Raw genomic sequence first — 41,281 nt, forward strand, 5'->3', positions numbered from 1 at the left:
CTCGGCATCGGCGCCGGCATCGGCTTGCGCCAGGAGGACGCCGACCTGAAGGCGAAGATCGACCGCGCGATCGTCGACATGGTCAAGGACGGCACCTACAAGCGGCTCGCATCGAAGTACTTCGACTTCGACATCTACGGCGGCTGAAAAACGGCGTCGCGCGCGTACGGATGACTGCTTCCGTCGCGCGCGTCCGACCGCCCCTCCCCTTCAACCGGACGGCAACGGCATCGATCGGTTCGCCGTTGCATCGAATGCTTGTCGTGTTGCGTCGTATGCAGCCCGCGGCACGACGCTGCGGCGATCGTTCGGATTACCGATCAATCGTTCGCGGCAACGTCGGGCAACGCGAGCGGACGTCGTGCTGCTCTGCTCGAGTCAATAGGCGAAGATCGGGCGTCGCGGTACCGGCGCCCGTGTACACATGCCCATGCGGATCGGATTCGCGTGCAAGAAAGTGCCGACCCGGCGCGGATGACCGGCAACCAGCCGGATCCGCCTCGCACCGGGCGCGGAGAGATGGCCTGTCGAGGCATGCCTGCCGGCCGCAAGCGCGACGGTCGAGCGGCGATGTCCCGAATCACGGCGATCGCGGCCTGCGGACCGCGGCGTGTGACGATCGATCATTTTTCTACCCCGTTTGCTGTCTGATGTTTGTTCCGGCAACCGGACGATGCCGATGCCCCGGCGATCAGGCGACGACGCTCCGTGCTCGCCGTGACGCGGCCGCTGCACCGCGCTCGGCCGCCGCATCCCCGCGGACTGCGTCCTGGCCGGTACTGACGGCTTTCGCTGCCTGACCGGACGGACCTCGCGTCGTCGACTCTCGCCCGCCCTTCTTCGCAAGGACCGGGCCAGCGCTGCGCGAGCCCGGCCGGACAAGGGGGTGACCGGGCCGGCTCGCGGCCGGAACGGGTGCGGGATGCCGGAAGTTACGAAACTGAAACATCGGGGCCGCGACACGCCGCCGGCCGTGTCACGGCGGGGCCTTGCGGAATAAGGCTGAACAATGGAGCACGGAATTCTTACCGGCGACGGATCGGCCGATCGGCCCGGTTCGCGGCGGAAATTCGCCCGCCGGCCGACGCGAAATGTTTCATGCGCTTTACATGCCGCCGGCGGCAACGCGCACCGCACGTCGTGGCTGGATGCTGAACGCGGCGGCCGATCGCAACGCGACACTGCGACATCGCTTCACGCGACCTCCGCGACCTCACGCTACCCGAGCGACCGCCCACGACGATCCGCCGAGCGCGCCAGGCCGATCCGCTTCGGCGTGTCGGGCCTGGACTCGCGCCGCTCAACCGACCCGCCGATGCCCCGCGTCGTCCGACGGCGCGCCGTCGTTACCGCCGTCGTTGCCGCCGTGGTGATCGCGATCGTTCAGCCCGTGCTCGATCATCATCCGGTAGAGCGTCACGCGTGAAATGCCGAGTTCGGCGGCGGCCTTGTTGATCCGGTGGTCGTTGCGCAACAGCGCATTCTCGATCGCGGTGCGTTCGGCCAGCGCCCGCGCCTGTTCGAGCGTCACGGGTTCGGTTTCGCCGGGCGTGTCGAGCCCGAGATCGTGCGGCGTCAGCAGCCGGCTCTCGGCCATCACGATCGCGCGCCGCACGCGGTTGATCAGCTCCCGCACATTGCCGGGCCACTCGTAGCGCCGCATCGCGTCGAGCGCGGCCGACGTGAAGCCGCTGATCTTGCGACCGCTGTCGGCCTTGAATTTCTGCAGCACGTAGTGCGCGAGGATGTCGATGTCCTTGCCGCGTGCGCGCAGCGGCGGCTCGTGGATGCGCAGCACGCACAGCCGATGATAGAGATCCGCGCGGAAGCGCCCGGCCTCGACCGCGCCGTCGAGATCGACGTGCGTGGCCGAGATGATCCGCACGTCGACCGCGATCGATTCCTGCCCGCCGAGCCGCTCGATCTTCCCTTCCTGCAGAAAGCGCAGCAGGCTCGCCTGGCTTTCGACCGGCATGTCGCCGATTTCGTCGAGAAACAGCGTGCCGCCGTTCGCGGATTCGATCCGGCCCGCGCGCCGCTGGTTCGCGCCGGTGAACGCGCCGCGTTCATAGCCGAACAGCTCCGACTGCAGCAGGTGATGCGGAATCGCGCCGCAATTGATCGCGACGAACGGCCCCTTGCCGCGAACGGAGCGCTCGTGAATCGCGAGCGCCGTCAGCTCCTTGCCGGTGCCCGACTCGCCCGAGATGAACACGCTCGCGTCGGTCTTCGCGACCTTGCGGATCGTGCTGAACAGCTGCTGCATCGCCTCGCAGTTGCCGATCATCCCGTGTTCGCCAATCGACGCCGCATAGGCGGCCCCGTCGACGCGATCGAGCGCGGCCATCCCGCGCGCATGGCCGAGCACGTGCGAAATCCATTCGTACGGCAGCGGCAGCGTCACGTAATCGAAACAGTAGCTGCGGATCAGTTCGCGCACGGCAGGGCTAATCGTGACGCCGGCCTGCGCGATGGAAATCCAGCCGATCGCCGGCTGGCTCAGACACATCTTCAGTGCGGGATAGTCGCGCGACGTGAACCCGGTGAAATCGACCAGCCCGGCGGCCACGCTCACGCCGGACGCGATGTTCTGCGCGGCGCCGGCCGTCTTCGCGACCGCGATCTCCCAGCCGAGCCCGCGCAGTTGCGCCAGCAACGGCTCGTCGGGCGTGCGCATGATCACGAACAGCTTGCGTCCCGCCTCGGGAGCGGTGACGGACACGTCCGCCATCTCGGGCGCCGCCTGCCCGTTTGCGTCGGGTGACCTTGCAACCATCGTTGTTCCCCGCTTGGCGTTGGTATCGCGCGCCGGCTTGCCGCCGCGTACGACGGACATGATCGAACCGACATATTGGGCGTATTTCCGTCCGAATAAAATCCCCCCGTGCATGAATCGCGCCGGAGGTCGACGTCGTCATGAACGGTATATCGATGCGGCGGGCTTGCGGCTAAATGGGTGTTATCCCGGGGGCGGACGCCGCGCGCGACCGGAAAGAACCGGCGCCGCGCGCGCAAAGCCACGCCGGTGTTGGCGCGAGGCGATCGTGCGGGAGGCGGCGCACGCCCGAACGGCGCGCCGGTGCATGTGCGCGCAACCGGTCTGCCGGGCATGCGGACGCCCGTGCAACCGGTTTCGGTTGATTTTCGTCAATCGTCGGAACAAGCCGGCCGATGCACGAACGCAACATGCGCGGCGCCCCGCCGTGCGGCGGGGTGGCCGGGTCAGCGGCGGGTCAGCAGTGGGTCAGCGGTGGGTCAGCGGTGGGTCAGCGTCCGGACGCGAGCGGCGCCGGCGTGTGCGCACGGCCGCGGCCGGCCGGCGTGCCGCCATGTTCGCCGTAGGTGGCGGCCAGTGCGTCGACCCGCGCGAGATGGTGGTGATTGTCGTGATCCCACGGGTGGAAGCCCGGCCGGAAAAAGCTCAGCCATTCGCCGGCGATGCGAGGGAACAGCCCGCGGCGCGGCCCGTACAGGAACGCGATCATTCGCAGCATGCCGCGCGCGTGATGCCCGGCGCCGCGATCGCGCCACAGCAGCGTCGCATGCATGACGAACACGGTCGGCCAGAACGTCAGCGTCGTCAGCAGATACACGCCGACACGGATCAGGTAGCGACGCAGCCCCGGCTTCATCGCGGCATTCCACACGTCGAACGACACGGCCTTGTGCTCGGTTTCCTCCAGCGCGTGCCAGATCCACATCTGCCGGTAGCCTTCGACCGAACCGCCGAGGCGCGTCGGGTCGCGCAGCAGCCAGTCGGCGAGCATCGCCGTGTAATGTTCGGCCGCCACCGTGTGCGCGAGCTGCACCGAATGCGGCAGCTTGCGCTTCATGTAGCCGAGCACCGCCCACACGCGCCGGTCGAGCTTGCGCGCGGGCAATCGGTTCGCCTGCATCAGTTCGTTGTATTCGACGTGCTCGCGCGTATGCATCGCCTCCTGGCCGATGAAGCCCAGCACCTGCTGCTTCAGCACGGGATCGTCGATCCGGTCGCGGTAGTTGCGCACCGAATCCATGAAGAAGCGCTCGCCGGCCGGAAACAGCAGCGACAGCGCGTTGAAGAAATGGGTTACGTGCGACCCGAGGCCATGCCAGTCCTTCGCGCGTTCGACCGGCAGGTCGAAGCGCAGGTCGCGGCGCACCGGCATGATCCCGGCTGCGGTGACGGAAGCGGCTGACTTCATGTTCATCGTTCTCCTGTTGCGGAGCGGCCCGGCGCGTCGTCGGACGCGGCCGGCGCAAGCCCGGGCGACGCGTCGCGCGCCGCCAAAATCCTGACATCGACAGATGTAAAGATAGGCTTCGCGCGCCGACGCACGCAAGCCGTGCGGTAGATGCGCGCTTCCAAACAGGGCATGGTCGGGAAGATGAAAAAAACGGCGCTCGAACGGCGCCCGGCCACGTTGCGATTCGAACGCGCGGCCGCGTGGATGGGCAGGATGTCGGGTGCGGCGCCGCGCCCCGCTATCGGCCCGCAAGCCCCGTGCGCCGGGCATTTCGCCGCATCCGGCAACGGTCGCTCGGCATGCGGCAACGCGTGCCGATCGCATCGATTCATACGCGTGGCGCACTGCCATGGTGCAACCGCGGCCCCGCCGCTCGCGAAAAATTCAAACACGCGTTCCAATCGCGTGTCGGCCGATCCCGCGCGCGGCGCCCGCCGCGCTTGCCGGCACGCGTACGACGGCATGAATTCCACGCGCGCCGGCCCGCTGCGCGCTCGCCTACAATAGCGGTTTCACGCAACTCTCTTTCAGGAGAAATCATGTCCGTCATCACGACCGAATCGGGCCTCAAGTACGAAGACCTGACCGAAGGCACCGGCGCGGAAGCGCAAGCCGGCAAGACCGTCAGCGTCCACTACACGGGCTGGCTGACCGACGGTCAGAAATTCGATTCGAGCAAGGATCGCAACGACCCGTTCGCGTTCGTGCTCGGCGGCGGCATGGTCATCAAGGGCTGGGACGAAGGCGTGCAGGGCATGAAGGTCGGCGGCGTGCGTCGCCTGACGATCCCGCCGCAACTCGGCTACGGCGTGCGCGGCGCAGGCGGCGTGATTCCGCCGAACGCGACGCTCGTGTTCGAAGTCGAACTGCTCGACGTCTGACCCCGCATCCGGCCGTTTCCTTCCGATGGAACGCATCGCCTCCCCCGCCATCGCGCTGCGCCGCTACGCCCCGTGCGAAGCGTCGGACGTGCACGACTTCCACCAGGTCGTGCTCGGCGTCGACGGCGCGATGGTGATGGCGGTGGACGGAATCGGCCGGCGCATCGACCGGCACGCGGCCTGGCTGATTCCGGCCGGCGCGCGCCACGACTACGCGGGCCTCGGCGACAATCGCCAGCTCGTGATCGACCTGCCCGCCGCGTCGCTCGCGGTACCGCAGCGGCTGTTCGACCATGCCCGCGCCGTGTCGATCAACCCGGCGCTCACGTCGCTCGTCGCGCAGGTCGCGGCGGCCGCCGCGCAACACGATGCGCCGGCCGGCGACGCACGGCAGGCCGCCGCGCACCGCTTTCAGTGGCAGGCCGCCGCGCGCCTGTGCGACGCGCTGCTCGACGATGCGGGCATCGCCGCGCCCGCGTCGGGCCTCGATTTCGCGCGCATCGACCGCTGGCTGCGCGCGCGGCTCGCCGAGCCGCTGCGCATCGCCGATCTCGCCGCGCACTGCGGCTACGGGATGCGCCGGTTTCATCAGCTGTTCGTCGAAGCATTCGGCGAAACGCCGCATCGCTACCTGCAGCGGCTGCGGCTCGACGCCGCGATCGTGCTGCTCGCCGAGCGCCGGCATTCGCTCGTCGACATCGCGGGCAGCGTCGGCTTCGCGGACCAGAGCACGTTCACGCATGCGTTCACGAAGCGCTTCGGCGTAGCGCCGGGACGCTGGCGCGGTGAACGGCATTGAGCACCTTGGCCTCGCCGAATCCGCATCGGCGCACGTAGCCAGCAGTACGCGTCGGCATCCGCATCGACGCTTCACGTCCCGCTGAAACATCGCATGTCCGTCGCCGCCTACGATGGACGCATGGATACGACCACACCGTCCCCCGCTTTCCCGCCCGCGCTCGCGCGCGTCGTCGCCACCGTCAGCATCGGTTTCGTCGTCACGCAGCTCGACGTGACGATCGTCAATATCGCACTCGCGCATCTCGCCGCCGACCTGCGCCTGCCGGTCGCCGGCCTGCAATGGGTCGTCGATGCGTACACGCTCGCGTTCGCGGTGCTGATGCTGTCCGGCGGCGCGCTCGGCGACCGCTTCGGCGCGCGGCGCCTGTACGTCGCGGGCCTCCTGCTGTTCGCGCTCGCGTCGCTGGCGTGCGGCGCCGCCGTCGCGCCCGCGATGCTGATCTCGGCCCGCGCCTTGCAAGGCGTCGGCGCCGCGGCCATGCTGCCCAATTCGCTCGCACTGCTCAACGACGCGTGCCGGCATGATCCGCGCCTGCGCGCCCGCGCGGTCGGCGGGTGGACGGCGGCCGGGTCGATCTCGATCGCGGCGGGGCCGGTCGTCGGCGGCCTGCTGATCGCGGCATGGGGCTGGCGCGGCATCTTCCTCGTGAACCTGCCGCTGTGCGCGGCGGGGCTTGCGGCTGCATTCGCGTGGGTGCCTGTACGCCGCGAACGGGCCGCACCGACGCGCTCGCTCGATCTGCGCGGCCAGTTCATCGCAATCGCGATGCTGACCGCGCTGACCGGCGCCGTGATCGAATGGCGGCCGCTCGGCTTCACGCATCCGGTCGTGGCCGGCGGCTTTGCGCTGGCGGCGCTGGCCGCGCTCGCGTTCGTCGCGGTCGAATCGCGCACGGCCACGCCGATGCTGCCGCTCGCGCTGTTCCGCCACCGCACGTTCAGCGCGGCCGTGCTGTTCGGGATCTGCGTGAACCTCACGTACTACGGCACCGTGTTCGTGCTCGCGCTGTACCTGCAACGCACACGCGGCGAGTCGGCGCTGCAGGCGGGGCTCGCGTTCCTGCCGCTCACGGGCGGGTTCCTGCTGTCGAATCTCGCGAGCGGGCGGGTCGTCGCCCGCCACGGCCCGCGCATGCCGATGCTGGCCGGCGCGCTCGTCGCGGCGCTCGGCTACGGGTCGCTGCATTTCGTCGACGCGGCGACGCCGCTCGGCGTGCTGCTGGTGCCGTTCCTGCTGATTCCGTCGGGCATGGGGTTCGCGGTGCCCGCGATGACGACGGCCGTGCTCGCATCGGTCTCGCCCGACCGGGCCGGCATCGCGTCGGCGGTGCTGAATACCGCGCGGCAGGCCGGCGGCGCGATGGGCGTCGCGGCGTTCGGAGCGCTCGCCGGCGGCGGCGGTGCATCGCAGGTCGTCAGCGGGCTGCGGATCGAAACCGCCGTGTCGGTCGCGCTGCTGGTCGCGGCCGCGCTGCTCGCGACCCGCGTGCGGGCCGATACGCGTCGCGGCACGGCGCCGGCCACTCGGGCGACGCCATCGGCCGATCTTGCGTGTGCGGTCATGCGTCGCCGGGGTGAGGCTGGATCACGCAACGCCAACGAACGAAGGTCGTCGTGAATCGACTCGCGTAGCCGGCCGGGCCGGGCCGCGCTCGTGCGTCCATGCCGAATGCCATCCGACGGCACAACCCTCGCGCATGACGCTCAGCGACGCGTCGCGCCCGCTTCGTCGCCGATCTTCTTCACGACAGTCTCGGCCGCCTTCAAGGGGCGGCCGTCGTCGTGCCGCAGCGCGAGCTTGCGAATCGCGCGCCCGGTGCCGCGGTCGACCAGCACGGAATGCGGCTCGCCGCGCGCGAACAGGTTGGCCTCGCCCCACTGCCGCAGCATCACGATGACCGGAAACAGCCCCTCGCCCTTTCGGGTCAGCACGTACTCCTGATACGCGGTGCCGTCGGAGGCCGGCACGACGTCGAACACGCCCGCGTCCACCAGCATCTTCAGCCGGTCGGACAGGATATTGCTCGCGACGCCGAGGCTCGCGCGGAAATCTCCGAAACGGCGCACGCCGTCGAACGCATCGCGCACGATCAGCAGCGCCCACCGATCGCCGACGATATCGGTCGCGCGCGCCACCGGGCACGGCGAATTCGCAAGACTTTTCTGCCTGGCCATCTTCCTCTCCGCAATCGTGCCGGCCGCCTTCGCGGGCATGCCGACCATTCGTGCACGGGCCCCTGGCCCACCGCATAACAGGTTGCATTTTAAAACCAGTTTCCCTACACTTCAAACCAGTTTTAAATTGCAACTACATTGCGCGAGGAAACCATGGAGTCGTCCTGCCATTCCGACACCGTTGCATCGAACGCGCCAACCGGTGCGATCCACCCGGCCGACAGCGGCCGCCTGTCGTCGGCGCGCGTCGCGCTGCTGGCCGTCTGCTGCGCGGCAAGTGTCGCGAACGTCTACTACGCGCAGCCGCTGCTCGATTCGATCGCGCGGGATTTCGGCGTGTCGCAGGCCGCCGTCGGCGGCGTCATCACCGCGACGCAGCTCGGCTGCGCGCTCGCGCTGCTGTTCGTCGTGCCGCTCGGCGACCTGCTGAACCGCAAGCGCCTGATCGCCGCGCAGCTTCTGTTGCTGAGCGCGGCCTGCATCGGCGTGGCCGCGGCGTCGACACGCGTCGCGCTGCTGGCCGGGATGGTCGCGGTCGGGCTGCTCGGCACCGCGATGACGCAAGGGCTGATCGCATGCTCGGCCGCCCTCGCCGGCGCGGGCGAACGCGGGCGCGTCGTGGGCGCCGCGCAGGGCGGCGTCGTGGTCGGGCTGCTGGCCGCGCGCTCGCTGGCGGGCGTGGTCACCGACATCGCGGGGTGGCGGGCGGTCTATCTCGTGTCGGGCGTGCTCGCGATCGCGATGCTGGTCGTGCTGTCGCGGCTGCTGCCCGACGGGCACGAACCGCGCGAACGCATCGGCTACGCGGCGCTGCTGCGCTCGATGGTGTCGCTGCTGCGCGATGAACGCGTGCTGCGCGTGCGCGGCGCGATCGCGCTGCTGATGTTCGCCGCGTTCAGCATCTTCTGGAGCGCGCTCGTGCTGCCGCTGAGCGCGCCGCCGCACGCGATGTCGCACACGCAGATCGGCGCATTCGGCCTCGTCGGCGCACTGGGTGCGGCGGCCGCCGCCCGCGCGGGCCGGCTCGCGGATCGCGGGCGCGGCGAAGCGACGACCGGCGCCGCCCTCGCGCTGCTCGCCTGCTCGTGGCTGCCGCTCGCGTTCGGCAATACGTCGATTGCGTTGCTGATCGTCGGCATCGTGCTGCTCGACGTCGGCGGACAGGCCGTGCACGTCATCAATCAGAGCATGATTCTCGGCGCGCGGCCCGACGCGCATGCACGCCTCGTCGGCTGCTACATGCTGTTCTATTCGGCCGGCAGCGGGCTCGGTGCGATCGCGGCGACGATGACGTATGCGCGCGCCGGATGGACGGGCGTCTGCGTGCTCGGCGCGGGGGTGAGCGTGGCCGCGCTCGGCGCGTGGGCCGCGACGCTGCGGCGTGCGTGATGCGCGCCGGCCATGCGGATCGAACGGGAAAAGCCGGCGCGCCCTCGGTGGGCGGCCGGCACGCGAACCGGCCACGCACGCGCGCCGGCCGGGGTGTCGGTGCGGCGCGCGCGGTGCGCGCCGCGGGCGTTCAGCCTGCCGCCTGGATCGCCTCTTCGTAGACGCCGGCCACGCGTCGCGCGATCACCGCGTTGTCGAAATGCTCGCGCGCATAGCGCTTGCACGCAGCTTCGTCGGGCAGCGCGATCGCGCCCGACAGCGCGCCGCCCAGCCCTTCGGCGATCGCATCCGCGCCCGTCGACGGCAGCACGAGATCGTTCGACAGCCCGGCGACCGCCTCCGGCAACCCGCCGACCGGCGTGACCAGCACCGGCGTGCCGGACGCCAGCGATTCGACGGTGATCAGGCCGAAGCCCTCCAGCGCGACCGTCGGCACGACGCTGACCGTCGCCGCGCGGTACAGCGCCGCGAGATGATGGTCGGGTACGAAGCCGAGCAGCTTCACGTTGTCCTGCAGTCCTGCCGCGTCGATGCGCTGCTGCAGCTCCTCGCCGATCTTGCCCTTGCCGGCGATCAGCAGCAGTACGTCCGGATGACGGCGCTTGACGAGGCCGATCGCGTCGATCAGGTCCTCCAGCCCCATGCGCCGCACGAGCCGGCGCACGGCCAGCACGATCGGCCGGTCCTGCGGCAGTTGCAGCTTGTGCCGCGCCTCGGAGGGCGTGAGCGGCGTGTCGAACTGCGCGGTATCGACGCAGCCGGGAATCACGCGCACGCGCGACGGATCGATCCCGTAGCGGTGCGTCAGGATCTGGCCGAACGCCTGAGACAGCACGATCAGCCGCGACGAGCGCGTATAGACGGCCTGTTCGAGATAGCGCTTCGCGCGCTGCCCGAGCGACGCGGCGCCCTCGACCTGGCTTTCGTCGGCCCACGGCCCCTGGAAGTGCGACACCTGCGGAATCCCGCGCGTCACGTCGAGGCCCGGGAACGTGTACAGCGCGAAGTGCGACGAAATCACGTCCGGCCGGTCGCTGCGGACCTCCTCGCGCAGCGCGCGCCGCGCGGCGAGCATCCGGCGCGCGAGCGGCTGCGACGCGGGCCCGAAGCCCTGGATCGCCCCGCCCGTGTCGTCGGCGACCTTCGGCGAGCCGGCGACGAGCCCGCGCACCTCGACGCCCGCGCCGGGCAGCGCGCCGACGAGCGAGTAGTACATCCGGTCGAGGCCGCCCGCGCGTTCGGGGAACCAGTGCATGCCGATCTGCAACGATTTGATCGGCCGGGAAGATTGGGACATCACGGTTGCTCCTGCGTGACCGCATGCTCGACCCGCTCGAAGGCGGACGGCTGCGGGGGTTGGCCGATGCGCCGGTAAAGCGCGACGTACTGGGCACCCATGTGCGCCCAGCCGAAACGGGTCATCAGTTCGCGGGCCGCGTCGCCCATCGCGCGACAGGTGTCGCGCGATGCCGCGAGCGAGCCGATCGCCTGCGCGAGCGCGGCCGGATCGTCCGGATCCTCCAGCACGATCCCGCATTCGCGCGTGATGATTTCCGCGCCGCCCGCCGTGCGCGCGGTGACGACCGGCAGACCGGCCGCCATCGCCTCCAGCAGCGACAGGCTCATCGCTTCGTAGCGCGACGGAAAGACATACGCGTCGACCGAGCGCATCAGCGTCGGCATGTTCTTCACGAGACCGAGGAAATGCACGCGCGCATCGATGCCGAGCGCGCGCGCTTCGTCGGGATACGGGCTGCCGGGCAAGTAGCCGGCTACCGCCAGATGAACGTTCGCGGGCAGCTTCGTCAGCGCCTTCAGCACGGTGCCGAGATTCTTGCGCGGCGTGCGCAGGTCGCCGACGAACAGCAGCAGGAACGCGTCGTCCGGCAGCTTGAACGCCGCGCGGTCGGCCTGGGCGCCGGCGAACGCGCTGCCGTCGACGCCGTTGTAGATCACGCTGATCTTGCGGCTGTCGATGCCGAGCCCGGCGATCTCGTCGGCCACCTTCTGCGACACGGCGGTGATCGCGCGCGAGCGCCGGTAGGCCCAGCGCTCGAGCACGGTATTCACGCGCGTATAGACGTACTGGTAAGCCGACCACAGCCCCTTGGTGGGCCCGAACGGATAGTACGGACTCTTGAACCAGCCGCCGTGCACGAAGTGCGCGGTATTCACGTCGGCCTTGATCCACGAAATGAAGCCGTTCACGTGCAGCACGTCGTATTCGCCGCGGTGCGCGCGCAGCCATGCCGCGCTTTTCAGCGCGAACACCTGCTGCTTGACGAGATTCGACGGCCAGAAGCCGCCGACCTTCACCGGCACCCAGCGCACGCGCGGGTCGGCCAGCAGCTCGGGCGCGACGTGCGACGCGACCAGCGTGACTTCGTAGTTCTCGGCCAGCGCCGCGCGCGCGATTTCGTAATTGACGCGGCCCTGCCCGTCGTTATGTCGCACGACGTGCGTGACGATCGCGATTCTCAATGGTCGCCTCCCCGTGAACGCGCGGCGGCCAGCAGGCGTTGCGCCTTCTGCCAGTGCGCCGCGGCAAGTATCGAAAAAATGGCTGTGAACATCAGCAGGCCGCCGGTGCCGATCAGCGAGTTCGTGAACACGAGCATCGCGAAGGTCGACAGGCACAGGCTCAGGCACGCGCCGACGAACTTGTCCTTGCGCAGCTTGAACGCCGCGCGCAGCGTGCGGCCGAACAGCATCACGACGCCGGCGAGATACAGCAGCGTGCCGGGCCAGCCGAGCACGAACGGCACGTTCATCACGCCGCTGTCGAAGCTGCCGTACTTGCCGAGCTCACCGCTGTCGCTCGACAGCTTCGTGGACGCGCCGGTCGCGCCCATCCCTTCGCCGGCGACGTCGGTGAACGCCGTCTGCGCGAAGGTCGCGTAGAACTTGTTGCGGTCGTCGTAGCTGCGGTCGTCCTTCAGGTTCGTGATCGACTGCAGACGCTGGCCGAGCCGGTCGGCCACCGGCCCGACGGTCAGGAGCGGCACGCACAGCCCGACCAGCACGACGCCGCTGATCAGGATCCGCATCCGCACGCGGTTGCTCGATTGCACGAGCTGGATCGCGAGCGCGATCACCCAGCCGCCCCAGGTCGAGCGCACGAGACACAGCGCGAACGACACGAAACCGGCCGCCCCGGCGAACCAGCGGATCTTTTGCGGCGCGACCAGCACGAACACCAGCGCGCCCATCATCGCGAAAGCGAACGGTCCGGACGAATTCATCGTGCTGAACACGCGCACGCCGTACGGCACCGGCTCGCCCTGCGAGCCCATCTGCGAGCCGACCATCCACAGCACGTCCCACTGCGGCATCACGAAATACTGCACGACGCCGTATACGCCCATCACGAGCATGCCCCACATGAAGGTGGACAGCAGCACGTCGCGGTACTCCGGATAGTTGCGCGCGTTCACCATGATGTGAAAGCCGATCAGGATCGGGTACAGCCAGTTCGCGAGGTCGTAGGTCGCGGCCATCACGCCGCTCGACACGATTCCGACGAGATACGCATACACGAGCCCGAACAGGATCAGCAGCACCGGAATCCCGCGCCGTTGCGCGAGCACGCGGTAATGCCTGAGCAGCCCGAAGCCGGCGATCATCGTCACCGCGAGCGGCGCGACCTGGATCAAGCTCGTCGGCGTGAACGCGCCCTTCGACCAGTCGGCCAGACGCCGCACTTCGGGGCTCAGGAACCACACCCACCACATGAAGCCGACATAACGCGCCGGGCTCTTGAAATACAGCCAGATGCCGACCCCGATGGCCAGCACCGGGAATGCGAGCGTCAGCACCTTGCCCTGGTGGATGGCGATCAGCGCGGCGGTAAACGTCCACAGCCCGGCCTGCCCGGCCCAGTGCTTCGGCTCGGCGAACCAGCTGCGGGCGCGCGACGGCGCGCGTTCGGCGGCAATCGTACTCATCGATCCGCGCTCACTGCGACGAAGGACGCGAATCGGCGAGCGGCATCGCCACGCCGGCCGCCGCGGGTGTGCGGCGCCGGCGCAGCATGTCGCGCGTGATGCGCACGTGCTGCTCGGCGAACGCCTGCGTCGTCAGGTCGCGTTCGCGCAGGCACGCGGCGGCCGCCCGCGCGCACTCGAGCGCCGCCACCGGGTCGGCGACGAAGCGATCGGCGGCCTCGCGCATCGCCTGCGCGTCGAACGCCGGCACATAGGCGGCCGTATCGTGCGGAAAGTAATCGCTCAGGCCGCCCACGTCGGACACGATCATCGGTTTGCCGACGGCCGCCGCCTCGAGCATCACCGTGATGCCCGACGCGTGGAAATTCGGTCGCAGCGGCACGACGATCACGTCGGCCCACGCGTACAGCTCGTGCTGCTTCGCGAGCCCCGACGCCGGGCCGATCTTCACGTTCGGCGCGTGCAATTCGCGCGGCACGCGGCGGCGCGTCGCGAGCCGCACGTCGTAGCGCGCGTCGCCGCCGAACGCGGCGAGGAACGTGCGCCAGTCGCGGTCGCGGTCGTTGCCGATCGCCGCGATCCGCAGCGGCCGGTTCGGGTTCCATTGCTGCGGCTCGACGGGCGGGAAGTCCTGCGTGTTCAGCCCGTAATAGACGAACTCGGCTTCGCGCCCGAGGTAGCGGCGGCACAGCTCGGCGTTGTCGCGAGCCAGCGTGGTCAGCGCGTCGGCGCGCGCGAGCAGCTTGCGGTACAGCCAGCGGCGCGGGCCGCCGAAGCCGTCCCATTTGTCGAACAGCCACACGCTCTGCGCGAGCAACAGCTGGCGCTTGCCCTGCTCGCCGGCGAGCTTCAGGATCAGCGCGACGGCCAGATGCTCCTGCTCGGTGTGTGTCCAGATCACGTCGGTAGCGAGCAGCGCCGCGCGGTTGCGCCACGCATGCACGACGTCGAAGCCGAGCGCGGCCTTCAGCGCACGGCGCGCGAGGCTCACGACGCGGTTCTCGCCGCCGTCCTGCGAATAGGTCAGCCGGAATTCGTCGGATTCGGCGTGGTGATAGCCGTACAGGCAGCCGATGTCGTCGCCTTTCCGGTAGGTACGCGGATCGGCGCCGTAGAACAGATGGACATGGACTTTGGTTGCAGCTTTCGATGCAGTCATGCGAGCCCTCCGGGCGTGGCCGCGCGCAATGCGCGCAGGCCGTTCAAGACGTCACCGGCGGCATCGCCGCACGGTGGGGGGCGAGGTTCGTGCGGCGCGCGTCGCGCGCGCCGCGGCGCACCGCGCGCCAGTGCGCGAGCACGCGGGCGCGCCGCGCGCTCGGCAGCGACAGCAGCACGTGCGCGAGGCCCGGATAGACGCGCGTGCCGATCAGCGCCCACCACCACCACGCGATCTCGCGCCGTACCGGCGGCAGATGCTCGCGCAGCGTCAGTTGCAGGTTGTACGCGCCGTTGCTGATCGCGTTCAGCGATGCCGCATCGCGCCGGTCGTCGTCGAAGCGCTCGGCCGGGAAATGATCGACGGCGATCGCCGGGTCGTACAGCAGCGTCCAGCCCGCGCGCTGCACTTCCATGCTGAACGCCATGTCGTTGTGCACCTGCGCGCCGGCGCCGCGCAGCCGCGTGTCGAAGCGCAGCCGTTCGATCGCCGCGCGGCGGTAGCTCATGTTCGCGCCTTTCAGCATGTCGACTTCACGCGCGCCGCCGACGCCGAGGTGATGATTGCCGACGATCTTGCCCGACAGCGTGAGCTGGCCGACCTGCTCTCGCGATTCGTCGAGCAGGCGACCCTTCTCGTGCACCCAGTCGCGGCCGCCGACCGCGCCCACGCGCGGGTCGGACAGGAACGCGGCTTCGATGCGCGCGAGCCAGTCGGGGTGCGGCGCCGCATCGTCGTCGGTGATCGCGACGATGTCGCCGTTCGCCGAGTCGAGCCCCTTGTTCAGCGCGGCGACCTGCCCGGCCACGTCGACCGGCACGATGCGCAGCGGCAGCGCGCCGCCGACCGCCGGATCGGCGAGCCGTTCGTGCGTGGCGTCGTCCTCCGGGCGCGCGACGACGATCACCTCGTCGGGCAGCCGCTGCTGCCGCTGCAGCGCCAGCAGGCAGCGCGCGAGGTCGGCGGGACGCCGGTAGGTCGGAACGAGCACGGAAATTTTCATCGAGGGTTCTCCATTCGGCCGGGCCGATGCGGCTCGCGCCGGCCCGGTTTCGTGCAATGCGATCAAGCGCTCAGGTATTCGTGCACGGCCGCATAGCCGCGGCCATAGCCGCGCGCCTTCGGCGGCATGCCATTGAAGATCCCGCCGTCCAGATCCACGCCCGCGGTGCGCAGGCGCTTGATCGCGTCCGCGATCTCGCCTTCGGTATGCATGCCCGAGCGCAGCACGAGGAACGTCGAGCCGGCCATGCGGCCGATGATGGTCGCGTCGGTCACCGCCAGCACCGGCGGCGAATCGATCAGCACGACGTCGTAGCGCTTGCCGAGCCCTTCGAGGTATTGCGGCAGGCGCGTCGACATCAGCAACTCCGACGGGTTCGGCGGGCGCGTGCCGGCCGCGATGAACGACAGACCCTGCACCGGCGTCTCGCGGATCGCTTCCTCGAGCGGCGATTGATCGCTCAGCAGCTCGGACAGGCCCGGCTGCACGGTCAGGCCGAAGTAGCGGTCGAGCATCCCGCGACGCATGTCGGCGTCGATCAGCAGCACGCGCTTGCCCGAATGCGCGAGCAGCACCGCGAGGTTGACCGTCAGGAAGCTCTTGCCGATGCCCGGCGTCGGGCCGGTCAGCACGATCACGCGATTCTTCGCGTCCATCATCGCGAACTGCATCGCGGTGCGCAGGCTGCGCAGGCTTTCGACGCTCAGGTCCTTCGGACGCAGGCTCGCGAGGATCGGCCGCGCGCGGCCGCCGCCCTTCTCCGCCGCCGCGTCGAGCTTCACCTGTTCGGCGCTTTGCGGCACCAGCCCGTACAGCGGCAGGTTGAACGTGCGCTCGATGCGGTCCGGATCCTCGATGCCCTGGAACAGGTTGCGACGCAGGAACACGACGCCCGTGCCGAGGATCAGGCCGAGGAACACGGCGGCCGACAGGATCAGCACCTTCTTCGGCTTGACCGGCGCGCCCGGACGCAGCGCCGAATCGATGAGGTGGATGTTGCCGCCCGTGCCGGCCTTCTGCACCGACAGCTCCTGCACGCGGTTCAGCAGCAGCACGTAGATGTCCTCGGCGACCTTCGCGTCGCGCTGGAGCTGGACCGCCTTCACTTCGGTCGCCGGCAGGCTGCGGAAGCGGTTGCTGAACTTGTCCTTCTCCGCCTGCAGTTCCCCGAGCTGCTGCTTCGCGGCGATCACCATCGGGTGCGAATCGGTGAAGCGCTGCGCGAGCGACGCGAGCTGCAGGCGCTGCGCGGCGATCTGCTGTTCGTACTGCACGCTGCCTTCGAGATAGACCTTCGCCTCGTCGCTCGCGTTGATCGAGCCCGACGTGCGCTGGTACTGCGTCAGCGCGGCTTCCGCGCGTTCGAGGTCGGCCTTCAGGCGCGGCTCCTCGCCCTTCAGGAAGTCGAGCATCTTGGTCGCTTCCGCCTGCTTCGCGACCACGTGCTGGTTCAGGTACGACTGCGCGAGCGCGTTCGCGATCGCGGCGGTCTGGTCCGGATCCTTGCCTTCGAGCGAAATCTGCACGACGCCCGTCTGCTTGCCCTGCTCGGTCACCTGGATGCCGGCCTGGAAGCCGCTGATCGCGTCGAGATCGTTGTAGCGAACCACCGTGAATTGCGTGCCGGGGCGCGCGACGAGCTTCTGCACGAGCAGCGTCACGCCGCCGCCCTGCGCCGATTCGCCGACGCGGCCGGCCAGCAGCCGCGTGCCGTTCTCGTCGACCAGCGAATAGGTGCCGTTCGGGCCGGCCGTCAGCGTCAGCTTCTTGCCTTCGAGCGCCGGCGTGACGCTGATCGAGTCGACGTCGGCGAGTTCGCCGCCCCACGCATACGACTTCAGGCCGAGCCACGGCCGCGACGGCTCGCCGGGCGTCGCGAGGCGCGCGGCGAGGCTGCCGATCACCGGCAGCGTCTTCGGCGCGACCGAGAAGTTCAGCTTGAACTGCTCGATGACCGGCGCGACGACGCCGCGGCTCTTGATGATCTCGATTTCCGCATCGGTCGGCGCCTGCTGCGGGCCGCTGTTGATCGACGCGCCCGTCTGCGTCTGCGTGAGCGCCTGCGACGTGTTGTCGTTGCCCTCGACCCGCACGTGCACGTCCGCCTGGTAGACCGGCTTCGCGATGAAGCAATAGAGGCCGGCGAGCGCGACGACCGTCACCGCGATGCCGAGCAGCAGCCAGATGTCGTCCATGATGACCTGGAGCAACTGGCCGAGAACGACGTCCTCTTCCTCGGTTTTCGCGGTCAGATCCGCGTAGGAGTGTTTCGCTTGCGTGTTCACCATTCGTTCCCGCTTGAGTGGTGCCGGGGGGCGGACGCCGCCCCGGCGGGCTATCAGCGCGTGATTTGCCGCATGTAGAAGATCGTCTGGATCGTCGGCAGCACCTGCTGCAGCACACGGTTGAACTGCACCGAGCCGGCCGTGCTGACGTAGACGACGTCGAGCGGTTGAAGCGGGAAGCGGCTCGACAGCATCAGCGCATCGGGCTGCGTCATGTCGAGACGGAACACTTCGGGCTTCGTCGGGTTGTCGCGCATCCCGCGCATCACGTAGATCTTGCGCGGGTTCGCGTCGGTGTCGAGAATCCCGCCGCCCGCGGTCAGCGCATCGGCGATGGTCAGCCGGCCCTTGAGCATCGGCACCGTGACCGGCGTCTTGACCTCGCCCATGATGAACACGCGGCTGTCGCTGCGGTCCGGCACGTTGACGATGTCGCCCGGCTGCAGCATCACGTTCTGCTTCACCTCGCCGCGATCGAGCACGCCGTTCGCATCGAGCGTGTACAGCTTGCCGTCGCGCGTGAGCCGCACGCGCTGCAGGTCGGCCTCGGCGGTCGAGCCGCCCGAACGCGAGATCGCGTCGACGAGCGTGAGCGGCACGTCGCTCACCGCGAGCGGCCCCGGCTGCTTCACCTCGCCCGTCACCTGCACCTTCTGGCTGCGGAACGACAGCACGCGCACGTCGAGTTGCGGATTCTTCACGTAGCGCGACAGGCTCGACGCCATCTGGTCGCGGATCTGCGCGACCGTCTTGCCCGCCACGCGAATGCGGCCGACGAACGGGAAGAAGATCGTGCCGTCGGAGGACACGGTCTGGCCGTACGGATCGGCCTGCCCCGGCAGCGCGGTCGTATACGGCTGCTGCAGCGCGCCCGCGACCGATTGCGTCGTGTTGCCGCCGCTCGAGAACGACTGGCCCTGCGGCGTCGTCAGCTCCGGGTGGTCCCACACGGTGACGCCGAGAATGTCCTGCGGGCCGACGCGATACGTGTACTGCGACGGATCGGTATAGCGCCCGGGCGGCAGCGGATGGTCGACCTGCGCTTTCTGCAGCTGATCCATCACCACTTTGGCGTCGATGTAATGAACCGGATAGGTTTCGGCCGCTTCCTGCCGGCCTTCGTCCTTCAGGTTCGACGAGTCGAGGTAGTTGCCGGGCGCGGTCGCGCAGGCCGACAGGAATGTCGTCAGCGCGACGGCGAGCGCCAGCGGGCGCATGGGACGTTTCAGCATAGTTTTTGCAGCCATCCTTGAACCAGACGTTCGATCAATGAGTAGCTCTCGCGATAGTCGGCCTCGGGGCCGCCATGCGGATCCGTGATCTCGGCGTCCTCCCACTTGCCCAGCAGGTGGACCTTGCCGCGCGCGAACGGATCGACCGTTTCGACGGCCTTGATCTGATCGCGCTCGCTGACGAGAATCAGGTCGGCGTCGCGCACGATCCGGCGCGACAGCCGCCGCGAGCGATGGGTCGTCGCATCGACGCCCCGCTCGGCGAGCAGTTGCCGCATCACCGGATCGATGCCGTCGCCGTCGTTCGCGTACACGCCGGCGGAATGAAACGTCGGGCGCGGGCCGCCGCGCGACGCGGCGTGCGACTTGAACAGCATTTCCGCCGCCGGGCTGCGGCAGACGTTCGCGTGGCAGACGATCAGGATGTTCCGGAACATGGCGTCTCGTAACGAGTAACGAAAAACGGGTTACGCGCTGGCGCGCGCGGCGCCCGGCACGCGGGCGGCGACGGCCTGGCGCGAGCCCGGCCGGCCGATCGGGTGATACTCGATGCCCTGCTCGCTCATCGTCTCCGGCTCGTACAGGTTGCGGCCGTCGAAGATCACGGGCGTCTTCCACAAGCGGCCGAGCGCGACGAAGTCGGGGCTCTTGAACGCCTTCCATTCGGTGACGATCACGAGCGCGTCGGCGTCTCGCGCGGCCTGCGCCTCGTCGTCGACGAAGGTGAGACGCTCGAGCCAGCTCGGGTGATCGGCGAGATCGAGCGCGATCACGCGGCGCGCTTCCTGCTGCGCGACCGGGTCGTAGGCCGCGACGCGCGCGCCGCGCGACAGCAGCTCGGCGATCAGCTCGCGGCTCGGCGCCTCGCGCATGTCGTCGGTGTTCGGCTTGAACGCGAGGCCCCACAGCGCGAACGTGCGGCCGCTCAGGTCCTCGCCGAAGCGCGCGACGATCTTGTCGGCGAGCACGCGCTTTTGCGTCGCGTTGACCGACGACACCGCCTTCAGGATCTGCAGCGACTGGCCGTGCTCGTCGGCCGTGCGGATCAGCGCCTCGACGTCCTTCGGGAAGCACGAGCCGCCGTAGCCGCAGCCGGCGTACAGGAAGTGGTAGCCGATGCGCGGATCGGAGCCGATCCCGCGGCGCACGGCCTCGATGTCCGCGCCGAAGCGGTCGGCGAGGTTCGCCAGTTCGTTCATGAACGAGATGCGCGTCGCGAGCATCGCGTTCGCCGCGTATTTCGTGAACTCGGCCGAACGCACGTCCATGTACAGCGTGCGCTCGTGATTGCGGTTGAACGGCGCGTAGAGCTTCTTCATCAGCTCGCGGGCGCGTTCGCCCGGCACGTCGTCGTCGCAGCCGATCACGATGCGGTCCGGCCGCGTGAAATCGTCGACGGCCGCGCCTTCCTTCAGGAACTCCGGATTCGACACGACCGAGAACATCTGCTCGCCGCCGCGCTTCGCGAGCTCCTCGGCGACCGCCGCGCGCACGCGCTCGGCCGTGCCGACCGGCACCGTCGACTTGTCGACGATCACCTTGAAGCCGGTCATGTAGCGGCCGATGTTGCGCGCCGCCGCGAGCACGTATTGCAGGTCGGCCGAGCCGTCCTCGTCGGGCGGCGTGCCGACCGCGATGAACTGCACGTCGCCGTGCGCGACCGCGGCCTCGATGTCGGTCGAGAAGCGCAGGCGGCCGGCCGAGCGGTTGCGCGCGATGACTTCCTTCAGGCCCGGCTCGTGGATCGGCACGCCGCCGTTGTTCAGGATGTCGATCTTCGCCTGGTCGACGTCGAGACAGAACACGTCGTGCCCGATGTCGGCGAGACAGGCGCCGGTGACAAGCCCTACGTAACCGCTGCCGATGATAGTCAGATTCATGATGTGTCGGACCCCTTGACCAATGATTCGAAATTCGGAAAAACCGGAATGCCTGCGTGACGCGGCGCGTCGGTGTCAGTACGCGTTGCTGCCGGTGAAGCCTTTCCACAGCGTCAGCACGACGATCTTGATGTCGAGCCAGAACGACCAGTTCTGCATGTAGTACAGGTCGAGCTTCACGCGGCCCATCATCTTCTCGATCTGGTCGGTCTCGCCGCGAAAGCCGTTGATCTGCGCCCACCCGGTGATGCCGGGCTTGATCCGGTAGCGGAACATGTAGCCCTTGACCAGATCCTTGTAGATGTCGTCGTGCGCGAGCGCATGCGGGCGCGGGCCCACCACCGACATCTCGCCCTTCAGCACGTTGATGAACTGCGGCAGCTCGTCGAGGCTCGTGCGCCGCAGGAACCGGCCGACCGGCGTCACGCGCGAGTCGTTCTTCGTTGCCTGCGTGACCTGCCCGGCCACTTCCTCGTGCACCTTCATCGAGCGAAACTTGTAGATCTCGAACTCGTGCCCATCGATGCCCTTGCGCTTCTGCCGAAAGAACACCGGCCCGCGCGACGTCAGCTTGATCAGGCCGGCGATCAGCAGCATCACGGGCGCGAGCGCCGTGAGCGCCGCCAGCGCGAACAGCCGGTCGAACACGAACTTCGGCAGGATCCGCACGTCGGTGATCGGCGACGCCGCGAGGTTGATCGCCGGCACGCCGAGCACCTCGACCACTTCCTGGTTGAAGAACGACAGCGTGCGCACGTCCGGAATGAAGCGGATGTTCACGAAGTCGTGGCGGAACACCGTCACGATCTGGTGAATCCGGCGCTCCTCCGTAATCGGCAGCGTGAGCCACAGCTCGCTGATCGCGCGGCTGCGCACCAGCCACACCAGCGATTCGAACTGCCGCTCGATACGCACGTCGTCGAGCGCGACTTCGCCCGGCGCCTCGCTTTCGTCGTACACGCACACCGGGTTGAAGCCGGCTTCCGGCCGCGCCCGCATCTGCGCGATCAGCCGCCGCGCCGCCGGCGTGCCGCCGACGATCGCGACCGCCTTCAGGTTGTAGCCGCCGCGGCGCAATTGCCGCAGCACCACGTGCACGCAGGCTTTCGAGCCGGCGAGCAGCGCCGTCGTCGTGAGCGCCCAGTAACCCAGCCACAGCCGCGACAGGTCGCCCGACTGGTGAAAGCTGAAACTCATCAGGATGCCCGCGAGCTCGACCGCGAGCCACGCGAACGCAACGCGGACCACCAGCCCGACGAGACGCTTGCCGCGCCACGACTGGTAGATGCCGACGGCCGGAAAGAACACGACGACCAGCAGGCAGTCGAACAGCACCGTCGTGCGCTGCAGGTCGCCGAGCCCGATGCTGCCGTCGTGCAATACGGCCGCGATCAGCGCGCCCGTCACGACCATCGCGATATCGATGACTCTCGCCAGCACGCTCAACATGTCTGTTTCCTCTTCTTTGAACAGGCGTTTGCCGAACAGCGCCTTGTGCAGCCCGTGCCGCACATTCGATTCAAACGTTGCATGACGCTATTGAAGCGACAAGAAAATTCCTCCTCAAGCGCACAAGTATTTCGAAAAATAATCGGAAATTCTTGCCGCGATCTTTTTTAATTAAATCGGCAGGTTTTCCCGAATCGGTCATGAAAGGGGATTTTTTCGGAATCGTTACGCTTGCCGGGCGCCCTTTGCGGGCGGCCATGTCCGGCCAGCGCCCGGAATTATTTTTTATTTTTTTATTTGCGGCCGGTGCTATCGCGGAAAATTCTCCCGGATCAATGCCTGGCGGATATTCGGCATTGGGTCCGGTTTTATTGTCGATTTACTTCATGCTACAACGACAGGCACTGACTTCAACCGTGGAGAGTGTCATCATGAATGCTCCGGCAGTGGCCGCCGAAACGCGCCATTCTTCTTCCGCCGCACCCGCCGCCGGCACGCCCGGCGCCGGTATGCGTCTCGCCGTACAGCCCGTGATTCTCGCCGGCGGTTCCGGCACGCGCCTGTGGCCGATGTCGCGCGAGCGCTTTCCGAAACAGCTGATCGGCCTGCTCGGCGATCACTCGCTGCTGCAGTCCACCGCGCTGCGTCTCGGCGGCCTGACGGCCGATCACCCGCTCAACGACGACGTGCTGATCGTCTGCGGGGAGGATCACCGCTTCACGACCGCCGAACAACTGCGCCTGACGGCCAAGAACGCGACGATCATGCTCGAGCCGCTCGGTCGCGACACCGCGCCCGCGCTGACGCTCGCCGCGCTGCGGCTCGTCGCCGACGGCAACGACGCGGTGATGACCGTGATGCCCGCCGACCATGCGGTCGCGGACGTGCCGCGCTTTCACGCGGCCGTCGCGGCCGGCGTGCACTGCGCCGCGCAAGGCAAGATCGCGACGATGGGCATCGTGCCGAAGCACGCGGAAACCGGCTACGGCTACATCCGCGTCGGCGCGCCGCTCGGCGACGCCGGAACCGGCCCCCTCGACGTACGCCGCCTCGACCGTTTCGTCGAGAAGCCGCACCTCGAACTCGCGCAGCAGTACGTCGCGTCGGGCGAATACTGGTGGAACAGCGGGATCTTCATCGTGCGCGCGTCGGTCTGGCTGAAGGCGATCCGGCAACTCGAACCCGAGATCTACGCAGCCTGCGAACAGGCCGTCGCGCAGGGCAAGGAAGACGGCGATTTCTTCCGCGTCGATCGCGACGCATTCGCCGCGTCGCCGTCGAACTCGATCGACTACGCGGTGATGGAACCGCTCGCGAGCCTGCCGGAACTGTGCGAGAGCGTCGTCGTGCCGCTCGACGCGGGCTGGTCGGACGTCGGTTCGTGGGATGCGATCTGGCAGATCTCGCCGAAGGACGATACCGGCAACGTCGGCCGCGGCCACGTGCTGTTCGAAGGCGCCGAATCGACGTTCGCGCATTCGGAAAGCCGGCTCGTCGCCTGCGTCGGCACGCAGAACCTGGTCGTCGTCGAAACGCCCGACGCCGTGCTCGTCGCGGATAAATCGCGCGTGCAGGACGTGAAGAAAATCGTCGGGCGCATCAAGGCGCGGCAAGGCTCCGAAGCGACCGACCACCGCAAGGTGCATCGTCCGTGGGGCCACTACGACTCGGTCGACATGGGCGAGCGCTTCCAGGTGAAACGCATCGTCGTGAAGCCGGGCGCGCAACTGTCGCTGCAGATGCACCACCACCGCGCCGAGCACTGGATCGTCGTGCGCGGCACCGCGCGCATCACGCGCGGCGACGAAACGTTCCTGTTGTCCGAAAACGAATCGACGTACATCCCGCTCGGCGTGTCGCATCGCCTGGAAAACCCGGGCAAGATGCCGCTCGAGCTGATCGAAGTGCAGTCGGGCGCGTATCTCGGCGAGGACGACATCGTCCGCTTCGACGATACCTACGGCAGACAGTAACGCGTCATACCGTCATGCACCACAGGGCGCCGCTTCGACAGCGGCGCCCGGGCGAGGCAGACATGGAGACACTGGACTTGCGCGCGGGCGTCGTGGCATACGACGGCCCGCGCGTTGCACGGGAACGGCGATCAGCCCACGCGGTACTCGTATTCGCGACGCTCCGACTGCACGGGATCGTTGCGGCTTTCCGACAACGCGCCCGCGCGACGCTCGGCGATGAAGCGCTTGATGTCCGATTCCGCGCGCGCCAGCGCCGACAGGCCGGCCAGCACTTCGCCTTGCGGCTCGCGCGCCGGCGCGTCGCTCGCACCGTGGCGATCGATCCACTGGCGCGCCCAGTCGAGCGCGTACTGCTCGGCTTCCTCGGCATCGGTGAAGCGCGGGCCGATCAGGCCCGAGCGTTCGACGCGGCGGTCGTCCTGCGAGATCTCGGCCCACGCGCGATACATCAGGTTCTGCACGGGCTGCGCGATGCCGCTGATCGTATAGCCGCGATACTCGTCGACCTGCGGCTCGGCCGCGGCGAAGCTCGCCGACGACGCCCGCACATGGCGCGGCTCCGTGCCCGGCGCGCCGGGCACCGTGAACGACACGTCGGCGCGGCCGTCCATCCGGTCGTCCGGCATCGTGCTCAGCGACGCACCCTCGCCCGCCCAAACGTTTGCCTGCGCAACAGGCAATTGCCACGACTCGGGGTTCTGCCAGAACACGCCGCGCAGACGGTCGTTGTCGGGCACGGGCTCCGCGCGACGGGCCGGCACGACCGCCACCGGCGGCGGCGGAATATACGCGAACGTGCGCCCGCTGAACTGCGTCAGCACGTCGATCATCTTCAGCAGCGTGCCATTCGCAAGCCACTCCTCGTAGCGGCGGCGGCACGTCGGCCCGGACGGATAGCGACCGGGCAGCTTTGACCAGGCTTCCCCGGTCGTCAGGATCCACAGCACCGCGTTGGCGACGACGCGCGGTTCGGCGCGTGGACGCCCACGACGGTTCAGCCGGATGGGTTCATCGGCGATCAGCGCTGAAAGGCGAAACCACTCTTCATCGTTAAGCTCATCGAAGAACATAGTCGATCTCTCCACGCAGCCAGGCCGGGGCTGCGATTGGCGGCGCCGTCGCGACACATCGCGTCGCAGGGCGGCCAGGTTGCACATTATGGTTATCCGGCGTTGTGCATACCGGGCGACACCGCACTTTCACGGTGCCGCGATTCCCGGCAATGGCGCACAAATCGCGGTCTCACTCCAATGTGGGAATTTTTGTGCACGAAGCATACCATCCTCAGGGTTTATCTCAATATGACAATGACTTAATGTTACGCACTGAAACAACCTGCCATGGGCGGGCAATCCATTTACGCTTGAATTTTTTTGCGAGATCTTTATGCCGACGGCTGCAAAGGCCCGTCCGGCGGGGCTCCGCAGCGTCTGAAGAATGCCTGTAAACAGGCCGTTGCGGCCTGCTCCGACCCCTGCCGGCAACAATCGCCGGCATGGTTTCCCGGAATCGGTAAATCAGGGAAAAATTCGTAACAAGATATTCACGAATCGGTAAATCATTCGATTTGCAGTGAATCGAATTATCTCCATGCACAATCTTTTTATTGTTTCTCTGCGAGTAATGAAAACACACTGACGCATTGCGCCCAATGTGTCCCCGCATGCAAATCCGTCACGCTTGTTACATTTTCGGCGCAATAGACGTACGGCCCCGCCGCAACGCGTGCGGCGCGCCGGTTTCGGGTCGGAACGGAAAAGCGGGAGCCGCCAGGCGAAGCGTGCGCCGCCTCAGCGCAGATCGCCGGCCAGCGACGCGGCGACGTCCGCGTCGACGCGCTGCGGCGGCATCGTATAGGCCGGATGATCGCAGCCGATCGACAGCGCCGCCCCGCCCTTGAGCGCGGCGCGCATCGGCGCATCGAACTCGAAGCGGACGAAGTGCACGGCCGACGTTTTCTCGGCGTTGTCGCGCTCGAGATCCTCGTCGGCGATCGCGTAGACGCTCGCGTGCCCGTCGACCTGCAGGTACACGCGATCCTCGACACCGATCAGCCGCGCGAGCGCCGCGCGCCGTTCGATCTCGTGCTCGTACTCGATCTGCATCGTCGCCTTCAGGTTGGTGCCGTCGGGCACCAGTGGCAGATACGCGTCGAGCTCCCCTTCGATGCCGGCTTCGTCGAAGATCTTCTCGATGTGCAGCATCTCGTGGATCTGGTAGCGGATCGTCGTCTCGTCCTCGAACAGGAAACGCAGATGATTGCCGAGCGCCACCGCGCGGCGGCGCTTGTACGCGACGAGCCGCGCGTGTTCGGCCTTGCGGATCTTCGCGTACGCTTCGAGCGTCAGCAGGGAGTCGCGGGTCAGCGTCATGGGATGTCCTCGTGAGTCGGCCGCGGCGGCTCAGATGCCGTACGCGCGGCGCAGCAGCGTCAGCGGATGCGCGAGCGGCGCTTGCGGCAGCCCCTTCTCGCCGATGCCCTGCACGATGTGATGGCCGGCGAGTGCGCAGTCGGACGACACGACATCCGGCTGCGGCTCGGCCATCGCCTTGAACACGGGCGCGCCGATCCGCATCGCGTCCGCATGGAATGCCTTCTTTACGCCGAACGTGCCCGCGTGGCCCGAGCAGCGCTCGACGACGTTCACGCGCGTATCGGGCACGAGCGACAGCGCATCGGCCGTCTTGCGGCCGATGTTCTGCACGCGCGCATGGCACGGCACGTGATACGACACGGTGCCGAGGCCGGTTTTGAAATCGGTCTTCAGCAGCCCGTCGCGATGCCGCGCGATCACGTATTCGAACGGATCCCAGAACGCATCGGCCACCGCGCGCACGGCTGCGTCGCCGGGGAACATCAGCGGCAGCTCGCTCTTGTACATCAGCACGCAGCTCGGGATCGCGCCGATCAGCGCATAGCCTTCACGCGCGTAGCGTTCAAGCACCGGGATGTTGACGGCCTGCTTCGCCGCGACGCCCTCGAGATTGCCCTGCTCGAGCAGCGGCATCCCGCAGCACGCTTCGCGCGTGACGAGTTCGTACGGGATCTCGTTGTGCGCGAGAATCGCGAGCAGGTCGTGGCCGATGCCGGGTTCGTTGAAATTCACGTAGCACGTCGCGTAGACCGCGACCTTGCCGGGCGTGCGTTCGCCGTCTCGCACGGGCGAATCGTCCGAGCGCCGGGCGGCGCGCCGGAACGTGCGCGGCGCGAATTCCGGCAGCCATGCATGGCGATCGACGCCGAGCGCCGCTTCGAGCGCGTGGCGCGCGGGCGGCGTGCGGTTCACCGCGTTGACCGTCTGCGTGACGACCGGGATGCCCGCGAAATGGCCGAGCGCATCGGTATTGGACAGCACCTTGTCGCGCAGCGTCGCTTCGCCGCGCTTGTAACGCGCGGCCTTGCCGCGCAGCATCAGGTGCGGGAAGTCGACGTTCCATGCGTGCGGCGGCACGTACGGGCATTTCGTCATGTAGCAGAGGTCGCACAGATAGCACTGGTCGACGACCTTGCCGAACGCGGCCTTCGGCACTTCCTCGATGTCGCCCGTCGGCGTGTCGTCGACCAGGTCGAACAGCGCCGGAAACGCGCCGCACAGCGACACGCAGCGCCGGCATCCGGCGCAGATGTCGAAGACGCGTGTCATTTCCGCATCGATCGCGGCCTGGTCGTAGAACGCTTCGGACTGCCAGTCGAGCGGATGCCGGGTCGGGGCTTCGAGACTGCCTTCCTTGTGGGGCATGGGGCGCTCCCGCGTGGCGCGCATGTGCGCAAGCGCACCGCCCGCGCGGTGCGGGCGGCGATGAACGAACAGCCGGCCGCGTGCCGGTCGCGCGGCGCTGCCGTGCGGCCGGCCGGCGGCCCGTCAGTCGACGAGACTGTCCAGCGCCTTCGTATAGCGGTTCGCGTGGCTGCGTTCGGCCTTCGCGAGCGTCTCGAACCAGTTCGCGATTTCGTCGAAACCTTCGTCGCGCGCGGTCTTCGCCATGCCCGGATACATGTCGGTGTATTCGTGCGTTTCACCGGCGATCGCCGATTCGAGATTCAGCCGCGACGAACCGAACGGCAAACCCGTGGCCGGATCGCCGACGGCTTCCAGGTATTCGAGATGGCCGTGCGCATGGCCGGTTTCGCCTTCGGCGGTCGAGCGGAACAGCGCGGCGACGTCGTTCTGCCCCTCGACGTCGGCCTTCGAAGCGAAATACAGATAGCGCCGATTCGCCTGCGATTCGCCCGCGAATGCGGCCTTCAGGTTCTCTTCGGTTTTGCTGCCCTTGAGTTGAGCCATTTGCGCCTCCGTTCGAGTCGGCGCGGCCGCGTATGACGCCGGGCCGATCAGATATGTGGGGAACGATGCGTGTGCCGGGTGCGCATCGTGCTCTTCAATCTAGGCGCTCGCGCTCGCATCCCCCAATAGGCTTTTTCAATGCGGACGATAGTGTCGGGGCGCAACGCGGCGAATGGCCGGAAGACGGGCGCCGCGGGCACCGCGATCGTCATGCGCCAGGCATCACGCATCCATCGCGCGCCTGAGCAGCAGTTCGCGCTCACGCTCGTTGCGCGTCAGTTCCGCCGCGCGGCGGAACTCCAGCTTGGCCTCGTCGGCGCGGCCGAGCTTCGCGAGCAGATCGCCGCGCACGCTCGGCAGCCAGTGATAGCGCGCAAGCGCCGGATCGTCGCGCAGCACGTCGACGAGTTCGAGCGCCGCGGCCGGCCCGAACGCCATCCCCACCGCGACCGCGCGATTCAGCTCGACGACCGGCGACGGCGCGACTTCGGCGAGCGCGTCATACAGTGCGACGATCTGCGCCCAGTCCGTGTCCGAAGCGTGCCGCGCCCGCGCGTGGCACGCGGCGAGCGCGGCCTGCAGCGCATACGGCCCGCGCACGCCGCCGAGCTTCGTCGCCCGCTCCAGCGCCGCAAGGCCGCGCCGGATCAGCAACGGATCCCAGCGGCTGCGGTCCTGGTCGAGCAGCAGCACGGGCCGGCCCTGCGCGTCGACGCGTGCATGCATGCGCGACGCCTGCAGCTCCATCAGCGCGACGAGCCCGAGCACCTCGCTTTCGTCCGGCGCGAGCCCGGCCAGCACGCGGCCGAGCCGCAACGCCTCGTCGCATAACGACGGACGCATCCAGTCGTCGCCCGCCGTCGCCGCATGGCCTTCGTTGAACACGAGGTAGATCACTTCGAGCACCGAGGCGAGCCGCGCGGGCCGCGCATCGGCGGCCGGCACCTCGAACGGCACGTGCGCCGCCGCGAGCGTGCGCTTCGCGCGCACGATCCGCTGCGCGATCGTCGGCTCGGGCGTCAGGAACGCGCGCGCGATCTCGCCCGTCGTCAGCCCGCCGAGCAGCCGCAGCGTCAGCGCGACGCGTGCGTCGGTCGACAGCACCGGGTGGCACGACGTGAAGATCAGCCGCAGCAGGTCGTCGCCGATGTCGTCGTCGCGCGCGTCGGCGAGTGCGTCCGCGATATCGGGGACGACATGTGCTTCGAGCGCGTCCATCTCGTGACCAAGCTGGTCGCGCTTCGCCGCATGAAGCGACTCCTGCCGGACCCGGTCGAGCGCGCGACGCTTCACGGCCGTCATCAGCCAGGCGGCCGGATTGTCGGGCACGCCGTCGACGGGCCAGTGCTCGAGCGCGGCGACGAGCGTGTCCTGCGCCAGTTCCTCGGCCACGCCGACGTCGCGCACCACGCGCGCGGCGCGCGCGATGATCTTCGGCGCCTCGATTCGCCAGACCGCTTCGATCGCACGATGAGTCGCCTCATGCGTCACGACGCCTGCCCCTGGGCGGACGCATCCAGCGGCATGGCCATCAGTTCCCACGTGTGGCCGTCCGGATCGGTGAACCCGTGGCCGTACATGTTCGGATACTCGCGCGGCGCCTGCGGCGCGGTCCCGCCGGCCGCCAGCGCCTTCGCGACGATCGCGTCGACTTCCGCGCGGCTGTCGCACGACAGGCACGACAACACCTGGATGTGCGTCGCCGGATCGATGATGGTCTTGTCGGTGAAGGTCTGGAAAAACGGCCGCACGAGGAGCATCGCGAAGATCGTGTCGCTGATCCGGATGCAGGCGGCCTGATCGTTGGTATAGGCCGGCACGACCTCGAAGCCGAGCGCCTGATAGAACGTCTTCGCGCGCGGCAAGTCGGCTACCGGCAGGTTGATGAAAACCATCTTGTGCATGACGGGTGCTCCCGGTGAGGGTGGATTCAGGCGTGGCTACGGCCGACGTGGAGATCGCGGAACCGCTCGACCGCCTCGCTCGGCGTGAGGTCGTCGAGCTCGAACAGCGGCCGCACCTCGATCTCGCAATCGAGCTCGGCGCCGAACGGCGCGGGGAACCGGCGCGTCCATTCGAGCGCTTCGTCGCGCGAACGCACCTGGATCAGCGTATAGCCGGCGATCAGTTCCTTCGTTTCGGCGAACGGGCCGTCGATCACCGTGCCCTTGCCGCCCGTGTAGCGCACGCGCCAGCCGTGGGCACTCGGCCTCAGGCCGTTGGCGTCGAGCAACACGCCGGCCTTCGCCAGTTCCTCGTGATAGACCGTCATGGCCTCGACCAGCCGGTTGTCCGGCAACGCGTCGGATTCGCTGACGGCGTTCGCCCGGATCATGATCATGAATCGCATCGTTCACTCCTTGTCGTCGGTGGATGGCGGCGCCCGTTCCGCGGCGCCTTACCCGGACGACGGGCGGAAGACGGCCGGATCGACACGCGCCACGACGAATCAGGGTAAATACCGAGTCGTGATGCTCACAGGAAGCACGGGCCGACCGCGCGCACCTCGACCGTGCACCATTGCGCGGCCGGGCACTGGCGCGCGATCTCGATCGCTTCTTCGCGCGTGTCGACGTCGACGAGGAAGAAGCCTCCGATCATCTCCTTCGCCTCCGCGAACGGGCCGTCGAGCAGGCGCGTCTCGCCGTCGCGCACCTGCACGCGCGTGCCGCGCTCGGACCGCTCCAGCGACTCGACGCCGCGCAGCACGCCGCGCGCCTTCAGCGACTCGGCGAAATCGACCATCCGCGCGTAGAGCGCCTGACCTTCGTCGAGCGTGCGCTCGGCGCGCTGTTCGGTCGGTTCGACAATCAACAGCATGTAAGACATGGATTTCTCCTGTGGGGACGGGGTGCTGCGGCATACGCCGGGCGAGCGGCATGCGACGCCCGATGCGAAAGCGTAACAGCCGCGGGGCGGCTTGCCGCATCGTTGGCCAACCGGCACTGGCCGGACGGCCATTTCGGCCGCAGCCTGACATTTTGCCTTCAAGATGCGGTCCCGAACTGTCGGATTCTCATCCCGTGGACCGTCTCATGTCACGCCCGCTCCCCCTGTTTGCCGCTGCGCTGCTCGTGGCGTTGTCCGTCGTGCTCTGCGCGCCCCTCTTCGCCCGGCTGGCCGCCGCGCCGCCGCTCAGCAGCGGCTGCGGCGGCGCGGCCACGGCGATTGCCGAGATCCGCCGCGCCGGCCGGCCGTCGCCGCTCGCCGGGCAAACGACGTCGATCGAAGCGGTCGTCACCGCGGCGTTCGGCGGCGCCGACGGCCTGGGCGGCTTCTTCGTCCAGCAGGCCGACGCGCAGCGGCAACGCCGGCCGGGCGTTTCGGAAGGCCTGTTCGTCCACGCGCCGAGCGCGCGCGCCGAACCCGGCGATCTCGTGCATCTGACGGGCAGGGTCGACGAGCAATACGGCCGCACGCAGTTCACGCTGTCGGGCCGCGTGACCGTCTGCGCGCGCGGGCAGACGGTCACGCCGGCGGTGCTCGCGCTGCCGGTCGCGTCGCCCGCCGTCCTGGCCGCGCACGAAGCCATGCGCGTACGCCTGCCGCAAACGCTGACGGTCAGCGATACCCGCGAACTCGGCCGCTACGGCAGCATCGTGCTGAGCAACGGCCGGCTGCGCGTACCGACCCAGGTCGCACTGCCGGCCGACGCTGCCGCGCAAGCGGCAGCCAACGCGCTGAACCGCATCGTGCTCGACGACGGTTCGAGCCGCCGCGACCCGGCGACCGTCCGCTATCCGCCGCCCGCGCTGAGCGCCGCCAACACGCTGCGCGCGGGCTACACGGTACGCGGCGTCGAAGGCGTGCTCGAGTTGCGCTACGGCGCATGGCGGCTGCAACCGGTGGCCGGCGCACCACCGGTATTCGACGCCGCCGCGAACCCGCGTACCGCGGCACCGGCCCGGCATCCCGATGCCGACGTGCGCGTCGTATCGTTCAATGTCTTCAATTATTTCAACGGCGGCGGCCGTGGCGGCGGATTCGACGCGCCGGCCGACCGCGGCGCGAAAACGCCTGCCGCGTTCGCGCGGCAGGAAGCGAAGATCGTCGCGGCGTTGCGTGCGCTGCGCGCCGACGTGATCGGACTGATGGAAATCGCGAACAACGGCCACGGCGACGCGAGCGCCGCGAGGCGTCTCGCCGCGCAACTCGGCGACGGCTGGCGCGCGGTCGATCCCGGCACCGCGCGGCTGGGCCGCGACGCGATCGCGGTCGCGCTGCTGTACGACAGCCGCACGGTCGAGCCGGTCGGGCGCGCCGCCACCGTCGCACTCGGCGGCCGGCACCGCCCGCCGCTCGCGCGGACGTTCCGGCGCATCGGCGGCACGCGCGCGTTCACGGTCGCGGTCAATCACCTGAAATCGAAGAACTGCCCGCATGCGAGCGGCGCCGATCTCGACCAGTCCGACGGCCAGGGCTGCTGGAATGCGGCGCGTACCGAGGCGGCCGCGCGCGTCGCCGACTGGCTCGCCACCTCGCCGACGGGCGTCGCGGCCGATGGCGTGCTGCTGATCGGCGACCTGAACAGTTATGCGAAGGAAGACCCGGTGCGCACGCTGGAAGCGCGCGGCTACGCGAACCTGGTTGCGCGCTTCGTCGGCGATGCTGCGTACAGCTACGTATTTCGCGGCGAAGCCGGCAGTCTCGACCATGCGCTTGCCACGCCGCCCCTCGCCGCGCGCGTAAAGGCCGTGCAAATTTGGCACATCAACGCGGACGAACCGCTCGTCCTGCAACCCGTGCCCGATTACAAAACGTCCGCGCGACGGTCGGCTTATTACGCGCCCGACGCCTACCGCTCGTCGGACCACGATCCGGTCGTCATCGACGTCGCGCTGGACGGCAGCGGGGTGCAATCGGCTCCGGGCACGAATCGTGCGCCTCGATCCGGTGTGGATTAGTGCAATTGCATCAGTACGCGACCTGCAACGGCACTATTTACCTGATGGGCCGGCAACGCCATATTTACCGGGCCTTCACTGCGATCCGCTGCTCGACGCGCTGCCTCGTCCGAGATGCGAAATTTTTTCAACCACCGCCCCGCCCCGCGTGACGGGGCTTTCCGGCGATCCCGCCGACGAATTGAAAATTTGTCTCGAAACTCGGGCGGATCAAGTGAATCACACTAGTTGCTGGGATTCGTCTTATCTTCAAATTAGCCTGGAATCAAAGGAGGATAAACACCATGGCGCTTACCGACTCGATCGAACACAAGCTCGACCGCGGCTTGTCCGACATCCGCCGCACCGGCCGACGCGTTGGCCGTACGACCCGCTCCGCCGCCCGCGATCTGCAAGCCGACGTGAGCGACGATCTGCGCGGGCTGGTCGATGAACTGGAAGATTTGCTGAAAAACGATGGCGATGGCGATATCGCCGCGTTGCGCAAGCGCATCCAATCCCGGATCGACGAAGCGCGCGGCGCGCTCGACTACGCATCGGGCAGCGCGGCCGCCCGGCTGCGCGATTCGGCCGAACGCATGTCGCAGGTCGTGCACGAGAATCCGTGGCAGACCGCCGGCGTCGTCGCGGGCCTCGCGTTCGTCGCAGGGCTGCTCCTTTCCCGCCGTTGAACGGGGCGACCGGCACCGCCGCCCGCCCCGCTGCCCGCACCGTCCGTCCTCAATCAGACAACGAAGGAGAAACCGCCATGCAGAAATCCCTCGCCATGAAAGCCGCCGCTGCCGTGATGCTCGGCAGCCTCGCCCTCGCCGGTTGCACGACCACGTCCGACAAACCCGATAGCGCCGCGGCCAGTGCGTCGAAACGCCAGTCGATCGACGCCAGCGTGAATGCAACGCTGTCGCGCCTGTATTCGACGGTGCCGGGCTCGCGCGATCTGGTCTCGAAGGCACGCGGCGTCCTCGTGTTCCCGAACGTGCTGCAGGCCGGCTTCATCGTCGGCGCCCAGTCCGGCAACGGCGCGCTGCGCGTCGGCGGCAGTACCGTCGGCTACTACAACACGTCGTCGCTGTCGGTCGGGCTGCAGGCCGGCGCGCAGTCGAAGGCGGTCGTGTTCCTGTTCATGACGCAGGATGCGCTCGACTCGTTCCGCAAGTCGGAAGGCTGGTCGGCCGGCGCCGACGCGTCGGTCGCGGTCGTGAAGGTCGGCGCGAACGGCGCGGTCGACACCACCACGGCCACCGCACCGGTGGAAGTGCTGGTCCTGACCAACGCGGGCCTGATGGGCGACCTGTCGGTGAACGGCACGAAGGTCACCAAGCTCCACATCTGACGACGCGGCACGCGGCCTCGCGCCGCATTCGCTTCCCGGCAGCGCCGCGGCCCCGGCCGCGGCGTTTTCGCATGTGTCTCACGCAGCGGCTATGATGGCGGCACCTTTGCGGGCATACTCCGCAAGGGCCGCCCCGCCGCGCATTTCGCCGCGAACCCGTGAGGTTCGCGAACCGATCGCGCACAGGGCAACGCGATTCAATCAAACCACGCATCAATCTGCGCGAATGTCTCCCATGGATAGCGGACAAGACCACCAAAAATTTTTATATTTCCTGCTGTTCGCGGTCACCGTCGGACTCTGCTGGATCCTCGCACCGTTCTTCGGCGCCGTGTTCTGGGGCACCATTCTCGCGATCCTGTTCCAGCCCGTGCAGCGCTGGCTGGCCGCGCGCTTCGGCAAGCGGCGCAACCTGGCCGCGCTCGTCACGTTGTCGTTGATCATCCTGATCGTGATCCTGCCGCTCGTGTTCGTCGCCGGGACGCTCGTGCAGGAAATCGCGTACGTGTACCAGGAAATCAAGACCGCGCAGCCGAACTATTCGCAGTACTTCCAGGACATCATTCACGCACTGCCGTCGTCGATCCAGCATCTGCTGCAGAAATACGGGCTGACCAACATCCCGGGCATCCAGAAGAAGCTGACCGACGGCGCCGCGCAGATCAGCCAGTTCGCGGCCACCCAGGCGCTCAGCATCGGCCAGAACACGTTCCAGTTCATCGTGAGCTTCGGCGTGATGCTGTACATGGTGTTCTTCCTGCTGCGCGACGGCGGCGAGATCGGCCGCCGCGTGCGCCGCGCGCTGCCGCTCGACGACGAGCACAAGAACCTGCTGCTCGCGAAATTCACGACGGTCGTGCGCGCGACCGTGAAGGGCAACATCGCGGTCGCGCTCGTGCAGGGTGCGCTCGGCGGCCTGATCTTCTGGATCCTCGGGATCGAGGGCGTCGTGCTGTGGGGGGCGTTGATGGCGTTCCTGTCGCTGCTGCCCGCGATCGGCGCGGGCCTCGTGTGGGTGCCGGCCGCGCTCTACCTGCTGATGATCGGCGCGGTCTGGAAATGCGTGATCCTCGTCGTGTTCTGCGTCGGCGTGATCGGCCTCGTCGACAACCTGCTGCGCCCGATCCTCGTCGGCAAGGACACGAAGATGCCCGACTGGGTCGTGCTGATCTCGACGCTCGGCGGGATGGCCTTGTTCGGCATCAACGGCTTCGTGATCGGGCCGCTCGTCGCCGCGCTGTTCATGGCGAGCTGGGACATCTACGCGCGCGCCGAACAGGGCGAATGACGCGCGGCCGGCCGCCGGCGATCCGCACGCATGCGGAAAGCGCCGGTCAAGGATGACGGATATGGATCACGACGGGCGCCGCGGCGCCCGTTGCTTCATCCGCCGCGACCGTCATCACGCCGCCGTACGGCCCGACGCGATGAACGCGGCCCGGCGCCAGCCGCACGCTTCGTTCGTCGCGCGCATCGCGCCACGTCACACGCACCGCCGCGCCGCCGTCCGACGCGAACGGCGCGCCGTCGGGCCCGACCAGCGCCACCTGCGCACCGGCCAGATGCCGGCCATGCGCATCGAACCGGAGCGTGGCCGTTGCCGCGCCGTCGGCCGCCGCCAGCGCATCGACCTGCACGCCCGCCGGCGCATCGAGCGTCACGTCGTAGAGATCGACGAGTGAACCGGTGAACCGCACGACGCCATCCGGCGTGGGCTGTCCAGCCGCCATCGCGTTCGGCATTGCATTCGACATCGCGAGTACGACACCGAGCCCGAACACCATCCTCCGCACGACTGCGGCGCCCACTGCCATTGCCGATCGCTTCGCGTTGTCGCGCATGTTCCCTCTCCTCTGCCGCGTTACCGGAAAAACAGGCGGCGTGACGCGTCGGTCACGCCGCCTGTGTACTGGCAATCACTGTAGGGAGAGCGGCCCGGACAATATATGGGACAAGTCCTAAACTTCAGCCGGATGGATCGAACTCAGCGCGGTCGACACGGCCGCGCGGCCCGATGCGACCGATGTCGCATGCCCGTCACGCGTCCGGATCGACGCGCAGCACGAGCTTGCCGCGATGGTCGCCATCGAACAGGCGGTTCAGCACGTCGGGCGCGTTTTCGAGACCGTCGGCCACGGTTTCCTCAGCCTTGAGGCGGCCGTCGCGCAGCCAGCCCGCGAGCGTCTGCACGGCTTCGCGGCTCTTGCGGTAGTCGAGGATCAGGAAGCCGCGCATCGTCAGCCGCTTCGAGATCAGCACGCCGACGTCGTCGGCCGCGCGGCCGCTGTTGTAGTTCGAGATCACGCCGCACAATGCGACGCGTCCGCCGATCACCATCCGCGACAGCACCGCGCGCATCACCTCGCCGCCGACGTTCTCGAAGTTCACGTGCACGCCGTCCGGCGTCGCCGCCTTCAGTTGCTGGCGGAAATCGTCGGCCTTGTAGTCAACGGCCGCGTCGAAACCGAGCGTCTCGGTCAGGTAGCGGCACTTGTCCGCGCCGCCCGCGATGCCGACCACCCGTGCGCCGTGGATCTTGCCGATCTGCCCGGCGATCGAGCCGACCGAGCCGGCCGCCGCCGACACGACGAGCGTTTCGCCCGGCTGCACCGGCGCGATGTCGGTCAGCCCGTAGTACGCGGTCAGCCCGCTCATCCCGCACGCGCCGAGCAGCGTCGGCAGCGGCAGGCCCGACTGCGCGGGCAGCTTCACGAGCTGCGCGGCCTGCTCGGCCGGCACGACCGCATAGTCCTGCCAGCCGACGAGCCCCTGAACGAGATCGCCTTCCGCGAAACCCGCATGGCGCGACGCGACCACGCGGCCGATACCGAGCGCGCGCATCACCTCGCCGATCGCGACGGGCGGCAGGTACTGCGGCACGTCGCTCATCCACACGCGGTTGGTCGGGTCCATCGACAGATACAGCACGCGCACGAGCACCTCGCCGTCGGCGAGCGCCGGCACCGGCGTCTCGACGAGCGAGAAATGTTCGCGGCCGACCCGCCCTTCCGGGCGCGTCTTCAGCAGCAGCTGGCGGTTCACGGGTGTCGACATGATGTTCTCCTCCAATCGGTGTGGTTCTGATACGCGTCAGACCGCGCACATGCCGCCGTCGATCACGAGTTCGGCGGCCGTCACGAAGCGGCTCTCGTCGGACGCCAGATACACGGCCGCGTGCGCGACGTCGTCCGGCTCGCCGAGCCGGCGCAGCGGAATGCCGCGCGCGAGCTTGCGCGTCGCGTCGCGTTCGCCGAGCGACTGGAACAGCGGCTCGACGATCCCCGTGCGGATGAACGCCGGGTGAATCGAATTGCAGCGCACGTCGATCTCGCGGCGCGCGCAGTCGATCGCGACCGACTTCGTCAGCGACGCGACCGCCGCCTTCGACGTGTTGTACGCGGTGAAGTCCGGTTCGACCTTGAACGCCGCGACCGACGAAATGTTGATGATCGACGCGGGATGGCTCTCGGCGAGGTACGACAGCGCATGCTTGCAGCCGAGCATGATGCTCTCGACGTTGACCGCCATCACGCGCCGCCATTCGTCCAGCTCGATTTGCGCGGGCGAGCCGATCGAGCCGACGCCCGCATTGTTGACCAGCACCGACAGCCCGCCCATCGCATCGGTCGCCTGCGCGAGCAGCGCCTGCCAGCGCGCTTCGTCGCGCACGTCCTGGGTTGCGGCGAACGCGACCGGCGTCGCATGGCCCGCGTTGAGTTCCTGCGCGAACGCGTCGAGCACCGCGGCTTCCGCGATGTCGGTCAGGAACACGCGCGCGCCCTGCTCGACCATCCGGCGCGCGATCGCACGGCCGAGGCCGCCCGCGGCGCCCGTGATGTAGGCGCACTTGCCGGCGAGGCGCGGAGAAACGATTGTCATGTGACCTCCTCCTGTCGTGAATCGTCGTCGCGGAACGCTGCCGCGACGGGGTTGCCGTGCATCTTCCAGCCGACATGTGCCGGTCGCGGGTGTGCCGACATGGTGACGCAACGCACGGTTCCCGCGAGTATATCGAGATAATCTGGACGCACGCCGGACCGGCCGGGCGGCTTGCCCGCGGTGAAACGACAGCCAGCGTACGCGAATGCCGCCAATCGATGAAATGAATATTCGTTATGCCCGGCCATAGGCGTCGTTCATGACTTGCACGTACCAGCGCCCATGCGCAAACCGCTCGGCGCGGCCGGTCGGATGGGCTGCGTCGAGTAATAGTCGATCATCGGGAGAACGTGCGTTGCGTTGCGCACGGGGGAGAACGCAATCGGGAAGCTGATCCGGCGTGGAATCGTGCAACCCGCCGGAAAGCGCCGGACGAACGCCGGCGGCAAGAAGGCGCCAAGCCGGCGGCGCCGGAGCGCCGCCGTCGGCGACCGTCAGAATCCGTCGCCCGACGGCGCGCGCACGAATGCGCAGAGCTGCGGCGAATGCGTGTCGATCATCTGCTGGAACGGCGCACGGTGCCCGTACGCGATACCCGACACAAGCAGCAGGCAGACGGCCGCGACGCGCGGCGAGAACGCGCGCTGCCGCGCGCCGTCGTAGCCGCGCAGGAACACCAGCGCGACCAGCGCGCCGAGCATCCAGCCGACGACGACTTCCGGCACGGTGTGCGAATGATCGAACACGCGCGCGACGGCCGTGATCGCGCCGACGGCCAGCCCGGCCGCGATACCGGGCGCCTTGCCCGGCCGGAACGCCTGCCACAGCATCGACAGCGCGACTGTCCACACGGACGTCGACAGCATCGTATGGCCGCTGATCACGCGGAAATCGAACTGGGGCAACTCGATGCCGCATCCGGCATACAGGATCTTCGTGGCGCCGACGACGCCCATGGCGGCGGCCAGCAGCACGCCCCAGCGGGCGGCGAGGCGCCAGTCGGTCAGCGCGAGCCATGCCGCGCAGGTCAGCGCGATCGGCAAGGTCAGCGCGGCATCGCCGATGTTGCTGATTTCACTCCACATGACGGACTTCAGGGACGATCGAAAGGCCGCAGTTTACCGCATGCGCGCGGCGCACCTGTGTCAGCCTGTGACAGGCTGTATCAGCCCGCGACACCGGTAATCAACAGCAGGTTCGTGCCGGTGATCACGGCGAACAGCGCCCAGGCGACCACCTGCATCCCGCGTCCGATCGCATGTTCGCCCATCGTGCCGCGGTCGCTGACCGAGCGGATCAGCGGCCACATCGCGAACGGCAACTGCAGGCTCAGCAGCACCTGGCTCCATACGAGCAGTTGCCCGACCGAGCCGTCGCCGAGCCACAGCACGCCGATCAGCGCCGGCACGAGCGCGAGCCCGCGCGTGATCAGCCGACGCTGGTAGCACGGGATCTTCGTATGCAGGAAACCGTCCATGATGACCTGGCCGGCGATCGTGCCGGTCAGCGTCGAGCTCTGCCCCGACGCGAGCAGCGCGATGCCGAACAACAGCGCGGCCGCGCCGCCCGCGATCGGCGTGATCAGCCGGTACGCCTGCTCGATGTCGGTCACGTTGTGCTGGCCGGTCGCATGGAATGCCGCGCCCGCGACGACGAGGATCGCCGCGTTGACGAGCATCGCGACGAACAGCGACACGATGGTATCGATGCGCACGATTGCGAGCGTGTCGCGGATCACGCCGCGCGCGCCGCCGACCACGTGCCGCGTCTGCACGACCGACGAATGCAGGTACAGGTTGTGCGGCATGATCGTCGCGCCGACGATGCCGAGCGCGAGCACGATCGCATCCTTGCGGTCGTGACCGGGATCGCCCGGCACGAGCCCGCCGACCACCGCATGCCAGTCGGGCGGCGTGATCGCCACCTGCGCGACGAAGCAGAACGCCATCGTCGCGATCAGCCCGAGCACGATCGCCTCGATCTGCCGGACCCCCTTGCCCTGCAGGCCGAGCACGATCACCGTGTCGAGCGCGGTCAACACGACGCCCCACGCAAGCGGCACGCCGAGCAGCAGCTTGAACGCGAGCGCGCAGCCGAGCACTTCCGCGATGTCGCACGCGATGATCGACACTTCGGCGGTGATCCACTGCACGACGCGGCCGAGGCGGCCGTAACGGTCGTAGCTGGCTTGCGCGAGATCCTTGCCCGCGACGAGGCCGAGCCGCGCCGCGAGCATCTGCAGGAAGATCGCCGCGAGGCTCGAGAACGCGACGACCCACAGCAACGAATAGCCGAACTGCGAGCCGGCCTGGATATCGGTCGCCCAGTTGCCGGGATCCATGTAGCCGATCGCGACCAGCAGGCCGGGGCCGAAAAAACGCCTGAGCTTCAGCCAGCGCGGCGCGGCGGCGTCGATCGTGATGCTGCCCTTTACTTCCGACGGGCAGAAAGGGGCGGTGGCGGTGGTGGGGAGGAAGGG

The 41,281-nt window shown here is 68.3% G+C and carries 36 protein-coding genes (1 of these 36 running past the window's edge); 10 read left to right on the forward strand and 26 right to left on the reverse strand.

Features of this window, described 5'->3' with window-relative positions; all coding sequences use genetic code 11:
- A protein-coding gene (locus C4B30_RS26925; RefSeq protein WP_105133168.1) for an ABC transporter substrate-binding protein crosses the window boundary here: on the forward strand, positions 1–147 show its 3' portion. Its footprint begins 636 nt before the window's first position; 147 of the gene's 783 nt are visible here — the last part of the coding sequence; its start codon lies beyond the left edge, outside the window; its stop codon occupies positions 145–147.
- A gap of 1,153 nt (positions 148–1,300) precedes the next feature.
- Here the strand turns inward: C4B30_RS26925 and C4B30_RS26940 are convergent.
- Positions 1,301–2,776, reverse strand: coding sequence for a sigma-54 dependent transcriptional regulator (locus tag C4B30_RS26940; RefSeq protein ID WP_027782520.1), 1,476 nt, complete (start codon positions 2,774–2,776; stop codon positions 1,301–1,303).
- A gap of 490 nt (positions 2,777–3,266) precedes the next feature.
- The gene (locus C4B30_RS26945) at positions 3,267–4,184 is read right to left on the reverse strand and encodes a metal-dependent hydrolase (protein WP_027782519.1); all 918 of its coding nucleotides are present in this window, start codon (positions 4,182–4,184) and stop codon (positions 3,267–3,269) included.
- Positions 4,185–4,765: 581 nt separating this feature from the next.
- Here C4B30_RS26945 and C4B30_RS26955 point away from each other — a divergent pair.
- The 3 genes from C4B30_RS26955 to C4B30_RS26965 all read left to right on the forward strand — a co-directional run bounded on the left by C4B30_RS26955 (position 4,766) and on the right by C4B30_RS26965 (position 7,526).
- Positions 4,766–5,107 (forward strand): FKBP-type peptidyl-prolyl cis-trans isomerase, encoded by a 342-nt coding sequence (locus tag C4B30_RS26955; RefSeq protein WP_069259438.1) that lies wholly within the window; start codon positions 4,766–4,768, stop codon positions 5,105–5,107.
- A gap of 25 nt (positions 5,108–5,132) precedes the next feature.
- Positions 5,133–5,906: an AraC family transcriptional regulator gene (locus C4B30_RS26960; protein WP_105133155.1), complete on the forward strand. Its 774-nt coding sequence runs from the start codon at positions 5,133–5,135 to the stop codon at positions 5,904–5,906.
- Between the two features lie 120 nt (positions 5,907–6,026).
- Positions 6,027–7,526, forward strand: coding sequence for an MFS transporter (locus C4B30_RS26965; protein WP_105133169.1), 1,500 nt, complete (start codon positions 6,027–6,029; stop codon positions 7,524–7,526).
- An 86-nt stretch (positions 7,527–7,612) separates the two neighbouring features.
- Here C4B30_RS26965 and C4B30_RS26970 read toward each other — a convergent pair whose 3' ends face one another.
- Positions 7,613–8,083, reverse strand: a complete 471-nt coding sequence (locus C4B30_RS26970) for a winged helix-turn-helix transcriptional regulator (protein ID WP_199779089.1) — start codon at positions 8,081–8,083, stop codon at positions 7,613–7,615.
- A 153-nt stretch (positions 8,084–8,236) separates the two neighbouring features.
- On the opposite strand from C4B30_RS26970, the gene C4B30_RS26975 reads away from it, so the two are divergent.
- Positions 8,237–9,472 carry an MFS transporter gene (locus C4B30_RS26975; protein ID WP_105133157.1) on the forward strand — a complete coding sequence of 412 codons (1,236 nt, stop codon included), beginning with the start codon at positions 8,237–8,239 and terminating at the stop codon, positions 9,470–9,472.
- 130 nt (positions 9,473–9,602) lie between these two features.
- Here C4B30_RS26975 and C4B30_RS26980 read toward each other — a convergent pair whose 3' ends face one another.
- From C4B30_RS26980 to C4B30_RS27025, 10 genes are all read right to left on the reverse strand, one after another.
- Positions 9,603–10,769 (reverse strand): glycosyltransferase family 4 protein, encoded by a 1,167-nt coding sequence (locus tag C4B30_RS26980; protein ID WP_105133170.1) that lies wholly within the window; start codon positions 10,767–10,769, stop codon positions 9,603–9,605.
- The gene (locus tag C4B30_RS26985; protein WP_105133158.1) at positions 10,769–11,953 is read right to left on the reverse strand and encodes a glycosyltransferase family 4 protein; all 1,185 of its coding nucleotides are present in this window, start codon (positions 11,951–11,953) and stop codon (positions 10,769–10,771) included. The genes C4B30_RS26980 and C4B30_RS26985 overlap by 1 nt, the downstream gene beginning before the upstream one ends.
- A complete protein-coding gene (locus C4B30_RS26990) occupies positions 11,950–13,416 on the reverse strand; it encodes an O-antigen ligase family protein (protein ID WP_027782511.1) in 1,467 nt (488 codons plus the stop codon). Before C4B30_RS26990 ends, C4B30_RS26985 begins: the two co-directional genes overlap by 4 nt.
- 10 nt (positions 13,417–13,426) lie before the next feature.
- On the reverse strand, positions 13,427–14,575 hold the full coding sequence (locus C4B30_RS26995; protein ID WP_105133159.1) for a glycosyltransferase family 4 protein: 1,149 nt from the start codon (positions 14,573–14,575) through the stop codon (positions 13,427–13,429).
- Positions 14,576–14,618: 43 nt separating this feature from the next.
- Positions 14,619–15,578 (reverse strand): glycosyltransferase family 2 protein, encoded by a 960-nt coding sequence (locus tag C4B30_RS27000; RefSeq protein ID WP_027782509.1) that lies wholly within the window; start codon positions 15,576–15,578, stop codon positions 14,619–14,621.
- A 62-nt stretch (positions 15,579–15,640) separates the two neighbouring features.
- Positions 15,641–17,866, reverse strand: a complete 2,226-nt coding sequence (locus tag C4B30_RS27005) for a polysaccharide biosynthesis tyrosine autokinase (RefSeq protein WP_027782508.1) — start codon at positions 17,864–17,866, stop codon at positions 15,641–15,643.
- Positions 17,867–17,916: 50 nt separating this feature from the next.
- Positions 17,917–19,095: a polysaccharide biosynthesis/export family protein gene (locus C4B30_RS27010; protein WP_027782507.1), complete on the reverse strand. Its 1,179-nt coding sequence runs from the start codon at positions 19,093–19,095 to the stop codon at positions 17,917–17,919.
- Positions 19,089–19,532 (reverse strand): low molecular weight protein-tyrosine-phosphatase, encoded by a 444-nt coding sequence (locus C4B30_RS27015; protein WP_027782506.1) that lies wholly within the window; start codon positions 19,530–19,532, stop codon positions 19,089–19,091. Before C4B30_RS27015 ends, C4B30_RS27010 begins: the two co-directional genes overlap by 7 nt.
- Positions 19,533–19,562: 30 nt before the next feature.
- Positions 19,563–20,975, reverse strand: a complete 1,413-nt coding sequence (locus C4B30_RS27020) for a UDP-glucose dehydrogenase family protein (RefSeq protein ID WP_027782505.1) — start codon at positions 20,973–20,975, stop codon at positions 19,563–19,565.
- A gap of 75 nt (positions 20,976–21,050) precedes the next feature.
- Complete coding sequence (locus C4B30_RS27025) at positions 21,051–22,424, reverse strand: undecaprenyl-phosphate glucose phosphotransferase (protein ID WP_105133171.1); 1,374 nt, start codon at positions 22,422–22,424, stop codon at positions 21,051–21,053.
- A 431-nt stretch (positions 22,425–22,855) separates the two neighbouring features.
- Here C4B30_RS27025 and C4B30_RS27030 point away from each other — a divergent pair, with 431 nt between their 5' ends.
- Positions 22,856–24,397 (forward strand): mannose-1-phosphate guanylyltransferase/mannose-6-phosphate isomerase, encoded by a 1,542-nt coding sequence (locus tag C4B30_RS27030; protein WP_105133160.1) that lies wholly within the window; start codon positions 22,856–22,858, stop codon positions 24,395–24,397.
- 131 nt (positions 24,398–24,528) lie between these two features.
- Here C4B30_RS27030 and C4B30_RS27035 read toward each other — a convergent pair whose 3' ends face one another.
- From C4B30_RS27035 to C4B30_RS27080, 8 genes are all read right to left on the reverse strand, one after another.
- Positions 24,529–25,470 carry a transposase gene (locus C4B30_RS27035; protein WP_027782502.1) on the reverse strand — a complete coding sequence of 314 codons (942 nt, stop codon included), beginning with the start codon at positions 25,468–25,470 and terminating at the stop codon, positions 24,529–24,531.
- 720 nt (positions 25,471–26,190) lie between these two features.
- A complete protein-coding gene (locus C4B30_RS27050; protein ID WP_027782501.1) occupies positions 26,191–26,772 on the reverse strand; it encodes a DUF3501 family protein in 582 nt (193 codons plus the stop codon).
- A 30-nt stretch (positions 26,773–26,802) separates the two neighbouring features.
- Entirely contained in the window at positions 26,803–28,140 is a 1,338-nt protein-coding gene (locus C4B30_RS27055) for a heterodisulfide reductase-related iron-sulfur binding cluster (protein WP_105133172.1), read from the reverse strand.
- Positions 28,141–28,263: 123 nt separating this feature from the next.
- Positions 28,264–28,686 carry a rubrerythrin family protein gene (locus tag C4B30_RS27060; protein WP_006497294.1) on the reverse strand — a complete coding sequence of 141 codons (423 nt, stop codon included), beginning with the start codon at positions 28,684–28,686 and terminating at the stop codon, positions 28,264–28,266.
- A gap of 222 nt (positions 28,687–28,908) precedes the next feature.
- Positions 28,909–30,177: an RNA polymerase sigma factor gene (locus C4B30_RS27065; RefSeq protein ID WP_105133161.1), complete on the reverse strand. Its 1,269-nt coding sequence runs from the start codon at positions 30,175–30,177 to the stop codon at positions 28,909–28,911.
- Entirely contained in the window at positions 30,174–30,590 is a 417-nt protein-coding gene (locus C4B30_RS27070; RefSeq protein WP_027782498.1) for a VOC family protein, read from the reverse strand. Before C4B30_RS27070 ends, C4B30_RS27065 begins: the two co-directional genes overlap by 4 nt.
- A 26-nt stretch (positions 30,591–30,616) precedes the next feature.
- Positions 30,617–31,036, reverse strand: a complete 420-nt coding sequence (locus C4B30_RS27075; RefSeq protein ID WP_027782497.1) for a YciI family protein — start codon at positions 31,034–31,036, stop codon at positions 30,617–30,619.
- 125 nt (positions 31,037–31,161) lie between these two features.
- Positions 31,162–31,515, reverse strand: a complete 354-nt coding sequence (locus C4B30_RS27080; protein ID WP_027782496.1) for a YciI family protein — start codon at positions 31,513–31,515, stop codon at positions 31,162–31,164.
- Positions 31,516–31,721: 206 nt separating this feature from the next.
- Between C4B30_RS27080 and C4B30_RS27085 the strand changes: the two genes are divergently transcribed.
- The 4 genes from C4B30_RS27085 to C4B30_RS27100 all read left to right on the forward strand — a co-directional run bounded on the left by C4B30_RS27085 (position 31,722) and on the right by C4B30_RS27100 (position 36,211).
- Positions 31,722–33,590, forward strand: coding sequence for an ExeM/NucH family extracellular endonuclease (locus C4B30_RS27085; RefSeq protein WP_105133162.1), 1,869 nt, complete (start codon positions 31,722–31,724; stop codon positions 33,588–33,590).
- Between the two features lie 284 nt (positions 33,591–33,874).
- The gene (locus C4B30_RS27090) at positions 33,875–34,261 is read left to right on the forward strand and encodes a DUF883 family protein (RefSeq protein ID WP_034205288.1); all 387 of its coding nucleotides are present in this window, start codon (positions 33,875–33,877) and stop codon (positions 34,259–34,261) included.
- Between the two features lie 77 nt (positions 34,262–34,338).
- Positions 34,339–34,923 carry a BPSL1445 family SYLF domain-containing lipoprotein gene (locus tag C4B30_RS27095; protein WP_027782493.1) on the forward strand — a complete coding sequence of 195 codons (585 nt, stop codon included), beginning with the start codon at positions 34,339–34,341 and terminating at the stop codon, positions 34,921–34,923.
- Between the two features lie 235 nt (positions 34,924–35,158).
- Positions 35,159–36,211, forward strand: a complete 1,053-nt coding sequence (locus C4B30_RS27100) for an AI-2E family transporter (protein ID WP_027782492.1) — start codon at positions 35,159–35,161, stop codon at positions 36,209–36,211.
- A gap of 46 nt (positions 36,212–36,257) precedes the next feature.
- On the opposite strand, the gene C4B30_RS27105 is transcribed toward C4B30_RS27100, so the two are convergent.
- The 5 genes from C4B30_RS27105 to C4B30_RS27135 all read right to left on the reverse strand — a co-directional run.
- On the reverse strand, positions 36,258–36,764 hold the full coding sequence (locus C4B30_RS27105) for a thioesterase (protein WP_105133163.1): 507 nt from the start codon (positions 36,762–36,764) through the stop codon (positions 36,258–36,260).
- 196 nt (positions 36,765–36,960) lie between these two features.
- The gene (locus C4B30_RS27110) at positions 36,961–37,977 is read right to left on the reverse strand and encodes an NADP-dependent oxidoreductase (protein ID WP_043177915.1); all 1,017 of its coding nucleotides are present in this window, start codon (positions 37,975–37,977) and stop codon (positions 36,961–36,963) included.
- A 36-nt stretch (positions 37,978–38,013) separates the two neighbouring features.
- Positions 38,014–38,802, reverse strand: a complete 789-nt coding sequence (locus C4B30_RS27115) for an SDR family oxidoreductase (protein ID WP_105133164.1) — start codon at positions 38,800–38,802, stop codon at positions 38,014–38,016.
- Positions 38,803–39,296: 494 nt separating this feature from the next.
- On the reverse strand, positions 39,297–39,887 hold the full coding sequence (locus C4B30_RS27130) for a phosphatase PAP2 family protein (protein ID WP_027782488.1): 591 nt from the start codon (positions 39,885–39,887) through the stop codon (positions 39,297–39,299).
- An 80-nt stretch (positions 39,888–39,967) separates the two neighbouring features.
- A partial coding sequence (locus C4B30_RS27135; protein WP_234015463.1) for an Nramp family divalent metal transporter occupies positions 39,968–41,281 on the reverse strand: 1,314 nt, incomplete at its 5' end.

Origin of the sequence: Burkholderia sp. BE12, assembly GCF_002959955.1 — a bacterium.
Classification (GTDB): Bacteria; Pseudomonadota; Gammaproteobacteria; order Burkholderiales; family Burkholderiaceae; genus Burkholderia.

Bases quoted from the DNA above. Each gene is read 5' to 3' on its own strand.
- C4B30_RS26940 (WP_027782520.1), bottom strand. From the start codon at position 2,776: ATGGTTGCAAGGTCACCCGACGCAAACGGGCAGGCGGCGCCCGAGATG.
- C4B30_RS26945 (WP_027782519.1), bottom strand. From the start codon at position 4,184: ATGAAGTCAGCCGCTTCCGTCACCGCAGCCGGGATCATGCCGGTGCGC.
- C4B30_RS26955 (WP_069259438.1), top strand. From the start codon at position 4,766: ATGTCCGTCATCACGACCGAATCGGGCCTCAAGTACGAAGACCTGACC.
- C4B30_RS26960 (WP_105133155.1), top strand. From the start codon at position 5,133: ATGGAACGCATCGCCTCCCCCGCCATCGCGCTGCGCCGCTACGCCCCG.
- C4B30_RS26965 (WP_105133169.1), top strand. From the start codon at position 6,027: ATGGATACGACCACACCGTCCCCCGCTTTCCCGCCCGCGCTCGCGCGC.
- C4B30_RS26970 (WP_199779089.1), bottom strand. From the start codon at position 8,083: ATGGCCAGGCAGAAAAGTCTTGCGAATTCGCCGTGCCCGGTGGCGCGC.
- C4B30_RS26975 (WP_105133157.1), top strand. From the start codon at position 8,237: ATGGAGTCGTCCTGCCATTCCGACACCGTTGCATCGAACGCGCCAACC.
- C4B30_RS26980 (WP_105133170.1), bottom strand. From the start codon at position 10,769: ATGTCCCAATCTTCCCGGCCGATCAAATCGTTGCAGATCGGCATGCAC.
- C4B30_RS26990 (WP_027782511.1), bottom strand. From the start codon at position 13,416: ATGAGTACGATTGCCGCCGAACGCGCGCCGTCGCGCGCCCGCAGCTGG.
- C4B30_RS26995 (WP_105133159.1), bottom strand. From the start codon at position 14,575: ATGACTGCATCGAAAGCTGCAACCAAAGTCCATGTCCATCTGTTCTAC.
- C4B30_RS27000 (WP_027782509.1), bottom strand. From the start codon at position 15,578: ATGAAAATTTCCGTGCTCGTTCCGACCTACCGGCGTCCCGCCGACCTC.
- C4B30_RS27005 (WP_027782508.1), bottom strand. From the start codon at position 17,866: ATGGTGAACACGCAAGCGAAACACTCCTACGCGGATCTGACCGCGAAA.
- C4B30_RS27010 (WP_027782507.1), bottom strand. From the start codon at position 19,095: ATGCTGAAACGTCCCATGCGCCCGCTGGCGCTCGCCGTCGCGCTGACG.
- C4B30_RS27015 (WP_027782506.1), bottom strand. From the start codon at position 19,532: ATGTTCCGGAACATCCTGATCGTCTGCCACGCGAACGTCTGCCGCAGC.
- C4B30_RS27020 (WP_027782505.1), bottom strand. From the start codon at position 20,975: ATGAATCTGACTATCATCGGCAGCGGTTACGTAGGGCTTGTCACCGGC.
- C4B30_RS27025 (WP_105133171.1), bottom strand. From the start codon at position 22,424: ATGTTGAGCGTGCTGGCGAGAGTCATCGATATCGCGATGGTCGTGACG.
- C4B30_RS27030 (WP_105133160.1), top strand. From the start codon at position 22,856: ATGAATGCTCCGGCAGTGGCCGCCGAAACGCGCCATTCTTCTTCCGCC.
- C4B30_RS27035 (WP_027782502.1), bottom strand. From the start codon at position 25,470: ATGTTCTTCGATGAGCTTAACGATGAAGAGTGGTTTCGCCTTTCAGCG.
- C4B30_RS27050 (WP_027782501.1), bottom strand. From the start codon at position 26,772: ATGACGCTGACCCGCGACTCCCTGCTGACGCTCGAAGCGTACGCGAAG.
- C4B30_RS27055 (WP_105133172.1), bottom strand. From the start codon at position 28,140: ATGCCCCACAAGGAAGGCAGTCTCGAAGCCCCGACCCGGCATCCGCTC.
- C4B30_RS27060 (WP_006497294.1), bottom strand. From the start codon at position 28,686: ATGGCTCAACTCAAGGGCAGCAAAACCGAAGAGAACCTGAAGGCCGCA.
- C4B30_RS27070 (WP_027782498.1), bottom strand. From the start codon at position 30,590: ATGCACAAGATGGTTTTCATCAACCTGCCGGTAGCCGACTTGCCGCGC.
- C4B30_RS27075 (WP_027782497.1), bottom strand. From the start codon at position 31,036: ATGCGATTCATGATCATGATCCGGGCGAACGCCGTCAGCGAATCCGAC.
- C4B30_RS27080 (WP_027782496.1), bottom strand. From the start codon at position 31,515: ATGTCTTACATGCTGTTGATTGTCGAACCGACCGAACAGCGCGCCGAG.
- C4B30_RS27085 (WP_105133162.1), top strand. From the start codon at position 31,722: ATGTCACGCCCGCTCCCCCTGTTTGCCGCTGCGCTGCTCGTGGCGTTG.
- C4B30_RS27090 (WP_034205288.1), top strand. From the start codon at position 33,875: ATGGCGCTTACCGACTCGATCGAACACAAGCTCGACCGCGGCTTGTCC.
- C4B30_RS27095 (WP_027782493.1), top strand. From the start codon at position 34,339: ATGCAGAAATCCCTCGCCATGAAAGCCGCCGCTGCCGTGATGCTCGGC.
- C4B30_RS27100 (WP_027782492.1), top strand. From the start codon at position 35,159: ATGGATAGCGGACAAGACCACCAAAAATTTTTATATTTCCTGCTGTTC.
- C4B30_RS27105 (WP_105133163.1), bottom strand. From the start codon at position 36,764: ATGCGCGACAACGCGAAGCGATCGGCAATGGCAGTGGGCGCCGCAGTC.
- C4B30_RS27110 (WP_043177915.1), bottom strand. From the start codon at position 37,977: ATGTCGACACCCGTGAACCGCCAGCTGCTGCTGAAGACGCGCCCGGAA.
- C4B30_RS27115 (WP_105133164.1), bottom strand. From the start codon at position 38,802: ATGACAATCGTTTCTCCGCGCCTCGCCGGCAAGTGCGCCTACATCACG.
- C4B30_RS27130 (WP_027782488.1), bottom strand. From the start codon at position 39,887: ATGTGGAGTGAAATCAGCAACATCGGCGATGCCGCGCTGACCTTGCCG.